Origin of the sequence: Hyphomonas neptunium ATCC 15444, from assembly GCF_000013025.1 — a bacterium.
In the GTDB taxonomy this organism is placed as follows: domain Bacteria; phylum Pseudomonadota; class Alphaproteobacteria; order Caulobacterales; family Hyphomonadaceae; genus Hyphomonas; species Hyphomonas neptunia.
On sequence record NC_008358.1, the window covers coordinates 1,800,063 to 1,857,733 of the forward strand.

Here is a 57,671-nt window from a genome sequence, read left to right on the forward strand (position 1 = left end):
TGGCCTCGTTAAAACAACAACGTTCACGAACTTTACGAAGGTAATCAGTTTCACCCTGGCAGGTGTGGCAATTTTCCTCTCCGAAGGGTTCCTGCGCCGGCATGAAATAAGCCGATATGAATACCCTCTGCTGATGGTCCTTGCTTCGCTTGGTATGGGCATCATTCTGTCGGCAAATAATTTGATGACGCTTTATATGGGCATCGAAACGCTGAGCCTGTCGTCATATGTGCTGGCAGCGTTCCACCGAGATTCTGCACGGTCGTCTGAAGCGGGCCTCAAATATTTCGTGTTGGGCGCACTTGCCTCCGGCATCCTTCTGTATGGTGCCTCACTGGTTTACGGGTTCACCGGCACAACCTCATTTGATGGCCTGACTTTGGCGGGTGAATCCGTGGGCGCCATGTTTGGCATGGTGCTGATGATCGTCGGTCTCGCGTTCAAGATTTCCGCGGCCCCGATGCACGTCTGGACACCTGACGTGTATGAAGGTGCTCCGACGCCTGTTGTCGCTTTTTTTGCTTCAGCGCCAAAGTTTGCGTCCCTTGTTGTCTTCGCCAACGTGATGTTCACGCTTTTTGGAAGCGTCATGGACCAATGGCAGCTTATCGTGGCGATCATTGCCGGACTGTCGATGATCGTTGGCTCGCTCGGTGGCCTGACGCAGAATAATATCAAGCGTCTTCTGGCGTATTCCTCGATCGCCAATGTTGGCTATGCGTTGGTTGCGGTTGCTGCGGGGCAGGTTCTCGGCGCGCCGGCACTTCTGACGTTCTCGACCATTTATGTCATCTCATCGCTTGGCCTGTTTGCCGGAGTACTTGCGATGCGCCGCCGGGGCGGCATGGTTGAAAATATTCAGGAACTGGGCGGCCTCGCGCGACGCCAGCCAGTCTTTGCAATCGCGATGACCGTTTTGGTGCTCTCGGTTGCGGGATTGCCTCCGTTCGGCGGCTTCTTCGGCAAGTATGAGGTGCTGCGCGCAGGTGTCGAAGCAGAGCTCGTGCCATTGGCTATCATTCTGGTGATCGCTTCCGTTGTGTCCTTGGGGTATTATCTCCGCTTGCTGAAAGTCATGTGGTTCGATGAACCCAAAGAGACTTTTGAGCGTGTGGATGTGACGGTTCTGGGCACCGTTGTCGCTTGCGCCGTGATCGCCGGTGTTGTGTTCATGATCTTTATCGGGGAACTCGGCACGGGTGGTTGGGCCAGCTATGCTGCTTCGGGACTTCTCCCTTGAGCGCTTCCTGGCCACTCTACCGGTTCGAAGAAATTGACAGCACCAACACAGAAGCGAAGCGCCGCGCGGCTGAGGGCAGCTTCAATAATCAATGGATTGTTGCCAGCACGCAGACGGCGGGACGTGGACGGCAGGATCGCGCCTGGTCTTCTCCTGTAGGAAACATCTTCACTACAGCACTCTTCGCGGAGCCGGGCGGCATTTCAGTGGCGCTTCGAGTGCCGTTTGCTGCTGCTTTGGCGGTGGTTGATACGGTGCTCTCTGTCGCGCCGGCCGCTCCTGTGCGTGTGAAATGGCCCAATGATGTGCGTGTCGATCACCAGAAAGTGTCCGGCATTCTGGTTGAGACTGGCGGAGCAGGAGACCGGCTGTGGATCGCGGCAGGTACAGGCATCAATGTTGCCTATGCGCCGGACAACGTTGGCCAGGGCGCGACAAGCCTCAATAGGTTGAGTGCGCAGGTTCTTGATTTAAAAGAAGTATTGGATTTCTATCACTCTGCTTTCGAAGCCCGACTGGCTCAGGCTAAGGTGACCTTTGATGGTGTGCGCAAAGACTGGCTAAAATATGCTGAGGGCCGCAACGAAAAGGTATCTGTTAGGGTCGGGGACACATACGAAGAGGGGGTATTCGAGGATCTCGAACAGGATGGTGCCCTTCGTCTTCGGTTGCCGGATGGAAGCGCGCGCATCATAAGGGCCGGCGAAGTAAACCTTATTGGACGAGCGTAACGCATGCTTCTGGTTATCGACGTTGGGAACACCAATACTGTTTTTGCGCTCCATGATGGTGAGCAGTGGGTCAATCAGTGGCGCAGCGCCACGGATTCAACAAAAACGGCGGATGACCATGCCTCGTGGCTTTGGCGGCTGGCTGATATGCAAGGCGTTGATCTGTCTCGGGTTCAAGGATGCGTTGTTTCATCCGTTGTGCCGCACGCTCAGTTCAACTTTCGCAATTTGGCGCGGCGCTATTTGAACGTCGAGCCCTTGTTCATCGGGGAGCCGGGATTGAAAACCGGCATGGCGGTCAGAGTGCGTCACCCCGAACAGGTCGGTGCCGACAGGATCGTTAGCGCCTTGGGCGCTCATGTAGCGTATCCCGGTGATCTGATCGTAATCGATAGCGGTACAGCAACGACGTTTGATATTGTTTCAGCGGATGGTGCGTTTGAAGGTGGCATCATATCCCCAGGCATCTATCTCTCTATGAGAGCCTTGCATGATGCCGCCGCGCAATTGCCGCGGATTGCGATTCAGAAGCCGCCGCAGGTCATAGGTAAAGACACTGTGTCTGCCATGCAGTCAGGTGTGTTTATAGGGTATATTGAACTGATTGATGGTCTCGTTCGGCGCATCAAAGCCGAATGGGGGCGTCCGATGACCGTGATTGCAACAGGGGGCGTGGCGTCTCTCTTCGAAGGAGCAAGCGAAACCATCGATTACTACGATCAAGACATTCTTATCCGGGGGCTATTGGAAGTCTGGAAGCGGAACCGTTGACACTGAAGGAGACCACAATCGATCAGTCCAAGGACGAGCTCGTATTTCTTCCCCTCGGCGGTTGCGGCGAGATCGGAATGAACCTCAATGCCTATGGATATGGCCCGCCAAACGCGCGGCGATGGATCATCGTTGATGTGGGTGTCACATTTGGGAACTCGGATACGCCGGGAATTGACCTGATCTGTGCGGACCCAGATTATCTGATAGGGGAGCACATCGACGCAGTCTTCCTGACGCATGCTCATGAAGACCATATTGGGGCTGTTGGGCTTTTGTATCCGATGCTCAAGACGAAGGCGCCGATTTACGCAACGCCTTTTACATGTGAACTTGTTCGGTCCAAGATGGACGAGCGCGGCGTGGACCAAAAATGGCTGAAAACGATCTCGATGGGTGGAACTGTCAAGGCGGGTCCTTTCGAGGTTACGTATGTTACCCTCACCCACTCGATACCTGAGCCCAACGCACTGGCCATCCGCACTCCAGCGGGGATAGTTCTTCATACGGGCGATTGGAAAATCGACCCGCAACCTCAAATCGGTTCGAGCACAGACATTAGTGGTCTTACAGCGCTAGGGGATGAAGGCGTGCTCGCGATGGTTTGCGACTCGACCAACGTGTTTGAAGGCGGCGAAGCCGGGTCTGAAGAAACAGTGCGACAAGGGCTCATCGAGCTTATTGCCGAACAGACGCAGGCTGTGGCTGTCACAACTTTTGCGTCCAATGTTGCGCGCGTTAAATCCATCATAGACGCTGCGAACCAGGCAGGCCGTAGCGTTTGTCTCGTGGGGCGCAGTATGCACCGCGTGACAGCTGCGGCGAAAGCCGTGGGGATACTTCCGGCGCGCCTTGATTTTGTGGACGAGAGCGAAGCGGGTTATTTGCCAGCGGAGAATATCCTTTATCTCTGTACAGGGAGCCAGGGAGAGGCCAACGCGGCGCTCTCGCGAATAGCGCGCGGAGATCATCGTCATGTGGCGCTACGCGAGGGGGATAGTGTCATTTTTTCCTCTCGTCTGATCCCCGGCAATGAAACCAGTGTCTACAGTTTGCAGAACACATTGGCGGAGAACGGAATAAAGGTAATCACTCCACGGATGGTTCCCCAGACGATCCATGTGTCTGGTCACCCCTGCCGTGATGAGCTGCGGCGAATGTATCAATGGGTCCGCCCCAGAATTTCTGTGCCGGTTCATGGTGAGCGCCGGCATATTCTTGAACATGCATCCTATGCGCGATCCCTTCAGGTTCCTGAGGCAATCGCCCCCAGAAACGGAAGCCTCATCCGCCTCGCGCCAGGTGAGGCGGAGATACTCGATGAAGTGCCGGCAGGACGACTCTTTCTGGATGGCAATCGGCTGGTTCCAGAGGGCGCGCAGGGATTGGTTGAACGCAAACGGTTGCATAATAGCGGCGTAATATTCGCCACCGTCAGTCTCGACCAGGCCGGACGGCCGGTCGACGGTCCCGTTGTTGTGGCTAAAGGACTTTCGGAAAAAGACGGAAGGGTCGCTGAGGAAAGCCTCGAAATCCTTGATGAGGCGGCGGAAGCTGCCGTTGCTGGTTTATCAAAGAAAGATCGCAATGATGATGAAGCGATCGAGCGATCAATAGGACGGGCTTTGCGTAAAGCGTGTGATGTCAATTTCGGCCTGAAGCCGGTGATTGAAGTGGTTGTGCTGAGGAGCTGAGATAGCAATGAGCGAATTCAAGATCGGACCCCTGAATCATGTGGGGGTAGCTGTTCCCAATATTGAGCAAGCCTGTGAGACGTATCGCTCGCTTTACGGTGCGACGGACATCACCACGCCATTTGACATGCCGGAGCAGGGCGTCAAAGTTTGCTTTGTGAATTTGCCCAACAGCCAGATTGAGCTGATCGAGCCTCTGAGTGAGGCTTCGCCGATTGCGAATTTCCTGAAGAAAAATCCGGCAGGCGGCCAGCATCACGTCTGTTTCGAAGTCGCGGACATTAATGAGGCCGTGACCGAGATGGAAAAGCGTGGCGCAACTGTGCTCGGTAAGCCGCGCATAGGGGCTCACGGCACGATGATCATTTTCGTTCACCCCAAGAACTCCAACGGCGTTCTGGTGGAGCTGATGGAAACGCCCAAAGGGCACCACTGATGGGCATAGCAGGCGCTACGATTGTTTTTGTTCTTGGCTGGTGGATCAGCTTCTTTGCCGTATTGCCGATAGGCGTGAAGGGGCAATGGGAGGATGATTCCACTGTCCCTGGTACGGAAGAGGGCGCTCCAAAACAGCCAATGCTTTTGAAAAAGGCCCTATGGGCAACGATCGGCGCTGTTGTGATTACGGCGGCCGCTGCTGTGGTTGTTCCTCTCCTGCTTGCGGAACAGCCCTAGCTGCGGCTAGTGAGCGTGAAAGAATTCCGTAAAAGTCTGGATGATTCATGCGCCTGTCGAAGTTTTTTCTGCCTGTTTCCAAAGAAGCGCCTGCGGATGCCGCGATCGTTTCTCACCAGCTGATGCTGCGTACCGGTATGATCCGGCAGAATGGCGCAGGCATCTACTCCTGGCTGCCTCTGGGTTATCGCGTACTCAAACGAATTGAGCAGATTGTACGCGAGGAAATGAACCGGGCGGGCGCCATCGAAATGCTGATGCCGACGCTGCAACAGGCTGATCTCTGGCGGGAGTCCGGCCGGTATGACGACTATGGCAAAGAGATGTTGCGTATCAAGGATCGCCATGAGCGGGACATGCTGTACGGCCCGACAAATGAAGAACTGATCACGGATGTCTTCCGGACCTATGTAAAAAGCTACAAGCAGCTACCTCTGAACCTGTATCACCAGCAGTGGAAGTTCCGCGACGAGGTGCGGCCCCGTTTTGGTGTCATGCGCGGTCGTGAGTTCCTCATGAAAGACGCCTATTCGTTTGATCTGACTGAGGAAGACGCCAGAGCGGCGTACCGCAAGATGTTCTGTGCCTATCTGAATGCATTTGACCGGATGGGCCTCACGGCCATCCCGATGCGTGCAGACACGGGGCCGATCGGCGGCGATCTCAGCCACGAATTCATTATTCTGGCAGATACTGGCGAGAGCGCCGTCTTCTGTGACAAGGCTCTCCTCGATCTTCCGGCCCCTGGCTTAGACCTCGATTTCGAGTCAGACCTCACGCCATTCGTGACTGAGCGCACCGGATATTATGCGGCAACCGAAGAGATGCATGATGAGGCCGCATTCAATGCGCTGCCGGAAGACCGGCGTGTTTCCGCGCGGGGAATTGAAGTAGGTCACATCTTTTTCTTTGGCACCAAATACTCAAAGCCGATGAACGCTGTGGTGCAGGGGCCTGATGGTCAGATGGTGCCAGTTCAGATGGGCAGTTATGGCATTGGTGTTTCGCGGCTACTCGGTGCGATCATCGAGGCATGTCACGACGAGAACGGCATTGTATGGCCGGAGTCGGTTGCCCCCTTCGATGTTGGCCTGATCAATATGCGTCCCGGCAATGAAGCCTGCGATGCAGCCTGTAACACGCTATACGCTGCGTTGACTGCAGCTGGCCGTGAAGTGCTCTACGACGAAACCGATGACCGCGCAGGGGCGAAGTTTGCGCGCATGGATCTCATCGGCCTGCCCTGGCAAACGACCGTCGGGCCGCGCGGCGTTACTGAAGGCAAGGTCGAGGTCAAGAATCGCAAGACGGGCGAGAAGCATGATGTCAAAATCGAAGATATGCTGGCTCAACTGAAAGGCTCCTGATGAGCGCGATGCCTTCCGCAACGCCTTTTGGCAAACTGGAGCGAACGCTTGCCTGGAGGTATCTCAGGGCGCGCCGTGAACATGGGGGCGCCAGCCTTATCGCGGTCATTTCATTCATCGGAATTTTCTTCGCGGTGGCCGCGTTGATTATCACCATGTCGATCATGAGTGGATTTCGTGCGACCCTGCTCGACGCACTCTTGGGCGGCGAACCCCATATCTCCGCCGCAGTCGATGGCATGCCGCAGGACGAGGCGGAAGCATTGGCCAAGATAATCTCTGAAACCCCGGATGTTATCAGCGCGTCTCCTTATATCGAGCAGTTCGTTTTGCTGTCTGCAAATGGTGTGAGAACGGGCGGCGTGGTTCGCGCGGTTCCGCCTGCCGATCTCAAAACCATGCCGATCCTAAAGGACGGGGGCGAGGCGGCCCTGGCCGCTGGGTTTGGACAAGGCCGAAATGGCGGCAATGTCATCATGATCGGACAATACCTCGCAGCAAATCTGGGGCTTCAGCCCGGCGATAGTGTCGAGGTCGTGACATCGCAGATGCGATCTGGTCCCCTAGGACAAACGCCGATCAGCAAGTCTTATGTTGTTGGAGACATTTTCCGGACCGGCTCCGCACAGTTGGACAACGTCTATGTATTCATGCCGATGAATCAGGCGCAGATATTGTTCCAGTCCAAAGGGCGCTATCAGTTTCTGGATATCCGGGTGAAAAATCCCGACATGACAGAGGTCGCCATGCAGCGCATCTCTGAAGCGACAGGTTACAGTCTGCTTCTACGAGATTGGAAGACCAAGAACCGGACATATCTGGGCGCGCTGAGAACTGAGCGTGTCATGGTGAGATTGCTGGTAACGATCATCATGATGATTGCCACACTGAACATCATTGTCGGGGTTGTAATGCTGGTCAAAAACAAGACGCGGGATGTGGCCATCCTGCGGACCATCGGTCTCAGCCGCGGCGGCGTTCTGCGGGTATTCCTGATGGTAGGAACCGTTCTTGGCTCACTGGGCGCTCTGCTTGGGATGGTTGTGGGTGTGCTGTTCATTCTCAACATCGGCCCGATCGAGGCTCTGATCAATCTCGCGATTGATGGGGAAGTGTTCCCGGCAGAGCAGTATGGCCTGGATCATCTGCCAGCTGTGCTTGATTGGGGCGAAGTGGCTAGCACGGGCGCCTACGCGCTGATCATGTCCATGGTCGTCTCACTGATCCCGGCAATCTGGGCGTCGTCGCAAGACCCGGTCAAAGCGCTGAGGTTTGAATGATGCAACCCGTACTCGAACTTCTGGGAATTGACCGGACGTATCATACTGCGGCCGGCGCATTGCAGGTGTTGCAGGGCACCGACCTGCGCGTTTCGCCCGGCGAGCTTGTGGGCCTGGTGGGGCCATCTGGTTCCGGAAAATCGACGCTGCTGCATACCGCGGGCCTGCTGGAGCGGCCGGAGGGCGGCTCAATCTTTCTGGATGGGATCGACTGCCTGAAGCTGAACGACAATGGCCGCACCAGCATCCGGCGCAGAAAGATCGGCTTCGTTTATCAGTTTCACCATCTGCTACCTGAGTTTAATGCCATCGATAACATTGCAATGCCTCTTATGATCGCGGGGGTGAAAAAGTCCAAGGCGCGTGAAAAGGCGTCGAGCCTTTTAGAGGTCATGGGACTAGAAGAGCGCGCCTATCACCAGCCAGGCCAGTTGTCGGGTGGGGAGCAACAGCGTGTGGCGATTGCCAGAGCGTTGGCAAATGACCCCAAGCTTGTGATCGCTGACGAGCCGACCGGAAACCTCGATCCCACCACAACGGAGCGTGTGTTCGGCACGCTCATCAAAATGGTGCGTGAAGAAGGCGCGGGAGTGCTGGTGGCCACGCACAATTTCGCCCTAACCCGGCATATGGACCGTATTCTCACCCTCAAGGATGGGAAGCTCATAGATTACGTTGAATGATCGGCTGTGGACTACTGGAGCCGCGCGCTTCCGGCCTGGCTGATTCGGTGAGAGTATCTGCGCGGAAGAGGATTGCCGCGTGACAAAGCCTGTTTTTATCCATCTTGCCATCCGGTCCAGCTTTTCGCTGCTGGAAAGCATGATTACGCCTGCTGATCTGGCAAAGTGGTGCAAGCAATACTCCATGCCCGCGATGGCGGTGACTGACAGAAACTGCCTTTTCGGGGCGTTAGAGCTTTCCATTAAGCTGTCAGATTACGGCGTTCAGCCAATCATGGCGTGCTGTTTTGATGTCACCGATGGATCGCCCAAAGCAGAACTGTTTCGGCTCACTGCATATGCTCAGGATGATGTCGGCTATAAGCGTCTGATGTTTTTGTCCTCTAGGGCGTATCTGGAAGCAGACGATGGCGTGCCGCGCTTACACAAAAAATATCTGCTGGAGAACACAGAGGGCCTCATTCTTCTGACGGGCGGCGCAGAAGGCGAAGTCGCGCGTCACATCCTCAAGGGCCGCTTGGCCGACGCCCGGACAGAACTGTCAACCTTGGCGACCGCCTATCCTGGGCGTTGTTATGTCGAAATTACCCGGCACGGAACGCAGGAGGAAATCAAATCGGAAACGGGCTTGGTTGAGTTGGCTTACGAGCTTGGGCTCCCCCTCGTTGCCACTCACGATGCCCGTTTCTTGAAGCCAGAAGATGTAACAGCGCACGATGCCATGATGTGCATCGCAAACGGGCAATATCTTGGCCAGGACGACCGCAAGCGCGTCGAGCCAGACCAATATCTGAAATCTCCTGAAGAGATGGAAGTGCTGTTTGCGGACCTTCCTGAAGCGATCGCAAATACTTCAGAGATCGCGATTCGCTGTTCGGTAAGGGCTGAGACCCGCAAACCAATTTTGCCCAATTTCAGCAAGGAGGGACGCTCGGAAGGTGAGGAGCTCGCCCTCCAAGCTCGTCAAGGTCTAGAGGAGCGTTTGGCAGAGGCAGATCGTCTGTATGCTGAGCGACAAGTATATCTCGATCGGCTTGAATATGAACTTGGTATCATCGACCGCATGGGATTCCCCGGATACTTCCTTATCGTCTCGGACTTCATCAAGTGGGCAAAGGCGAACGGTATTCCTGTGGGGCCGGGCAGGGGATCGGGCGCTGGTTCACTCGTTGCCTGGGTTCTGCTGATTACAGATCTCGATCCGTTGAGGTTTGATTTGCTGTTTGAGCGCTTCCTCAACCCCGAGCGCGTTTCTATGCCAGACTTCGACGTGGATTTCTGCCAGGAACGCCGGGGCGAAGTGATCCGTTATGTCCGCGAAAAATATGGCGCAGACAGTGTTGCTATGATCATCACCTTTGGCACGCTTCAAGCCAAGGCTGTGGTGCGCGATGTCGGCCGCGTGATGCAGATGCCCTACGGCCAGGTCGACCGCCTTGCGAAACTTATCCCGTTCAATCCGGCCAAGCCACCAACCCTGGATGAAGCGATAGCGGCTGAACCAAAGTTCGATGATGAGATCGCGGCCGATGCGCGCGTTGGCGAGCTGATCGACACAGCGCGTGCGCTGGAGGGAATGTACCGCAACGCAGGGACGCACGCTGCTGGCGTTGTGATCGCAGACCGCCCGCTTGTTGAGCTTGTGCCGCTTTATAACGATCCGAGAGCCGATCTACCCGCTACTCAGTTCAATATGAAGTATGCCGAAATGGCGGGTCTCGTGAAGTTCGACTTCTTGGGGCTGAAGACCCTAACTGTGATAGACCGTGCGCTGAACTTTATTCGCCGCGATGGCGGCGATGTGGGCCCCGCATGGCGAAGCATGGATGATCCAGCCACTTATGAGCTTATGGCAAGTGGTGAAACGCTGGGCGTATTCCAGCTTGAAGGGGCGGGCATGCGCGACACGCTTCGCCGGGTGCGGCCCAACAATATTGAAGATCTGATCGCCATCATCTCCCTCTATCGCCCCGGCCCTATGGAGAATATCCCAGTCTATGTTCAGGGCAAGGAGGATCCGGCGTCGGTCCGTTATCAGCATCCAGACCTGAAGCCTGTGCTTGAGGCAACTTATGGTGTTCCTGTCTATCAGGAGCAAGTTATGCGGATGGCGCAGGAAATTGCGGGCTATTCTCTGGGTGAGGCCGACCTCCTGCGTCGCGCGATGGGTAAGAAGAAACTTGAAGAGATGATCGCGCAGCGCCGGCGTTTCGTTGAGGGCGCCGCTGCCAACAAGGGAATGAAAGATTCGCTGGCCAACGAAATCTTCGACACCATGGAGAAGTTCGCCGGTTACGGGTTCAACAAGTCGCACGCAGCAGCTTATGCGCTCATCGGCTACCATACAGCCTTTCTGAAGTGCCATTATCCCAAAGAGTTCCTGGCGGCATCAATGAGCCTGGATATTGGAAACACTGACAAGCTCGCAGCGTTTTTTCAGGAGGCCAAGCGCTTGCGGCTTCACGTTCTCGCGCCGGACATCAATTCATCGCAGCCGGATTTCGATGTGAATGAGGACGGCATTGTCTACGCCCTCGGGGCGATCAAGGGCGTGGGCGTCGAGGCAATGAAACACGTTTCGGCCGTAAGAAGCGAGGGCGGTCCCTTTAAAGACCTCTATGACTTTGCTGAGCGGGTTGATCCCAAGCACGTGAACAAGAAGGCTTTGGAGTCCCTGGCAAAATCTGGAGCGCTTGATTGTCTGGAAGGTAACAGGGCGCGCGTATTTGCTGTTGTGCCGATGCTGGCCCAATATTGCGCGAGTCACGCTGAAGATCGAAGTGGAGGTCAGGGCGGGCTATTCGGAGAGTCCGAACCCGCGCTTCGTCCGGAATTTCCGCCCTCAAGGCCATGGACTGCGCAACAAAAGCTGGATGAAGAATTCAAATCCATAGGATTTTACTTTTCGGGTCACCCATTGGACGATGTTCTGACGTCGATAGACCGGGACCGCGTTACGTTGGCGATGGAAGTGCACGAGCGGGCGGGAGACGGGAAACCTCTCGAAATGATAGGTATCGTGCGGACGCGCAATGACAAGCCCAGCAAGAGGGGCGGCAAGTTTGCTTTCCTGACTATCTCCGACCCCACCGGTGAACTTGAAATGATGGTCTTCAATGAAGGCTTGCAGCAATATGGAGATTTGCTGCAGCCCGGAAAAGCGGTTGCCATCACCGTTACAGCCAAATTGAACGGGGAAGAACTTCGCCTCAATCTTGACCGGGCGGTCGAATTGGAAGCTGCGCGTTTGTCGAAACCGTCAGGGTCCCTGATGGTCCGTCTCGGGCCCGACGCAGATCCTGAGGATCTGGCCGGCGTTATACGTCGGTTAGAGCAAGTTTCCGATGGCGACAGAGGCGTGATTATAGTTGAACTGATCCTCCGTGACGGACGGATTGTCACTATGAGGTTGCCTCAAACCTACACGATTGGCCTTCGCGCCCAGCGGGCTCTGAAAGAGGTTCCGGGTGTCGAGAAGGTAGATCCGCGCCAGGCAGCCTGAGGCTGCGGTCTTTTGGGGCTTGTTGTTTGCGCCGGATTGGGTATATGGCGCGCATTCTAAAACCATGTCGCGGGTGCATCCGGTGCGACGGGATTTCCCGTAGTTCCCCCTGCGACGGCCAACCGGATGGAGAAAATCGATGGCCCTTCCTGACTTCTCGATGCGTCAGTTGCTCGAGGCTGGTGTTCACTTTGGTCACCAGACCCACCGCTGGAACCCCCGCATGAAGCCGTACATCTACGGCGAGCGTTCCGGCATCCACATCATGGACCTTTCGCACACTGTTCCCGCGCTGCACCAGTCGCTGGTGTTTGTGCGCGATACTGTCGCCAAGGGCGGCCGTGTTCTGTTCGTGGGTACAAAACGTCAGGCTCAGGAGCCCGTTGCTGAGGCTGCACAGCGCTGCGCACAGTATTACATGAACCATCGCTGGCTCGGCGGCACGCTGACCAACTGGTCCACAGTTTCCAACTCCATCAAGCAGCTGCGCGAACTTAACGCCATGTTTGAGAGTGGTGGCGGCTCTGGCCTGACCAAGAAAGAGCTGCTCGACCTGCAGCGCCGCCGTGACAAGCTGCAAAAGTCGCTGGGCGGTATCGCTGACATGGGCGGCCTGCCAGCTGCAATCGTCGTTATCGACACGAATAAAGAAGCGATTGCCGTTCAAGAGGCACGCAAGCTCGGTATTCCGGTCGTTGCTGTTCTGGACACCAATTGTAACCCATCTGATGCCGACTTTGGTTTCCCAGGCAATGATGACGCGGCTCGCGCGATCTCGCTTTATTGCAACCTCTTTGCGGATGCGGTTCTGGATGGACTTGCGGAATCAACAGCGGGCCTGGGCGTTGATCTTGGCGCATCCGCCGACATCGCGTCGCTTGCAGACGCTGATGTCAAACTGGCTGACGAAGAAGCTGCGGGCGAAGCTTAATCGCTTCTTCTGCCAACCCAAGATGAAGGAACAATCTCATGGCTGAGATTACTGCTGCACTTGTGAAAGAACTGCGCGAAAAAACGGGCGCAGGCATGATGGATGCGAAGAAAGCACTGGTCGAAAATAATGGCGACCAGGCAGCTGCAATTGAGTGGCTGCGCGCAAAGGGACTGTCCAAGGCCGCCAAGAAATCTGATCGCGCCGCGGCTGAGGGGCTCGTTGCGGTCAAGTTGTCTGACGACGGCAAGTCCGGCGCGATTGTCGAACTCAATGCTGAAACCGATTTCGTCGCACGCAACGAGATTTTCCAGAAGTCCCTCGACGGGATCGCTGTCGCTGCCCTGAAGGCGGATGGTACGGTTGAGGCGGTTTCTGCTGCAGCTTCGCCAGATGGTGAAGGCTCCGTGGATGATCTGATTAAGCGCATGATCGCTACAATTGGCGAAAACATGACCTTGCGCCGTGTTGCAAAGCTCTCGGCAACCGGCCGGGTAGCGGCTTATACCCACAACGCTGTTGTGCCGGGTATGGGCAAGGTTGGTGTGCTCGTTGCCCTTGACGGTTCGGGTGACCTTGAAGACGCTGGCCGGAAGGTTGCTATGCACATTGCGGCAACGTCTCCCGCAGCGGCAACCACTGAAGAGCTTGATCCGGCGCTTGTCGAATCAGAGAAGCGCGTACTGACCGAGCAAGCTCGTGAGAGCGGCAAGCCTGACGCTGTCATTGAAAAGATGATCGTTGGCCGCATGCAGAAATTCTACAAAGAGGTCGTTCTGGCCGAGCAGCCCTTCATCATGGACCCAGACAAAACGGTTGGGGAATTCCTGAAAGAGCAGGGCGCTACCTTGAAAGGGTTTGTTCATTACAAACTCGGTGAAGGGGTAGAGAAAGCTGCGGACAACTTCGCAGATGAAGTCGCTGCACTCACAAAAGGCGCCTGATCGGGCTTGCCTTTCAGCCCATGAGGGGCTTTGAACAATCCCGGCTGCCCCTAGGAGCGGCCGGGATTATTTTATCCAGCGCTCAGAATACAAGGGATTGAGGTCTAATTATGCAGTCCGGCGCGTCTGAAACCAACAAGTTGAAATATCGCCGTGTGCTTCTCAAGCTGTCTGGTGAAGCCTTGATGGGGGGAGGGCAGTTCGGAATCGATATTCCGACCTGTGAGCAATTCGCTCGGGCAATTGCAGAGGCCAGGGAAGCGGGCGCCGAAATATGCCTGGTTATCGGTGGCGGCAATATCTTCCGGGGAGTGGCGGGAGCCGCAAAAGGTATGGAGCGCGCCCAGGCTGACTCCATGGGCATGCTTGCTACAGTTATGAATGCCCTCGCCATGCAAAGCGTTCTGGAGAACCTAGGAGTTCCTACCCGAGTCCAATCAGCCCTGAATATGGATGCAATCTGCGAACCTTATATCCGGCGCCGTGCCCATCGGCACATGGAAAAGGGCCGCGTGGTAATCTTTGCGGCCGGCATCGGAAATCCATTCTTTACCACCGATACCGGCGCGGCTTTGCGGGCGATTGAAATGAACTGCGACGCGCTCCTGAAGGGCACACAGGTAGACGGTGTATACACGGCCGATCCGAAGCTGGACGCTACAGCGACGCGCTACCATCAGGTTGCTTACCAGGAAATTCTCGCCAAGGATTTGAAAGTGATGGACTCGTCAGCAGTCAGTTTGATGAGAGACAATAACATTCCAATCGTCGTATTTTCGCTCAAAGAAGAAGGCTCCCTGTTAAATGTCCTTTATGGACGAGGGACTTCGACGACGATCACCAAAGAGGGAGCAGAGAAGCCATGAGCTACAGCAAGCAGGATATTGAACGAAGAATGGAGGGCGCCCTGGCTTCATTGGCGTCGGAATTTGCTGGCCTGCGCACTGGGCGCGCTTCGGTGAACCTTCTCGATTCAATTCAGGTCCCGGCCTATGGCGGCGTAACGCCTCTGAGTCAGGTTGCGTCTGTGACCGTGTCGGATACCCGAATGCTCTCGGTCAATGTTTGGGACAAAACGGTTGTTGGCGCGGCCGACAGGGCAATCCGCGATTCCGGTCTTGGTTTGAACCCAGTGATGGATGGCCAAACGCTTCGCATTCCGATCCCTCCGCTCAATGAAGAGCGCCGGGTTGAGTTGACCAAAATTGCTGGGAAGTATGCCGAAGCTGCGCGGGTGGCTGTCCGCAATGTGCGTCGAGATGGAATGGACGATCTCAAGAAAGCAGAGAAAGACGGCGAAATCAGTGAAGATCGTCACCGTGCGCTGACTGAAGAAGTTCAGAAACTGACGGATGCGTTTGTTAAGCGTGTTGACGAAGCCCTGAAGGCCAAAGAAGCCGAGATCATGCAGGTCTGATGTCGCGGGCCTCTGCCCCCCTCAATCCTATTCCGGTGGGCCAACAACCCGTCGTCCCAAAGCATGTGGCAATTATCATGGATGGAAATGGCCGCTGGGCGACAGCCAGACATCTGCCCCGTACTGCGGGACATGAACGCGGTGTCGAGGCGCTCCGGCGTACCGTTGATGCAGCGGGTGATCTTGGTATCCGCTATTTGACGGTCTTTTCTTTTTCGACAGAAAACTGGCGTCGACCTGCGGCCGAAGTGAACACACTATTCGGTCTCCTGAAGGCTTATGTGCAGAGAGATCTAAGTCGCCTTAAAGATGAGGGAGTGCGAATCCGGATTATCGGTCAGCGCGCCGGTTTGCCAGCGGACATTGCAAGTCTCGTGTCCAAGGCTGAGGAAGAAACCAGAACGAATACTGAGTTTAATCTGACAATCGCGTTCAATTACGGATCGCGTGACGAAATTTTGCGGGCTGCTTCCGCTTTAGCGCGGGATGTTAAATCAGGACTGCGCGATCCGGATATAACAGAAAATGAGTTCGCTGGGTATTTGGATACCGGCGATCTTCCGGACCCGGACCTTCTTATACGGACGAGTGGAGAATTTCGTATCAGCAACTTTCTGCTTTGGCAGGCGGCCTATGCGGAGTTCCTGTTTTGTGACGTCCTGTGGCCCGACTTTGGACGCTCCCATCTGGAAGATGCCCTGAAATGCTATAATGAGCGGGAGCGCAGATATGGCGCTGTCTCTCCGGGAGGGGGCTGATGGGTGACTGGACACCGACCGAAAGGCGGTTTTCCGAACTTCCCGTCCGGCTGGTGTCCGCATTTATTCTGATCCCGATGGCGCTTGCGGCTGTCTGGTTGGGTGGATGGTGGTTGGCCACGGCATGTGCCGTATTCGCATTTGTAATGATGCTGGAATGGTGCGCGATGAGCGCAACATCCAATCAGTACCTGCTAGCCGGCTTGGGTGGCTTGTTTGCGATGTCGTTTCCGCTGCAGCTTACCGAGATGACCGTCGCAATCGCGGTCGCCGCCTACTGCCTGGCCAGCTTTGGTGCGCGTGCCGGTATTCGTTCCAGGGTCTCTGCGGGCTTCGGTGTAATCTACGTGTTTGCAATGGTTGGTGGGCTTTACATGCTTCGCGAGGGGGCGTGGGAAGGCCAATCAGCGGCACTTTATTTCATGTCTTTCGTCTGGGCCTCTGATGCAGCGGCATATTTCTTCGGCCGGGCATTTGGTGGCCCGAAATTGCTCCCCAAAGAAAGCCCGAATAAGACGTGGAGTGGTGCAATTGCTGCTGTTCTGGCGTGCGCCATCTGTGGTTATTTCGCGTCTATGATTGAGGGCGTCGACCATTTCGCCTGGATGGCATGTGGTATTGCAATATCGATAGTGGCTCAGGCGGGCGATTTGTTTGAAAGCGGACTCAAAAGGCGGTTCAAAGTGAAGGACTCAGGCCGGATTCTGCCTGGTCATGGCGGGCTTTTGGATCGAGTTGATGGTTTGGGCGCTGTGGCTGTTGTAGGAAGCATTGCGTTGGCAGTTCACCCCGGTTTAGCAACTGCGCTGGGGCTTTGAGGCTCCATGGTGCGCAAGGTTTCCATCTTCGGCTCAACAGGCTCAATCGGGCGGTCCGCGATCGACGTCATTTGCAATGCGAATGAAACAGGCGCCGCCGAATTTTCTGTTGAGGCACTTGCAGCGGGCCGGGACGTGGAGGGCTTGGCGAGTCAGGCGCTGAAACTGAAGCCGAAAATTGCTGTAATTGCTGATGAAAGTCGCAAGGTGGAGCTCGCAGCCTTGCTGGCGGGGTCCGGCATCGAAGTTGCTGCAGGCGAGGGGGCGTTAAATGAGGCCGCTGCGCGCCCCTGTGACCGTGTTTTGGCGGCAATTGTGGGCGCCGCCGGCCTTGGTTCGACTTTGGCGGCCATAAAGGCTGGCAACGACATCGCGATCGCAAACAAGGAGAGCATTGTATGCGGCGGTCAGCTTATGCTCGGCGAAGCCCGGCAGTCTGGAGCCCGCATTTTTCCCGTTGATTCGGAACATAGTGCCATTTTCCAATGCATCGGTGATGGGCGCAGCCTGGAAAACCTGACCATCACCGCATCTGGGGGGCCTTTCCGCAATTGGTCGCTGGAGCAGATGGCAACGGCCACACCAGCTCAAGCGGCGGCCCATCCCGTCTGGTCCATGGGTATCAAAAATTCAATCGACAGCGCATCGTTGATGAATAAGGCCTTGGAATTCATAGAAGCGGCAGTCCTTTTTGACGTCGCCGCGGACCACATCAACGTATTGGTCCACCCTCAGTCAATCATCCATGGCATGGCCCATTTCGACGATGGTTCGGTCATCGCTCAGCTTGGGTGTCCGGACATGAGGACTCCGATTTCTTATGCTCTTGGATGGCCAGATCGAATTCCCACCACTGTCGACCGACTCAATCTTGCGCAGATTTCGAATCTGGAATTTTTTGAAGTCGATGAAGAGCGATTTGCTTCAATTCGGCTGGCTCGCGAGGCAATGGGCGCCGGCCCGGCTGCCAGAGTGGTATTAAATTGCGCTAATGAAGCAGCTGTTTCAGCGTTCATAGCTGGTGAATGCGGCTTCCTTGACATCAGCAGATTGGTCGAAGCCGCATTGGAGCGCTTTTCATCAGGTAATTTTGCCTCTAGCAAATGCGAAACGCTTGAAGAAATAGCAGAAATAAGCCGGTACGGACGGTTCCTAGTGTCTCAATGGCTAAACAATGCCCCAAGCCGGGCGGGAGGATGATCGAGTGGATCAGATTCTAAGCCAGGGGCCACTCTTCCTTTTCTGCCTGATCTTCATGATGGGCATTGTCGTTGTGATCCACGAATTTGGGCACTATCTGGCTGCCCGGCTCTATGGTGTGGCCATCGAGTCTTTTTCAGTTGGATTTGGCAAGCCGCTTTTCGAGCGCCGCGACAGGCGCGGCACCAGATGGCGCGTCAACTGGATTCCGCTGGGTGGGTTTGTCAGTTTTCTTCCTGCCAGCGCCAAAGCTGATGATGAAACTGCCCAAGGCATTGCGGGCATATCATTCGACGAGCTGAAGCCGATTCCGAAAATTGTGGTCAGTTTGGCTGGGCCGTTTGCCAACTTCGTGCTTGCGACACTGATCTTCGCGTTGGCTTATGGTGTATTTGGATCACCGAAGTTTGAGGTTCAAATCACGCATATAGGTGAGGGAATGCCCGCTGAAGAAGCGGGGCTCCTGCCAGGCGACATCATCCGTGAAATCAATGGGCGGCCGATCCTGACGGGCGCGGACGCAACGATGATGGTGTTGGTCAGTCCGAATAAGGCAATGCGGTTCAATGTTGACAGAAATGGACAGGAATTGAACCTGGACGTAATTCCGCGAGAAATTGTGCGCCCGAACGAGTTCGGCCAGGTCGTTCCTCAGAGCACCGCAGGCTTCAGTTTGGTGCATTCCAAGTTCATCGAGCGCGTAACATATGGCCCTATTGGCTCGCTGGTTGAGGGCACCGCCCAGACCGGGCGAACAATAGATCAGACCGTTAAGATGTTGAGCCGGATCGCAACCGGAAACATGTCAGTTCATGCGATGTCTGGGCCCGTTGGGGTCGGCGATATATCTCGCCGCGCGGTCAATCGCGTAATGGAACAGACGCAACTGACGTCTTGGCAAAAGACTGAGCAGCTGTTCTGGATGCTCATGAGTGTTTGCGCTGCGGTTTCAGTGGGCGTGGGCTTTTTCAACCTTTTGCCACTGCCTGTTCTGGATGGCGGTCGTGTGGTCTTTCATGCATACGAAGCGTTCACGGGTTCAAAAATGCCCAGCCAAGTGGAAGCGTTCGCATTGAGAGCGAGCGTCTTTCTTCTGCTGCTTATGGTGGTGGTTATCACATGGGGAGATGTGATTGAAACGGGCGTGTTTGGACGGGGAGGCGGCTGACAATCTGTCAGCCCGGTACGGAGAGTGATATCCATAATGCTTAAGTTCCTCGCGGCCACTATTCTTGCGACGAGTGCTCTTGGTTTGGGAGTGAGCGGCTTTGGCCTCACTGCAAGTGCGCAAGAGGACGCTCTCTATGGCGGAACGATCAGAACCATCCTGGTCGAAGGTAATCAGCGCATTGAGGCACGTACCGTTCAGTCCTACCTCCTTGTGGAACCCGGAGATGCATTTGATCCCGACAGAATTGACCTTTCGCTGAAAACGCTTTTCGCGACAAATCTGTTTGCGGATGTATCGATTGATCGCCGCGGAAATGACCTGGTTATTCAAGTTGTCGAAAACCCGATCATTAACCGGGTTATCTTCGAAGGTAATCGGGCTTTGAAAGACGACAAGCTGCGTGAAGAAATTCAGGCCGCGCCGCGGGGTATCTTTACTGCCGCGCGCGTTCAGTCAGACGTGCAGCGGATCATGGAGCTCTATCGCCGGTCCGGCAGATTTGCTGCCAAGGTAGAGCCGCAATACAAGCCTTTGGAGCAAAACCGCGTTGACTTGATTTTTGAAGTTACGGAAGGGCCCGTTACCGGGGTCCGGTCGATCAACTTCATCGGCAACAAGGCATATTCCGATTCAAGGCTGCGCAGCGAGATTGTAACAAAACAATCACGCCTCTGGCGCTTTTTCAGCTCAAACGACAACTACGATTCCAATCGATTGGAATATGACCGTGAGCAGCTGCGCGAGTTCTATCAAAACAACGGCTACTACGATTTCCGCGTTACATCTGCAGTCGCGGAGCTCGCTCCAGACCAGAAAGACTTCTACATAACGTATACGGTAGACGAGGGACGCCAATACGATTTCGGGGCAATCAAAGTAGAGACCGCGCTGGAAAAACTCGACGCTGACGTTCTTCGCGCAGTTGTTCCGATCACGGAGGGGGATCTTTTTCGCGGAAATCAGATTGAGGCGACGATCGATAGCCTGACATACGCAGCGGGCGTGGCGGGCTACGCTTTCGTAGATGTCCGCCCACAAATCAGTGTCAATGAAGAAACCGGCCGCATAGATATTACGTTCGCTATCGATGAGGGCCCACGTGTTTACATCGACCGGATCAACATTGTTGGAAACACGCAGACACTGGACCGCGTGATCCGCCGGGAATTGCGGTTGTCCGAAGGTGATGCATTCAACCGAATTCTGCTCGACAGGTCTCGTAACCGCGTCCGCGCGTTGGGCTTCTTCGAGGATGTTGAAGTAGTCGAGACACCCAGCGAGCAACCCGACAGAACCATCGTGGATATCAAGGTAAAAGAGCAATCGACAGGCGAACTGTCGTTCGCGGCCGGCTTCTCTTCCGTTGATGCTTACCTGTTCGATCTCAGCGCATCTCAGCGAAACCTACGGGGGCGTGGCCAGTCTGTTGTTGCCAGAACGTCGCTCTCCAGCCGTCAACAGATTGTGGACCTTCGGTTCACTGAGCCACGCTTCCTCGATCGTAACCTTTCCGCTGGTGTGGACCTGTTCGCCACCCGGCAGGATTTTGAAGAGTACACAGGCTTTACCAGCGAAACGATTGGCGGCGGTGTGCGTATGGCATTCCCCCTGACGGACCGCATGCAAATGGGTGTCCGTTATCGTCTTCAGACAGACGATGTGAGCATTGCGGATCAGAACATCGTCATCGACTCGAATGGGATGCTCGTTCGCACACGAACGCAGATTGCCGGTCAGGATACCCCAAACGATCTTTCGGACGATATATACCGGCTACCGGAACCCGGCGATGAAGGGCCAGGTGAGGCGGTCGTTGATATCTGTAACCCTGGATACGTGCTTAGAAATACAATTTGCCGTTCTGAGCGTAGCGATATTTCCAGCATCGTTGGATACGATTTCTTCTGGGATCAAACCAATGATCCCATTTCGCCAACCCGAGGTTTTAATCTGCGCTTCAGTCAGGATCTGGCCGGCTTGGGCGGAGACGTGAAATATATCCGTACTGAGACTGGTGCGTCTTTCTACCGTGGAATTTGGCGCGATGTGGTAGCAAGCGCCAACTTCTCCGGCGGCTTGGTTGTGCCTCTTGATGAAGAGCAAGGCGTTCGAATCAACAATCGCTTCTTCCGCGGGGGCAGCACGTTCCGCGGATTTGATGTGGCGGGCCTTGGGCCACGCGAAATCCTTCGTCTCATTGATCCGGCGACAGGCGAGTTGCTGGGCACTCAGAGACTTAATTCACTCGGCGGAAATGCATATTATCAGGGTACGTTTGAGCTGACTGTCCCCAATTTCGTTCCCGAAGAATATGGCATCAAGAGCGCCTTGTTCCTCGACGTGGGATCTCTGGGTCTGCTTGAAGATGTTGATAAGGGGAGCACGGTCATCCTCGAAGATGGCGGGCCCTTCGGTTATCCGGGCGTCACCGCCATTCGAACAACAAAAGACGCGGCGGCGCTTCGCGCATCTGCCGGTATAAGCGTGTTTTGGGATTCTCCATTCGGTCCCATCCGCTTCGACTTCTCGCATATTCTCCGCAAGGAGGATTACGACAGGACGGAAACCTTCCGGTTCTCGACCTCAACGCGGTTCTAATATCGCAAGCCCCAGAGTAGGACGAACTAACTATGTCAATCTTCAGAACTTTCGTTGCCGCCGTGATGCTGGCTGCGGCTGTTTCGCTGCCGGCATTCCAGTCGGCTCACGCGCAAGGCTCGGTCGTAATGGTTATCGACGACAACAAGATCTTCCTCGACAGTAAAGCTGGCAAGGACATCCAGACCAAGCTTCAGAATATCGAAAAGCAGATCAACAACGAGATTGAGCCCACTCGTAAATCGCTCGAAACGGAAATCCAGGCGCTTCAGCCCAAGCTTGAAGGCAAGACCCGTGAAGCAATTGCTGCGGATACCGCTCTCGTAAATGAGCTTGCAGCCTTTCAGAAGAAGAATAACGAGCTCAATCAGAAGCGCGCCGTTGCCGAACGCGAGTACGCGATGACCGCAGAAAAAGCGATTATCGACTTCAACAACGCTCTCGACCCTGTTCTTACAGAAGTCATCCGTGAGAAGGGCGCTCAAGTGGTTCTCTTGAAGAGCCAAGTTGTGTTCTCCGCTGATGCTATTGATGGCACGGCTTCGGTCATTCAAAAACTCGACGCCAAGACGACAGCTATTGCGGTTACCCGTCAGAAGCTGCCAGCGGCGCCCCAAGGCGGCAACTAACGGGGCATCACAGTGACGGTCGACAGTCGATTCTACGCGCCATTGGGGGCATTGACGCTGGAAGAGATTGCTGGCCGGACTGGGAGCAACCTTGCGGGTAAGCCCAATCAGGTGATTTCTGGAATAGCGTCGGCGGCCAATGCGAAGGCCGCCGAGATCGCCTTCATCGAAGGTGATGGAAAACGCCAACCTACTATCAGTCCCAGCCTGGCGGCAGTGTTTGTCGCGGCTGAAATGAAGCATTTCATTCCCGAGGGCGTGGGCGTGCTGGAAACTGCGTTCCCAAGAAATGCCCACAGCGCAATCGCTTCATCACTTTTTAGGCCCCGGCACTTGATGGGAGCGGGACACGAGCTCGTCTCAGCGCTGGCGCAAATCCACGCCAATGCGATCGTTCAGCCGGGAGCTGTTATTGGCCCTGGGGCGGCGGTTGGCGAGGGCGCGGTCATCGGCGCAAACGCAGTGATTGGTCCAGGCGTTCAGATTGGCCGAAATACATCCATCGGCGCAAACGCCTCGATTCATTGCGCCTTGGTCGGTGATCAGGTTACAATCTTGGCGGGTGCCAGAATTGGTGAAACCGGTTTCGGTGTGCTGGTCGGGCCTCAAGGCGCTGAAGATTCTCCCCATTTTGGCCGCGTCATCATCCAGGATCATGTAACGATTGGCGCAAACAGCTGCATCGACCGGGGCGTTTTCGAAGATACGATCATCGGCGAGCGGACGAAGATCGATAATCTCTGCCAGATCGCCCACAATGTTGTCTTGGGCAGGGGCGTTATCGTTGCCGCCTTCGGCGGTATCTCTGGTTCGGTCCGGGTTGGAGATGGATCTATGCTTGGCGGCAGGGTTGGCATCGCCGATCATGTCAAGGTTGGCGACCGCGTGAGCCTTGCCGCGTCTGCCGGGCTTTTCAGGGATGTGGACAGTGGGGAAACCTGGGGCGGTACACCCGCAAAGCCGATAAGGCAGTGGATGCGGGAAGTCGCATGGTTGCAAAAACAGGCCAACCCCAAGAAAAGCAATTGACGGGCAATTACCTGTCTCGAAATGAGGAAAGGCCTCTCGATGAGCGTTGAGGTGCACTCCACGGCCGTCGTTGAAAGCGGTGCCATTCTCCATGATGGCGTGCGGATCGGCCCATTCTGCCATGTGGGAGCCATGGCCGAGTTGGGCGCTGGCACTGAGCTCATTTCGCATGCGTCCGTTGTCGGACATACGAAGGTCGGCTCCAATTGCCTGCTTTATCCCCATGCCGTCCTCGGGTGTGGTCCGCAGGTTCTGGGAATGCGGGAAACACCCGATTCCATGCTTGAGGTCGGCGCTGGCAGCGTCTTCCGTGAATACGCAACAGCCCATACGGGAATACCAAAACATGGAGGGCTGACCAAAGTCGGAACCGCCTGCTACATCATGATTGGGGCTCATATCGCTCACGACTGCATAATTGGAAACAACGTGGTGATGGCAAATAATGTGTCCTTGGCGGGCCATATCACCGTTGGCGACAATGTCTGGTTTGGAGGGTTGGCCGCCGTGCATCAATTCAGCCGCATTGGCCGGAATGCCTTCATCGGCGGCGGCGCGATTGTCGTTGAGGATGTCATTCCATTCGGGTCGGTGGTGGGCAACCACGCAAAACTTTCGGGACTCAACATCGTTGGTTTGAAGCGGCGAGGATTTAGCAAATCCGATCTCCACGAAATTCGGTCAGCTTATAAGGCCGTGTTTGAAGGAAACGGTCTGTTCAAGGATAGGCTGGCTCAGGCGGCCGCGGAATACGCGGGGAAACCCTTGGCAATGGAACTTATCAATTTCATTCTGGAGGGCAGAGATCGCCCCATTTGCAAACCGGCGGAATGACATGCGCGAGCCTTTGGGTCTCATCGCAGGATTGGGAGAATTGCCGGTCGCAATTGCTGAGAATGCTGTAGCAACGGGGCAGGGTGTTTATGTCCTGCGTCTGAAGGGTTTTGAGGAGCCTGGACTGGAAAAGTTCCAGGGCAGCATCGTCGGTCTCGGTGAAATTGGCGCTGTCGTGGACCGTCTGAAGGCTGCGGGCTGCAAGGAAGTGGTATTTGCGGGTAATGTCAGCCGGCCGGACTTCAAGAACCTGAAATTGGACCTTCGAGGTATTGCGCTGCTCCCAAGGGTCATCGCTGAGGCGAGAAAAGGCGATGATGCACTTTTGCGGGTGCTCGTGACCGAATTTGAAAAACATGGCTTCCACGTAATCGGCAGCGACGCTGCCCACGCGCAATTGATCGCGCCCGGAGGGCTTATCGCAGGGCCAGCTCCCAGTGAGTCCATGCTGCAAGACGTTGAAACAGGCGCCAAGGTGGCCGCCGCGGCAGGCGCACTTGATATCGGGCAGGGATGTGTTGTGTGCGACGGTCTTGTCCTCGCCGTTGAGGCGCAGGAGGGGACCGATGAAATGCTCCGCCGCTGCGCTGGCTTGCCTGAAGCAATTCGCGGCCAGCCGGAAGCGCGTCGGGGCGTGCTAGTTAAACGGCCCAAGCCTGTCCAGGAGCGCCGTATAGACCTTCCAACTACGGGCGTTTCAACTGTTGAGCTAGCCGCTGCTGCGGGGTTGGCCGGCATTGCGATTGAGCAGGGCGGGGCCTTGATGCTCAATCGGCCGTTGATGGAACAGCGTGCCGCCGAGCTTGGAATTTTTATTTTCGGCTTTCCGGCAGAGCTGGGTCTGCCGTGAGTGTCGCGGACATATACTTTGTTGCGGCAGAAGCATCTGGCGATCTGCTCGCACGCGAGGTCATTGAAGAAATCCGGCGCCTTCACCCCACCTTGACGCTTAGAGGCATTGGAGGCGCAGAGCTCGAGTCCATTGGCATTCATTCGCCAGTAGACATCTCTCCTCTTTCCATCCTTGGCCTCTTTGAGGGAATCAGAGCCTACGGCGATGTGGTCAGGCTAGCCGATGAAGCGGCCGACCATATAGTAAGCGCAAATCCAAAAGTTGTGGTCCTGGTGGATTCCTGGGGGTTCATGCTCCGGCTTGCCCAGCGCATAAGGGCAAAAGCTCCCCACATTCGACTGGTTAAACTGATTGGTCCGCAAGTTTGGGCGACGCGCTCCGGGCGCGCGAAGACGCTGGCAGCCACCGTAGATCATTTGCTCTGCATGCATGACATAGAGGTGCCCTACTATGAGCCCTATGGCCTGAGAACGACGGTTATCGGCAATCCCGCGCTCTTTCGTGGGGGGCAAGGAGATCGGGAAGGCTTTCGCCAACGGCATAGTCTCAAAGCGACAGACATCGCTCTGCTCATCCTTCCTGGCAGCCGGCGCAGCGAGATTTCTAAGGTAGCGCCAGCGCTGATCGAAGCCGCTGTCATCGCGAAACGCGCGGCCCCTTCTATCCGGTTATTCATTCAACCCGCTGAAAATGTAGCGGATGTCTTTCGGCAAACATTTCCCGAAGTGGCCGCTGAATTTGAATTGCTGTCTGAGGGCCGGGAGCGCTTCGACGCGATGGCCGGCGTGGACATCGTTCTAGCTTGCTCCGGCACCGTAACCAGCGAGGTCGCTATGCAGGGGACGCCTATGATCGTCGCCTACAAGACGGGTTGGATAACCTGGGCCCTTGCGCGAGGGCTGCTCTACAAAAAGACCCACATAACCCTGCTCAACATCCTGAATGATGACGCGGAAATCGTTCCAGAATTCGTCCAGACGAGGCAGCAGCCTACTCTGATAGCGGAAAAAGCCCTTCACTGGATAAGTGAACCGGACGCGCTGAAAAATCAGCGCGCAATCCAAGCCGTTGCTTTGAAACAGCTCATAAAAACAGAGGCCCCGACAGCGACGCGCGCAGCCGGGGCCATAATTGATGAACTGAAGTCCGTAAAAACTAGCGGCTAGTCATTGCCGTATAGTCGCGCATTGCGGCGCCGGTATAGATCTGGCGAGGACGGCCGATTTTCTGGCTCGGATCTTCGAGCATCTCGTTCATCTGAGCGACCCAGCCCACGGTCCGCGCCACGGCAAACAGGACGGTGAACATCTTGGTCGGGAAGCCCATCGCTTCGAGAATAATACCCGAATAGAAATCGACGTTGGGGTAAAGTTTCTTCGCAACGAAGTACTCATCCTGAAGGGCAATCCGCTCAAGTTCCATTGCAACTTTGAGCAGCGGATGGTCGCGAAGGTCGAGCGCGTCGAGCACCTCGTGAGCGGTTTTCTGCATGACTTTCGCGCGCGGGTCGTAGTTTTTGTAAACCCGGTGGCCAAAGCCCATCAAGCGGACACCGCTCGACTTGTCCTTTACCTTCTTCACGAAGTCCGGAACGTTGCTGATGTCGCCGATCTCGCGAAGCTGACGCAATGCCGCTTCGTTGGCGCCGCCATGGCTGGGGCCCCAGAGGCTTGCCACACCGGCCGCAATCGCGGCGAAGGGGTGCGCGCCCGAAGACGCGACCAGGCGAACGGTGGACGTAGACGCGTTCTGTTCATGGTCCGCATGAAGCATGAAGAAGCGGTCCATCGCACGCGCAAGAACCGGGTTCACTTCATAGTCTTCCGCGCTCACGGAGAAGCACATGTTCAGGAAGTTTTCTGAGTAGGACAGGCGGTTCTGCGGGTCCACGAACTTCTGTCCGAGATTGTACTTCATGCAGCGCGCTGCAATTGTCGGCATCTTCGCGACAAGCCGGATGGAGTCGCGGCGACGCTCCTCAGGATCTTCATTGCCCATTGCGCCGGGGTAAAAGGCCGCCATGGCGCCAACTGCGCCGGTCAGCATCGCCATCGGGTGGCTGTCGCGCCGGAACCCGTCGAAGAAGCGATCCTGCTGTGTGTGAAGAAGCGTGTGCTGACGCACGTCCTTGCCGAAGGCTTCGTACTCATCCTTGGTGGGCAGCTCGCCATTGAGTAGCAGATAGCAGAGCTCCAGATAGCTCGACTTTTCGGCGAGCTGCTCAATCGGATAGCCCCGGTGCAGCAGAATGCCTTCATCACCGTCGATGAACGTAATCTGGCTCTCGCAGCTACCTGTCGACGTGAAGCCGGGGTCGAGCGTGAAATGATCGACTTCAGCATAAAGCTTACGGATGTCGATTACGTTTGGACCGTGCGTGCCAGAATAGACCGGCAAACTGACTGTTTTACCGCCGACTTCAAGTTTGGCCGTACCAGCGTCTTTAACCTTGTTTTCCATCAGCCTCTAACCCTGTTCATGTTTGTTGGCCGGCTTTGGCTTGCGTGTCAGCCGGCGAGTTGGTCATCAATTCTTGCGAGCGTTTCTTCCCGGCCGAGCCAATCCATGACCGGAGCAAGGTCCGGTGCTGGAAGTCCGCCGGTAAGTGCGGCTCTGAGTGGCGGGCCTATCTGCCCCATCGATAGGCCTGTTGCGGCGCAATATGACTTTATCGTTTCCGAAATGCTAGCGCCTGACCACTGCGACATTCGCTGCAGATCATCATATAGTCCCTTAAGACGAAGTTTTCCTTCATCCGACAAGGCTTTAACGGCATTTTTGTTCAGTTCGAGCGGCCGCTTTGCGTAGAGGAAGGCGAACGCGTTGGCCAGTTCAATGAGCGTTGAGCCGCGATCTTTCATGTGGGGAAGAGCTGCGCGAATGCGAGCGACTTCCGCGTCACTCAACGAACAATTCTTGGACAAAACTGGACAAATCAGGTCAAACAGCCGCTCGTCTGCTGCCAGACGCATGAAATGCGCATTCACCGTTGCCAGCTTGTCCAGATCCAGGCGGGCAGGCGCTTTGTTGATGCCGCTTACGTCGAAAACCTGGACCGCCTCTTCATCCGTGAATATCTCCTGATCCCCATGGCTCCAGCCAAGGCGCAGGAGATAGGCTTTCATCGCCTCGGGCAGATAGCCCATGTCGCGATACGCCGTGGTAGAGAGCGCGCCATGGCGCTTGGACAGCTTTGCGCCGTCGTTTCCATGAATCATAGGCACATGCGAGAAGTTGGGAACGCTCCAGCCCATCGCCTCGTAGATCGGCACCTGGCGGAAGGTGTTCCGGAGGTGATCGTCGCCCCGGATGACATGAGTGATTCCCATGTCGTGATCATCAACGACGACGGCGAGCATATAGGTCGGTGTGCCATCGGCGCGGAGCATGACGAGGTCATCAATCTCGGAGGCGTCAATTGTCACGGTGCCTTGCACGCCATCTTCAACGGTGCGCGGTCCGCTTTCCGGTGCGCGGAGGCGAACAGTGAAGGGCGCATCCGGTGAAGGCGGCGAGGCGCCATCCCTGTAGGGCGACCGGAAGGGAGCGAGCAGTTGCGAGGCTTCTGCCAGGAGCGCCTCTTTCTCGGCATCGCTGATACCTTCCTGCTTTGCAGCCTGGCGCTTCTCTTCACCAAGATCCCGGCGCGCCTGGAGCTCCTCAGGCGTCACGTAGCAGCGGAATGCCGTGCCGCGCGCGACCATGTCATGGGCAACGGCGGCGTGCCGGTCCACTTGAGCAGATTGCATGACCGGTGGCTCGTCGGGTGTCAGGCCAAGCCATTCCATGGCGTCGAGAATTGCATCCGTCGCCTCCTGGGTGGAGCGCTCCCGATCCGTATCCTCAATCCTCAGAAGAAAGCGGCCACCATTCCGGCGCGCAAACAAATAGTTGAAAAGTGCGGTCCGAGCCCCTCCAATATGCAGCATTCCCGTTGGGGATGGGGCAAACCGAGTAACAACGGACATCCGTGGCACGCTCCGACTAACCGGCGCTGTGGCCGCTGATGGGGTGGTCAAACACGAGGACGGGGCGAAGTGCAAGAGGGGGACGGCTTCTTCCGGAAGCTCGCGCGAGATGCCGGCAGTATCGTGGGCGTGGATTCGCGCCCATTACTGCTTGCATTCGCCATGTGCGCCGGCGCCGCCGCCTACCTTTCCGCCCCGTTTGAACCACACAAGCTGGAAATTGCCGGCCTCTTGGCGACAGGGATCGCCGTGCTGCTTCTGGTTCGTTGGTTGCATCAGGCAGATCTGATTTATGCCGTCACCCTATCTCTCTTTGGGTTGGTGCTCGGGTTCTCCGCGGGCGCCGTGAGGTCCTGGCTGGTCGAGCGGCCGGTCATCGCTGAAGAAACCCGTCCCATTATGCTTGAAGGATGGGTCGCCAATATAGAGGCGGGGCAGAAGGGCGCACGTCTGAAGATCAAGGTTCATTCGATTGCCGGGTTTGGAGCTGAGCAGCAGCCCAAGTTGATCCGGGTTACCCATCGCGCGCGCCTGGATTGCCAATTTCGCAATCATGCCGGTCGTCACTTTCGTCACGGCGCCCGCGGCTGCGTTGACTGTAATTCTTGCGTTGTTCGGTCACGCCGAATTTGGCCTCAAGCTATTAGGGCAGTCGCTCGAACTCGTCCTGACGATGACCCATTATTTTTATAATCTCTCTCCTGGCGTGGTGCGAATGCCTGTGCCCATGCCGCCAATGGCACTGGTCTTCCTATCCCTCTCACTGGGCGCAATGATGGCTTTTGCTGGCTGGGCGCGCCTGATTGGCGGCGCCCTGTTGCTTGCACCCGCAATATGGTTGTGGGGCCACGCACCCAAAGTCGTGATGCATTGGTCAGTATCCGGAGATGTCTATATTGCGAACCCCGATGGCATGGTGGAGCGCCTGTCACTCACCGATGGCGATGGAATGGCGCCCTTGAGATTTTCTGAAGTTTCCGACGCGACCGCATGCGACGACGAAGTTTGCGTTTATCCGTCCTTCTCTGGCTTGCGAGTTCGCACAAATGGACAGCCAGACAAGTCGAAGGAAGACACAGAGCAGGCCACGAGCCAGTTGACTGTGGCCATAGAGGCATCAGCGCAGGCAGATAGCGATCTGGCCTTCAGTTGGACCGATGTGAGGGAGGCCGGAGGAATCACCGTGTATGCCAAGGACGGACACCTAAACATCGTCCGCATACAAAACTGCACCGAACGCCGTTGGCGCCGGTGCAGCAGTGATGACATTCTTGCCCCGAGAAGCGGCGCTATCGCGTATTTTGACCGCGTTATTCGTAACGGCGAATAAGCGCGACCAGCCGGCCCTGAACTTCAACCCTGTCAGGCCCGAAGATGCGCGTTTCGAATGCCGGGTTTGCTGCTTCCAGGGCAACAGATGCGCCTTTGCGGCGAAGACGCTTGAGTGTTGCCTCCTCGCCATCGATCAGCGCAACAACAATATCGCCGGTTTGAGCGGTGTTCGTGCGCTTCAGGATCACAGTGTCACCATTCAGGATGCCGGCCTGAATCATCGAATCGCCTTGAACTTCAAGCGCGAAATAATCGTCGCCTTCCGGCAATCCTCCAGGACTGGCGACCTGGCCGTTCTCCTGCTGGATCGCGGAAATTGGAGAGCCCGCCGCGATGCGCCCGACAAGCGGAATCATACCCGCAATACGCGGGGCTTCAGCGCCCTGATTTGTAACCAGAGCTGGGCGAAAGTCCCGTCTTTGACGCGCGTTCGGCGGTGGAATGGCAGAATCTGGAAGTTTCAGCACTTCCAGCGCGCGCGCCCGATTTGCGAGGCGCCGTATGAAGCCCCGCTCCTCAAGCGCCGTAATCAAACGGTGGATACCTGATTTTGACGCCAGATCGAGCGCTTCCTTCATCTCGTCAAACGAGGGGGAAACCCCGGTATCCTTGATGCGATCATTAATGAAGAGCAGCAGCTCTTTTTGCTTTGTTGTGAGCATGGAACGGTTCCCGATGCGAATCTATGTTCGCTTTTGTTCTACAAGCGTTCCCTGTTCGGGTCAATCTCAACAGGCGAGTTTCAGACGGGTAACCTGCTCGGCGCGGGAGGTGCCTTGCTTCATCAGCCACTCGCCGATCAGAAAACGCCGTGAACCGACCTTACGCAGACGGATAATGCTTTCCGGGTCGGCTATACCGCTCTCTGCAATGAGTTGACGGTCGCTCGATAGCATCGGTGCAAGACGTTCTGTCGTGCCAAGATCTGTAACCATCTTTTTCAGATCTCGGTTGTTGACCCCGATCAGGGGAGAGGGCAGGCGCAGCGCCCGTTCCATTTCCGCCTCATCGTGCGTCTCAACCAGAACATCCATGCCCAGCCGGGAGGCACAATCGTGAAGTTCCCCCGCAAGGGTATCATCGATCGCTGACATGATGATCAGAATGCAGTCAGCGCCATGCGCCCGCGCTTCAATGATCTGTATGGGGTCTATCATAAAATCCTTGCGGAGCATGGGTATGCTTACCGCAGCGCGGATGGTTTCAAAGTCGGCCAGGCTACCGCCGAAGCTGGGCATGTCGGTAAGCACGGAAAGACAGGCGGCGCCGCCGCGTTCATAATCCAGCGCTATTTCCACCGGATCGGCTCCCGGTAGGATGTCGCCCGCGGACGGGCTCTTGCGTTTGATTTCGCAGATAAGCGCATTCTGGTCTGCATCAGCGATCGCAGAGAGGGCAGAGCCAAATCCGCGAACTGGAGAAGCCGCAGCCGCCGCATTTTCCAGTTCGCCAAGGGAGCGATCCTTCTTCAGCGCGCGGACTTCATCACGCTTGTAGTCAATGATCCGGTCCAGCGCGGTTTTCATGCTCAATCGCTCTCCCGAGATGTGCGTACCAGCGTGTTGAGGGTTTCTCTTGCCGCTCCGCTGTCAATCGCTTGCGCTGCGCGCTGCACGCCCGCTGGCAAATCAGCAACCATGCCGCTCACATGCAGGCCCGCTGCCGCATTGATCAGCACGATGTCTCGGAATGGGCCCTCGCGGCCATCAAGCAGATCTCGGATGGCGGCCGTGTTTTCTTCCGGGGCGCCGCCTTCAAGCGTCGACAGAGGATGGCTCGGCAGGCCGGCATCTGAAGGTGTGATTTGAAAATGGCGAATGGAGGCGGGCGTAACTTCGCAAACGTCAGTAGGACCAGAGATAGATATTTCGTCGATGCCGGCCAGCCCATGAACCACCCATGCGCAGCGGGTGCCAAGAGCTTTCAACGCCTCAGCCATGGGTGTGACCCACTGTTTGTCATATACGCCGAGAACGGAGTATTCCGCCCCTGCTGGATTGGAAAGAGGGCCGAGTAGATTGAAAATCGTCCGAATACCCAGCTTATGGCGGATGGGGGCTACATGGCGCATTGCTGAATGATAACTGCGAGCAAACAGAAAGCCCACGCCCGCAATCTCCAGGCAGGATTTGAATGCGGTGTCACTCAGCTCCAGTTGCAGGCCCAGGGCTTCCAGCACATCGGCGGACCCCGTCTTGGGCGGCACGGAGCGATTGCCATGTTTGGCCACCCTCCCACCGGCGGCAGCAATGACGATGGCACTGGCAGTGGACGTGTTGAGGGATTTCCACGGCAACCCACCCGTCCCGCATGTGTCGAGCAGTGGTCCCTCGACAGATACGCTGCGCCCGTGACGGCGCATTATACGCGCGCCGGCGATCAGCTCATTGGCCGTTTCGCCCCGAACGGTCAGCCCCGCCAGAAATGCGCCGACTTCCTCTGGAGCAGCCTCCCCGGAAAGGAGCGTGTCAAACGCGCCTTCAAGCACGGATTCTTCCAGAGGCAGACCGCGCGCGATAGCCTGAATGGCGGTGTTAAGCGCGCTCTCGCTCACGGTTTCACCTTTTTCAGAAAGTTCTTCAGCAGCGCATGGCCATGCTCGGTCAGGATACTCTCGGGATGAAACTGAACCCCATAGACAGGACGGGTTTTGTGATGAACCGCCATAATCTCTCCGTCATCGGTATGGGCGTCTGCCAGCAGGCAATCCGGTAGATCGTCAGTGCGGATAGCCAGGGAGTGGTAACGCACAACCTGGTAGCGCTCGGGAAGGCCTTCAAAGAGACCAGACTGATTGGTTTCAATCTCGGAAATCTTCCCATGGCGGATCTCGCGGGCATGGATGACCGCACCGCCGAACGCCTGTCCGATTGCCTGATGACCGAGGCAGACGCCAAGTACCGGAAGATCGTCTGGAGCCGCCTTCAGAAGGTCCAGGCAGATGCCGGCCTCATTTGGTGTGCAGGGGCCGGGCGAAAGGAGCAACGCATCCGGCTTGAGCGCAAGGGCTTCATCTACAGTGAGCTGATCATTGCGGACAACGTGTGTTTTGGCGCCGAGTTCTTCCAGATAATGGACGAGGTTCCAGGTGAAGCTGTCATAATTGTCGATAACGAGGATCATTGGTCGTGCTCATAAGCTGCGGCCAATTCGGCAGCACGCTTCAGGGCGCCGGATTTGTGAACCGTTTCATCATATTCATACTGAGCATTGGAATCGAGCACGACACCGCCCCCTGCCTGTATGTGCACCATACCGTCTTTCAGCACGGCGGTGCGCAGCGCGATGCAGGTGTCGAGGTCGCCGTTCCAGCCGAAATAACCCACGGCGCCACCGTAGATACCCCGGCTGTGTGTTTCGACTTCATTGATGATCTGCATGGCGCGAATCTTTGGGGCGCCAGAGACTGTTCCGGCCGGAAATCCTGCGAATAATGCGTCTACAGCATCAAGGCCGGGTCTCAGATTGCCTTCGACATGGCTGACGATGTGCATCACATGGCTGTAGCGTTCGACGATGAACTGTTCTGTGACCTCCACAGAACCATAGGCCGCAACCCGGCCCACATCGTTGCGCCCCAGATCAAGTAGCATGAGGTGCTCGGCGCGTTCCTTGGGATCGTTCAGAAGGTCTTCTGCACGCAGAGCATCTTCCGCCGGATTGCCGCTGCGCGGACGGGTTCCGGCAATAGGACGGATTGCGACCCGGCCTTCGCGCAGGCGGACGAGAATTTCCGGGCTTGACCCAACAAGCCGTACATCACCCAGATTGATATGGAACATGAAAGCGGAGGGGTTCAGCCGCCGAAGGGCGCGATAGAGGCTTATCGACTTCTGCTTGAACACGGCAGAGAAACGCTGGCTAGGCACGACCTGGAATATATCGCCAGCTTTGATGTACTCACGGCAGGTCTCTACAATCTCGAAATAGCGTTCTTGGGATGTGTTCGACACCAGGTCTACTTGTTGGGCAGTGCCGTTTTTCGGAGGCAGCGAGGGCAGGCTTTCCAGCCGCGCCTCCACCTCATCGAGGAGCGCATCGATCTCTGTCTCATCGGCGCCATTCACCCGGCCAATCAGAAGCAGCTCCTGATAGATGTGATCAAAGATCACCATCACCCGCGGGACAACTAACAGCGCTTCGGGCACGTCCAGCTGATCTGGTTTCGTGATCGACACCGGCTCGACATGCTGGATCATGTCGTACCCGACATAGCCGAATGCGCCGGACGCCATGGGGGGCAGGGGATCACTGGTCTCGGCGCGTGCCGCTTCAGCAAAACTGCGCAGGGCGTCTACGGGACGCTCCGCCAGCTGATGAGCGTCCGAAAAGTCAGCGGACCGGCTCGTCTCGGCGACGCCATCCTTGATGCGGAACCAGATTTCTGGCTTGAGCCCGATAAACGAATACCGCCCAAGGCGCTCGCCACCGGCAATCGACTCAAACAGAAAACTGCCCGGCTCGTCTGCTCCGAGCTTCATCATGGCGCCAACCGGCGTTTCAATATCGCCGATGCACCGTCTTACGATCAGTCGCGCCGTCATTGGGCAGCCGTTATCGTTCGCTTGTAAGAGGCGATCGCCGAAGCATTCTCCTTGACCTTGACCGCCCGGCGAATTTCGTCATCCACAGCGGCTTCCAGATCGGCCGTGAGCGACTCTGTGACATCGGCAGAGGCGGCAGTGCCCATGCTTGCAATCATTTCCGGCGTTGGCGGGGAAACACTCAGGATCTTGAGGATGGCAAATACAGATCCATCACCTGTCGGCAGACTGATGACGCTGCCAGCCGGGTTATTGAATGTAGCCTGCATCAGCGGCCCTGGCACACCCATAGCCTGAGCGTTTGAGCGCGATACCGGTTCGGGCAAGCGATCCACCTGCGCGCCACTCTCCGCAGCTGCGGCATCGAGTGTTACTGACCCGGCGCGGACGCGCTCAGTAAGCGCCTCCACCGCAGCTTCCGCTGCATTGGCAGTGCGCTCCGAGACGATCATCGCGCTTACCCGGTCCTTGATCGCATCAAGCTCGGGCGTAGCAGCCGGAACAATCCGTCGGGGCGCGACGAGGACCACGGAACTCGCAACGTCAAAGCGGCTACCGATTTCGTTCTCGGGCAGCCGGAAAGCCTGGGGTAGCGCCTCAGGAACCTCCGAAAGGATTGTGAACTGATTGCCCTGCTCGGTGATTCCGTTCTGATCAACGGGTGCGATGCTTATGATTGGAACGCCGATGTCTTCGGCCACCTGCGAGAGATCGTTCCCCGCGGCAAGGGCTTCATCCAATGTCTCAAGGGCGGCGGAAAAAAGGAGCTGCGCACGCTCTCGCGCCAGCCCAAGACGGATCTCTTCGGCGACTTCTTCGAGAGGTTTCACTGCGCCGGGCTGGACCGAAATCAATCGGGCGACCAGCCACTGGCCGTCAACTTCCCGCGGGCCATACATCGCGCCGCTCTGTCTGCCGGGCCCAAACATGGCGTCCTGCAAAGCCTGATCCGAAATGTCTTCGGCGCGCGCCGTGCGCATCTGAACGGAATTCGCACCTGTTACGCTGTTGGGGTCGGCGCCGCCGGCAAGCAGGCCAAAGGCCGTGCGCGCAGCGTCCCGTGTCGGGAACAGGAGCTCCGCGTAAGTACGTTGATCTGGCGCCGCAAACCGTTCCGATTTGGTGGCTTCGTAAACAGTTGCCACTTCCTGGTCAGTTACTTCCACTTTGCCGGTAAAGTCATCCGTCGACATACGCAGGATGTCGAGCGCGCGGCGTTCAGGCTGTTTCAGCCGTTCCAGATGCTCGTCATAGTAAGCCTTGATCTCGGCATCGGTGGGCACCTCCGGCGCGGGTGCGTCTGATGCATCGAAGAAAAACCATGCAACCTCCCGCGTCTCGCCAAGATAATTTGCCTGGATATTTGCAATGACCTGAGGGCCATAAACCGCTGATCGACCTGCCTGGCTCAATGCCCGGATAAGAATGTCGTCCTGCAGTTGACGCTCGAATTGAGCTGGCGACATGCCCAGCTGAGAAATACGGTCCCGGAACATCGCGGGGTCCAGCTCACCGGTCAGGGGGTTCTGGAAGGCCGGGATGCTGTTCATTTCCTCGACAACAGCTTCTGGCGACGGAGAAATACCAATGCTTTCACCGTAACCGAGGCGTGTTATGCGTGCTTTTTCGACCTCAACAATCTGGTCGATCAGGCCTTGCTCCAGCGCTTCAGACTTGCTCAGCGGCCGCTCAGCGGTCGCATTGATATTGCGCAGGACGGTTTCCACCCGAAAATCCAGATCTGCCGGATCAAGCCCGCGAGAACCGGCGCTGACAACGTTCGCGCCCAGCCCGCTGCGCATCTGATTCACGATCGCATCGACGCCCCAGAACGCCATTCCGACGATGACGATCATCAAAACCAGCTTCCCCACCGGGGAACGGGTCATCTTCTTCATAAGTGCGAGCATACGGCGCTTCTCTATTTCTGGGGTTTGCCGGGTGGCTCACAGCTTGCTAGGCGACCGGTTTATGACTTGCAAGAGAGGGAAGGCCGCATGCCACGCACGCTGATCGCCGGAAACTGGAAAATGAACGGTCTGATGGCGAATCTCGCCGAGGTCGAACGGGTCGCCGCAGAGGTTCCCGCATCAAGTGAGGGGGCTGAAACGCTGTTATGCCTTCCTGCAACGTTGATTCACGCAGGTTCGGCAAAATCTGAAGGATCGGGCCTGAAAATTGGCGGAGAAACCTGCCACGCCAACGAAAAGGGCGCCCATACCGGCGATCTTGCAGCAGAAATGCTCAAAGATGCCGGCGCCAGCTATGTCATTGTGGGGCACTCAGAGCGCCGCGCGGACCATGGCGAGACAGATGCCGTAGTGGCTGCGCAGGCCTCGGCTGCATTGAGAGCAGGGATCACCCCAATCATCTGCGTTGGCGAAACCCTTGACCAACGTGATGCTGGGGAAGTGCTCACTGTCATCACGACGCAGATGGCAGAATCGATTCCCGAGGGTGCTGAGGCAGCCGCAATCGTCATTGCTTATGAGCCGGTTTGGGCCATTGGGACCGGCCGTGTCGCCACTTCCGAGCAAATTGCCGAAGTGCACACGTCGATCCGGAACCTTCTGGTGCGCCGATTTGGCGACGCAGGGCGCACGACCCGTATCCTTTATGGCGGTAGCATGAACCCCGGAAATGCTGCCGAAATCCTCGCTGTGGCCGAGGTAAATGGCGGCCTGATTGGGGGGGCAAGCTTGAAGGCGGCGGACTTCCTCGCCATTTACCGGTTGGCGGCGCAGTAGTTTGTGTGGAACCGCTGACTTGGCGAACGGCGTGATCGGGGTTATGCGGGCGCCTTAAATTCAGGAAAGCTGGTCGGGCCATGCAGAACGTCATTCTCGTTATCCATATTCTCGCCTGTCTGGCGATGATCGGCCTGGTGCTTGTCCAGAAATCTGAAGGCGGTGGCCTCGGTATCGGGGGAGGGGCGGGTAACTCGCTCATGTCCGGCCGGGGCGCTGCGGGCGCACTAGTCCGCACGACCATGATCTTCGGAGCGATTTTCTTCGCTACCAGCCTTATCCTTACGTCGATTGCAAACCGGCAATCCGACAACCGGACCGGCATTGAGCGCATTCTCGACGAGTCAAACCCACAGACGGCGCCCCAGGATGGCCCCGTGGATCTGTTTGATCCGAGCGCACCGCTGCTTGAAGAAACTTCCCCAGCATCTCCCGATGTTGGAATTGCTCCGGCGCCAGAACCAGCGGCGCCTGAATCGGTTGAGGAAACACCGCCGGCTACGGAATCCGTGCCCGAAACGGCTAATCCCCAGTAATTTTCTGCTAATCGCTGGTGGAGGTCGCGCGCAAGGCGCGAATCATTTCATGAGTATAACCCCATGATCCGCTATATTTTCATCACTGGCGGCGTGGTGTCTTCGCTCGGAAAAGGCATAGCCTCCGCCTCGCTCGGCGCGCTGCTGCAATCGCGCGGGTACCGCGTGCGCCTGCGCAAGCTCGATCCCTATCTCAACGTCGATCCGGGCACGATGAGCCCCCGCCAGCATGGTGAGGTCTATGTGACCGACGATGGCGCAGAGACCGACCTCGATCTCGGCCATTATGAACGCTTTACTGGCGTATCGGCCCGGCAGTCCGACAACATCACGACCGGCCGCATCTATCAGCGTATCATCGAGAAAGAACGTCGCGGCGATTATCTCGGCGCCACGATCCAGGTCATCCCTCACGTCACCAACGACATCAAGGAGTTCGTCCTTTCCGATCCCGGCGAGGGCGTTGATTTTGTTCTCTGCGAAATCGGGGGAACGGTCGGGGACATCGAAGGCCTGCCATTCTTCGAGGCGATCCGTCAGCTCGGCCAGGAACTGGGGCCTCAGCGGGCATGCTTTATACACCTGACACTGCTGCCCTACATCCCGGCGGCGGGCGAAATGAAAACCAAACCGACGCAGCACTCGGTCAAGGAACTGCGGTCTATTGGCATCCAGCCACAGATTCTTCTTTGCCGCTGTGACCGGCCGATCCCGGTCAATGAAAAGGGCAAGATCGCCAGCTTCTGCAATGTCCGCCTGGCAAGCGTGATCGAGGCCCGCGACGTCGGACATATCTATGACGTGCCGATGGCTTATCACGCGGAAGGACTGGACTCTGAGGTTCTGTCGCATTTCGGAATAACCGATGCCCCCCCGCCGGACCTGTCTTCCTGGCAGCGGATCGCCCAGACAATCAAAAACCCCGATGGTCAGGTGACAATTGGCCTGGTCGGAAAATACACCGACGTACCAGATGCCTACAAATCGGTATCCGAAGCGCTCGGCCATGGCGGCCTCGCCAACAAGGTGAAGGTCGACATCCGATTCGTGGATTCCGAAAAATTCGACGATCCCGACGCCGCGCTTGAAGATTTGGATGGCGTACACGGAATTCTGCTGCCCGGCGGTTTCGGCGAACGTGGCGCACACGGCAAGATGCGGGTCGCCAGATATGCGCGTGAGCGTAACATGCCGTGTTTCGGTATCTGCTACGGCATGCAGCTCTCGGTTGTTGAAGCTGCGCGTAATCTGGCCGGCATCAAGAATGCTTCGACCAGCGAATTTGGCCCAACCAAAGAGCCCGTGGTTGGTCTCATGGAAGAGTGGACCAAGGGCAACGAGAAGGTCACGCGCGACGCCAGCACCGACCTTGGCGGCACAATGCGTCTCGGCGCGTACCCTGCACGCCTCAAGGAAGGCAGCATGGTCGCACAGGTTTATGGCAGTCTCGAAATCTCCGAGCGCCACCGCCACCGCTACGAAGTCAATGCCAGTTACATCGAACGCCTCGAAAAGGCGGGTATGATCTTCTCAGGCATGTCGCCAGATGGCCGCCTCCCGGAAATCGTCGAGCTTGAAGGGCACCCCTGGTTCATCGGCGTGCAGTTCCACCCGGAACTCAAGTCCCGGCCGTTCGAACCCCACCCGCTTTTCGCGAGCTTCATTGCAGCGGCGGTCAAACAATCCCGGCTCGTCTGAACGACACGCCGGGCAGGGGCCCTCAGGCCGGCCGCGTTACCTGGAAATGGCCGACATTTATCCGGCCGTCGCTGAAGCCAGCTTCGCAATAGCTGAGATAGAAGTTCCATAGCCGCCGGAAGGGTTCGTCGAATCCAAGGGTTCGGATTTCATCCCAGTTCCCATTAAAGGCACGGCCCCATTCCCGGCATGTGCGCGCATAATCCTGTCCGAAATAGCTCACGCCATCATGGCGCAAGCCTGCTCTGGCAAACTGCTGCTTCAACACTTCCTCGCTGATCAGCATACCGCCGGGAAAGATGTGCTGCTGGATAAAGTCAACACGCTGACGATAGCGGTCGAACAGCGTGTCATCGATGGTGATGATCTGCAGCGCGGCGCGGCCTCCTGATTTCAAGGATGAGAACACCTTGGCAAAATAGCTCGGCCAGTAGGCTTCCCCGACGGCTTCGAACATTTCAATGGAAGCCAACCCATCATATGCTCCCTTGTGGTCCCGGTAATCCTCCAGGCGAATATCAACACGTTCGCTCAGTCCTTCGCGCTGCATTCTGGCAGCCGCATAATCACGTTGCGACGGCGATATGGTAAGGCAGGTAACCTTCGATCCGCGGTGCTTGGCGGCATACTCAGCAAAACCGCCCCATCCACATCCGATCTCCAGAATCTCACTGGTCGGTCCGGCATGGATGCGATCGCAAATTTCGCGATATTTGTTGAGTTGTGCCTGTTCCAGAGACTGGTTCGGGCTCTCGAACAACGCTGAAGAATACGTCATGCTGGGATCAAGCCACTGAGCGTAAAACTCATTCCCCAGATCATAATGCGCCATGATGTTCTTCTTGGCGCCTTCGCGGGAATTGCGCCGGGCAAACATATGCCGCAGCATATTCATTGATCGGACGATCCATCCTCCGCGTGCAAGTTGTCCGGCCGCTTCAAAGTTCGCTGAAAAGAAACGCAATACGGCTGTCAGATCCGGCGTCGACCAGAGCCCATCAATATAAGCATCGGCGAAACCGACATCCCCGCCCGCCATAGCTATTTTGATGAACGCATAGTCGTGAACTTCTATGACCGCTATGGGGCCCTCCTGCGCGTTTTTAAATACAAGTTCGCGTCCATCGGGAAACAGGAATGAAAGCTGTCCATACTCTGTTCGGAGCAGCAATAGCGCCGCAATCCGGAAAGAAGCAGGCACACCGCTCAGTGTTCTGATCGTGCTGGGAGACGCGATGATAGTGTTACTCATACTGGCTCTCCGCGGCGGATTGAGACTGGATCTGATATAGTGCTGGCAATGGTCAGGGCGGGGGCTGGCAGCGGAGGCTTCCGCCGATATTTCGCGCCCTTCAGCCATATCTTCAAAGCCTGCCAGTGAATGCCAACCATGACGCCTACAGACGACAGAGGATGCGCGACCGCTTGGCGGAGTAGGGAGGCGGAGGTTGCCGGTAGCTGCAGCGCGTTTATATTTGCCATATGCGTGCGCTCGCGGTTCTCCCAATTTTCTACTGTCACCATCAGCTTCTCATCCGGCGCGCGAAGCGTGAAGCGATACTGGCCAGATATATCCATGAAGGGTGACACATGAAACGACTTATCGGCTTCATGCTGTGACCGCGTAGAGTTGGCGTGCGCCACATAACAATGCTGCTCTCCAAAGGTATTGTTGACTTCGTAGATGATGCCACGCAGGTCATCATTTGGTCCGTAGCCATACCAAAGTGAAATTGGCGCAAACTTGTAGAAGAGATGTCGCGGAAACGTTACGAGGCGGATTGGGCCCCCGGATAATTCGACGCCCGCTTTCCCAAACATTTTCTCTGCCCATGGCCGCAGAGCTGCACCTTCAGTTTTCGCGCCATGATCTTCTGGCCGGAAGGAAAACAGGGCAGGGCGGTTGATGCGAAACAGGGTCGAAACCCCATCCGCGGCTGCCAGCCGGTCAATATCAAGATCGATCAGGAAAATGTTATAGGCGAACCGCCGCTCGAAAGGGGAAAAGCGGTGATGGACCGTCTTGCCAGTCCAGAGACGGAGGGCGGGCGTGATCAAGCAGATACCTCTGCTGACATAGATACCACAACAGGGTCCTTTTTTGGAGACTGCGTTTCAACTCCCTGCACGTCCCAAGAGACTTTCCCACCTAGTGACAACCCCGCGAAGAGGCCAGACTTCAGGCCATCCTCATGGAAGCCTCGGCCCATCCATGCCCCGGCAAACCAAAGATTATCCTTGCCCTGGATGCGGTTCAGGCCCCGCACAGCCGCTTCTGCGGCCGTGTCGAACTGTGGATGGTCAAGCGTGTAGTGGAGAAACGTGTATTCTTCTTTCGGCGGTGTCGCCGGATTCAGCGTGATGAAAAGCGGGCGTGAGGAATCTATCCCTTGCAACCTGTTCATCCAATAGGTGAGACAAATATCGTCGCCTTCCTGCTTCAGAACGTTCCAGCTCGCCCATGCGCTTTTTCGCTTTGGCATCAGGGCCGGGTCGCGGTGCAGCCAGATACTGTTAGGGCGATACCGGACAGAGCGCAGCAGAAATGCCTGGTCTTCGTACCGGTCCTGAACCAGCGCCAGCGCCTGGTTTGAATGCGCGGCAAGGATTACTTCGTCAAATATCTCTGTGTGCCCATTATCGAGATGGACAGAGGTCCGGCTGCCAAACGGGCTTATTCTCTCAACACGCACGCCAGATCTGAGGCGTCCATCTAGTCCGTCTGCAGCCTTTTTCACATAACTCTGGCTTCCACCGGTGACGGTACGCCATTTGGGGCGTTCCTTGTGCATGAGGCGGTGATTGTCGAAGAACTGAAAGAAGCTTTGTGCGGGATAGTTGAGCATCTCACGCTCGGGTGTCGACCAGATCGCGGCGCCCATAGGGAGGATGTAATTTTTCCGGAACGCTTCATCATAGCAGTGGCGATCCAGCCACGCGCCTAGCGATGTTTCAGTCACCAGGCCGGCCGAAAGTTCTGCGCGCGCCGTGTTGTTGAACTTGAGGATCGTCCGCCAGAAACGATGAAAGTCCGGGTTCAGAAGATTGCGTTTCTGGGCAAACAGGCCGGGCAGAGTAGAAGCCCACTCCCAACCTGAAGGGTCTGAAACGGCGAAGCTCATATCAGAAGCCTGCGTTTCAACGCCCAGCTCGTCAAAGAAGGCAATAAGATTGGGATAATTCCGCGCGTTATAGACGATGAAGCCAAGATCCACCGCAGTAGGGTGCCCGTCATAGTCGAATACGTGCGTGTTGGCGTGGCCACCCGCGCGCTTATCCTGCTCGAACAGGGTGACATCCGCTGTGTCCTTAAGTGCCCACGCGGCGCCCAATCCGGAGATGCCTGCGCCAATGATCGCAATTTTTTTCATTCGGCGGTCTGTTCCTCTTTCATGGCCTTATAGGCATCCAGTGCGCGCTGCCGGCCTACAGGGTGGTCGATTATCGGTTCGGGATAGTCCGTGCCCAGCATGACGCGTGCACGTTTCAGGGTCTGCGCATCGGCTTCGAAAGGCGCATGAAGGTACTTGTCTGGCAATCCGGCAAGTTCCGGGCACCAATGGCGCACATAGGCGCCGTCCTCATCAAATTTCTGTCCCTGTGAAATTGGATTGAACACCCGGAAGTAAGGGGCAGCATCTGCGCCGCTACCCGCCGTCCACTGCCAGCTCGCCGGATTGGCAGCCGGGTCGGCATCCACCAACGTATCCCAGAACCATTGCTCACCCTGCTGCCAAGGGAGGAGAAGGTGTTTGGTCAGAAACGATGCAACAATCATCCTGACACGGTTGTGCATCCAGCCGGTATGCCAAAGTTCGCGCATGCCAGCGTCAACAATGGGATATCCGGTCTGTCCGCGCGACCATGCTGCGAATCCGGAATCGTCCTTGCGCCAGGCCATCTGATTGAAATTGCTATTGTAGTTTTCGGTAGCCAACGCCGGATTGTAATAAAGCAGCGTGTAAGAAAATTCCCGCCACGCGATCTCTGACAGGAAGACACGGGCAGAATCTTCGTCTGCCTGTTGCGCTTCGAGGCGCGCTCGGACTGCGCGCCATATCTGTGCCGGACCTATTTCACCAAAGCGCAGATGTGGTGATAGCCTTGAGGTGCCTGTCGACACACCGGGAAGATTGCGCGTGCCCACATAATCGCTGACGGGGCCATCCAGAAACGCGTCGAGCCGTTTTTGCGCGCCCACTTCGCCGGGCTCCCAAGCTGCTGCAATGCCGCCGGACCAGTCCGGCTTCTCCGGATGAAGGCCCCAGTCCTTGAGGTTTTCAGTTTCAGCCGATGCCCCTGCAATCTTCTTGGGGGAGGGGATGAATGCGGGCGGCTTATACTGCGCCTGAAGCGCCCTCCAGAAGGGGGTGAATACCTTGTACCAACCGCCGCTACCGGTCTTCAGGTCCCACGGCTCCATGAGAAGGCGGCCGTTGAAGCTCTGGCACTCGACGCCATTGTCCTTCAGCGTTTTCTTGATGGCTGCGTCTGTTTCCCGTTCTGGCAAGCCATATCGCCGATTCCAGAAAACGGCCGCTGCGCCTGTCTCTTCAACGAGCGCGGGGATGATTTTCTCCGCAGGCCCGGTTCTGAGTGTGAGCTTGCCACCAATGGCTTCCAGCGAAGCGCCAAGCGATGCGAGGCTCTTGTTCAGCCACCAACGGCTTGCCCCGCCCATTTCCCGCGGCGCCCCGGCTCCGGTTTCCCGAAGATAGACGCATATCAGGGGCCGCCCACTATTGACCGCAGCGTTGAGCGCAGGATTGTCCGTCAGGCGCAGATCTTCTCGGAACCATAGAATTGCGGGCGAGGCAGAAGACATGAACAGACCAGCTTTGGAAAACGCTTTGTAACTTTGATCTTACGCCTTGAATCGGCAATTGGATCACCCTTCAGCGCGCATCGCTTTCACTCGCGAAGGTCAACCGTTATAGCCAGTCGGCAAGACCTTTCATTTCCCCCGGAGGCTCACATCAACATGTCATCCCGACTTTCAGGGCTTCTAGACCGTGCGGCCGGAAAGCGCGTTCTGTGCATCGGAGACGTGATGCTGGACCGCTTCATTTACGGCGTCGTGGATCGCATATCGCCCGAAGCGCCTGTTCCGGTTCTTCGCCATAGCCGGGAAGCGTCAATGCCGGGCGGCGCTGCCAACGTTGCCCGCAACCTCGCCTCGCTTGGTCTGGAACCCGTATTAATCGGTGCCTGCGGCGATGATGACGCCGGAAGGGAACTTCTGTCCATATTTGACCAGGATTTGTCTCTTTCTGTCAGGCTCGTGACGGCCAAGGGCCGCCCGACAACCCTGAAATGCCGCTTCGTGGCCGGAGGGCATCAGCTTCTGCGCGTCGATACCGAAAACGTCGCTCCTGTCAGTGAAGCGACAGAAGAGGAGCTTATCGGTATTCTGTCTCGAGAGGCCCCCGGATCGGCCGCTATCCTCATCTCCGATTATGCAAAGGGCCTTCTGACAGATCGGCTGCTGAAGGCGGTCACGAAGCTGGCCGCCGACCTGAATATCCCGCTCATTGCAGACCCCAAAGGACGCGATTTTGCCCGCTATGGCGCTGTCGACATTCTCAAACCGAATGCATTCGAACTGTCGGCGGCGGTGCATAGGAGCATCAGCACCGATGAAGAGGCCGCTCTGGCCTTGCGCGAAGCCTTGGACACCCTGCCAGCCAAAGCGATCATTGTAACACGAGCCGCACGTGGAATTTCCTATATCGGTCAAGACGGTAACGTGCATCATGAAGCGGGCAGGGCGCGGGAAGTCTTCGACGTGTCCGGAGCGGGAGACACCAGCCTCGCAGCCCTCGCTACGGCGATCGCGGGCGGTGGCACCCTGTCGGATGCTGTACATCTGGCAATTGCCGCATCCGGCATCGCAGTCGGCAAGGCAGGCACAGCAACGGTGTCGGCTGAAGAGATCAAGGCTGCGCTGTCAGTCGCAGGCCCGGTTGGCCGTGCGGGCCTGCTGCCGATGGATGCCATGATTGGTCAGGTCGAGCGCTGGCGCGCCGCCGGCCTGAAGATTGGCTTCACGAACGGGTGTTTTGACATCCTTCATCCCGGTCACATCCGGGTAATAGAGCAGGCCCGCGCGCACTGCGACAGGCTGGTAGTGGGCTTGAACTCCGACAACTCTGTCAAACGCCTCAAAGGCCCGCTGCGTCCAATCAACAACGAGCAGGCGCGGGCTGATGTTCTGTCGGCACTGAGCGCAGTCGACGGCGTGATTATCTTCGATACGGACACACCGCTGGACGCCATTGCCGCCCTCAATCCTGATGTGCTGGTGAAGGGCGGAGATTACACGCGTGAATCTATAGTGGGCGCAGACATCGTTGAAGCCAGGGGCGGCGAGATCGTGATTGTGCCGCTGGTCGCAGGCCATTCTACCACCGCAATCATCGCGCGAAGCGAAACCGGGAAATAGGCCGAAAAATAGGAAAAAAGGGACTGAACACCCGCAGGGATCAGTTGGTCGCCTCTTTCTTCAGTTCGTAAGTGCCACTGCCATTCATCGTGAACCAGTCCGATATGTCGGGATGGCTCAGGGGCACATCAGAATCGTCCGGAATGAGGTTCTGCTCTGACACATACGCAATGTAATGTGTGCGGTCGTTCTCGGCGAAGAGGTGATAAAAGGGCTGATCCTTGCGAGGGCGCACTTCTTCCGGAATGGAGTCATACCATTCATCGGTGTTAGCGAATTGCGGATCGACATCGAAAATCACGCCGCGAAAAGGGAACAGCTTGTGCCGGACAACCTGCCCAATCTGGAACCGGGCTTCATGCCGCGAAATCGCATTATAAAAGTACCGCGTATCAACTGCATCTGTCAGCAAAAGAGGATCTGCTTCCGCCGGGCGCACCCGCTTACGGAATATATCTTTCAACCATGCGGTGCGGCCGCGTCTACTGGTCATTTTCAGCTCCTGTGATAGACATTGCCCCAAGTTTTCCTTTCGGGCCACACCATGGCTGACAAAAAAGACCGGGGAGAGCCGCCCAAACGTGTGCAGGCTCGCCCCAAAACCAGTCGCCCGCTGTATGCAGCGGTCGATCTGGGCACCAATAATTGCCGCCTGCTTGTGGCGGAGCCGCGAGGGCAAACCTTCCGCGTCGTGGACTCGCACTCCCAGATCGCCAGACTGGGGGAGGGGCTCCACGATACTGGGCGTTTGTCAGAAGCGGCCATCGAGCGCGCGCTGGATGCCCTCCACACGATTCGGCGAAAACTGCGCCATCATGGGGTGGGTCGGGTCCGTTGCATTGCGACTGAGGCTTGCCGGAAAGCCGAGAATGGCCCGGAGTTCATTCAGAGGGTTCATTCCGAAACCGGCCTGACCTTCAAGGTCATCGGCGCTAAGGAGGAGGCCCGGCTGGCGACAATCGGATGCCATGATCTGCTCGTTGCGCCTGCCAAGTCCGTCCTGGTGGTGGATATTGGGGGCGGCTCGACGGAGTTGTCGCTTCTCGATGCCGAAGCCACGCGCGGGCAGGGGCTCAAGGGCATGCTTAACCGCGCGCAGATCATCGACTGGACAAGCCTCAAGACAGGCGTTGTCACCATGAGCGATGCTTTCCAGGGATATGACGAAGTCGCTGCCTGGCCGCTGATGCTGAACCGCGCCCGCGAGATTGTCGCTGCCTGGCCCGGCCTTGCCAATGTGCAGCAGCGCCTTGCTGATGACGAAGGCTATCTGATCGGAACATCGGGAACGGTCACTTGCCTGGCCGGGGTCCATCTCAAGCTTGACCGCTACCGCCGTGATAAGGTGGATGGTGCCTGGATGAGCCGCGACGAGGGCGCCGCGACCATTGATCTGCTCCGGGAGCTGGGCGTCTCCGGCCGCGCGAAACTTCCGACCATCGGTGAGGAGCGCGCGCCCTTGATGCTTGCAGGCTGTTCGATCATGCAAGCCGTATGGGAAGCTTTCGAGGGCAAGCGGCTGCGCGTGGCGGATCGCGGACTTCGTGAAGGCCTTCTATTGTCCATGATGTATGGTCAGCCCAAGAACCGGAGCCGGCGGCGCAAAGGGCGCGGCGGTCGCCCCAGCCCTCAGGAGGCTCCAAATGAGTGACGACGACAGAAGGCGGTGGAAAGGACCGGGGCCGGAACGCCAGGATTCCGGACGGCGGTCGACCGAACGCAAGGTCATTGCCCGCAACGCCCGGACTGAGAGCTCGAAACGCTGGATTGAGCGCCAGCTTCAGGACCCCTACGTCCGTAAAGCCAAGGATGAAGGCTATCGCTCGAGAGCTGCCTACAAACTGCTCGAGATCGACGCCGCTGCGAAAATCCTGCGTAAGGGCATGCGCGTGGTCGATCTTGGTTGCGCGCCGGGCGGATGGATACAGGTCTCGCTCCAGCAGGGCGCTGCAGAAGTGGTCGGCATTGACCTTCTGCCGCTGGACCCGATCGAAGGCGCCACGATCATCGAAGGCGACGTCAACAACCCAGACGATGTGGCAAGAATGATGGCTGGGCTCTCGGGCACACCCGACCTCATCCTGTCTGACATGGCCGCCAACACGACCGGCCACAAACAGACCGACCACCTCCGCACTGTTGCCCTGGTCGAGATGGCTGTCGCCTTCGCAATCGAACACCTCGATGATGGCGGCGCTTTCTGCGCCAAGGTCTTCCAGGGCGGCGCCACCAAAGATGTTCTCAATCTGCTGAAACAGCATTTCAGGACGGTAAAACACATCAAACCCGCCGCTAGCCGCGCGGGAAGCCCGGAAATCTATGTGGTCGCCAAGGGTTTCCGGCGTTAGTCTGACCGGAAACGGGAGGACAAAATGGCACTTACGGGCGGCTGTTACTGCGGAAACATCAGGTATGAAGCGGGCGGTGATCCCGTAATGCGGGCGCGTTGTCATTGCCGCGAGTGCCAATATTTTACGGGCGGCGAGGGAAACGACTTCATTGCGATGCCGGAGGCCGCCTTCAAATTCACGCAAGGCACACCCAAAGGTTTCACGCGGCAGGATCTGCCCAATGCCGCCACACGGGAGTTTTGCCCCGATTGCGGAACGCCGATCCTGACGCGCTCGTCCGGCTTGCCGGGGGCCATCATCCTGAAAGTTGGCAGCCTTGACGATCCGGCTGCATTTCAGGGCCCACAGATCATTCTTCAGACGGCCGACGCGCAACCTTTCCATCTGGTCCCCGAGGGCGTGCCTGCATTCGAGAGATTTCCCGGCAGGTAAGCATGAGGGGACTTCACAAGCCTTCACGACTCCCTTAGTAGGCCAAAAAGGGAGCTCCCCACATGAAAATCCGACAAGCGATCACCTTCGACGACGTGCTTCTGCAGCCCGGCGCGAGCGAGGTATTGCCCGCAGACGTCAACGTCTCAACCTTCCTGACAAAAGCTATACCGCTGAACATTCCGCTGCTTTCAGCGGCCATGGATACGGTCACAGAAGCCCGCCTCGCCATTGCGATGGCCCAGGCCGGTGGCATCGGGGTTATTCACCGTAACCTGACCATCGAACAACAGGCCGGCGAAGTGGCGATGGTCAAGAAGTATGAGAGCGGGGTGGTAATGAACCCCATCACGATCAGCCCGGACGCTACGCTTGGCGAGCTTCGCGAAGTCAAGAAACGCACGGGCTTCTCCGGCATCCCGGTCGTCGAGAAAAGCGGCAAGGTGCTTGGCATTGTGACGAACCGCGATACGCGCTTCGCCGATGACCTCAACGAGAAGGTCGCCACCCTGATGACCCGCAATGTGGTCACGGCGCAAATGGACATGGACCCCGCCGAAGCGCGCCGCTTGCTCCACAAACACCGGATCGAGCGCCTCGTGATTGTCGATCATGACGGCCGCTGCCTCGGATTGCTGACCGTCAAGGACATGGACAAGGCCGCCGTGCACCCGCACGCCGCCAAGGACGCCGCCGGGCGGCTGCGCGTTGCGGCAGCGTCCACTGTGGGCGATGCAGGCTTTGAGCGAACGATGGCGCTCATCGAGGCCGGGGCGGACGCGATCATCATCGACACCGCCCATGGCCACTCCATATCCGTCGCCGAAGCCGTCACCCGCGCCAAGAAGATATCCAACTCGGTCCAGATCATCGCGGGCAACGTAGCCACCGGTGAAGCCACCAAAGCTCTGATCGACGCAGGAGCCGACGCAGTCAAAGTCGGCATCGGCCCTGGCTCCATCTGCACAACGCGCATCGTTGCCGGCGTTGGCGTTCCTCAACTCACCGCCATTGAACAATGCGCGACCGCCGCTCTGGCCTCCGGTGTCCCGATCATTGCAGACGGCGGCATCAAGTTCTCCGGCGACTTCGCCAAGGCGCTCGCCGCCGGCGCGTCGACCGCCATGATGGGCTCCATGTTCGCCGGTACTGAAGAGGCGCCCGGCGAGGTGTTCCTCTACCAGGGGCGCAGCTATAAAGCCTATCGCGGTATGGGCAGCCTCGGCGCCATGGCGCGCGGCTCGGCAGACCGCTACTTCCAGAAAGACGCCGCCGCAGAAAAGCTCGTGCCCGAAGGCATCGAAGGGCAGGTGCCCTTCAAAGGCCCCGTCGGCGCGATCATTCACCAGATGGTCGGCGGCCTGCGCGCCGCGATGGGCTATGTCGGCGCCAAGGATATTGCCGAGCTTCACCAGAAGGCCGAGTTTGTGCAGATCACCGGCGCCGGACTCAACGAAAGCCATGTCCACGACGTGATGATGACACGCGAAGCGCCGAACTACTCCCTGTCGAGGGGGTAGCCTAAACGTAAAGTCCCTTGGGTTCCCGCCACATTGCCTCAAGTGGCGGGGCACCTGGGCCAGGCTCGAACAGCTTCATCCGTTCAAACCCATGGCTCATATAGAAACCAGAGTTCGCCGGGTTTGAGTTCTCCAGGTAGCAGGGCAGGCGGGCCTTGTCGGCGGCCATCAACATCGGCGTGATAAGCTGTTTCCCGAGCCCTTTTCCGCGCGCCGCTTTGCGGGTGCCAATCGTGAAGAGGTAGAGGTGAGGATCGCGCGGATGTTCCCGCGCCATCGTTTCGCCGGCCATCATCCCGCGTTTCGCAGCGCCTTTTGATCCCTGTCGCATCAGGGTCCACACAAGGGCGAGGGTCGGAACTGGGCCGAGTTCCTTGCGTCGGTCGGACAGGCACCACATCGTGGCCCCCGCATCACCGGCCATATGGCAGATCCCATTCGTCAGGTAGAGGTGCCGCGCCAGAAGCGAAAAGACGGGCTTCAACGGTTCAGGCTGCCCAAAAATCCACAGATTGACCGGATCTTCCACAAAAGCTTCACCGGTAATGTCGCCCAGATCTCTCCAGTCACGAGGTAAGGCGTCCCGCATTCCTTCAGGCAGGTGAATATCCAGCATCTTCAGACCTTTGTTGTTCCCTCTGGCCGTATAGGAGGCTAACACCCTCGCTTTCGCAACCGGAGAGCCGAAACATGCGCAATGGCGGACGCATCAGCGCAGCAATTTCAGTCCTTACAGACGTGCTGGAGCGTCATCAGCCGGTGAAAATTGCTGTGCGTGATTGGGGAAAGAGCGCGCGGTATGCCGGCTCCAAGGATCGCGCCTGGGTGTCGGGTCTCGTTCTGGATACCCTGCGGCGCCGCAATTCCACAGCTCAGCGTATGGGCTTCACCGATCCGCGCGCGCTTGTCCTGGGCACGCTCCGGTTTGTCTGGGACTGGCCCGCCGCTGACATCGAACAGGCATGTTACGACGAACACGGTCCCACACCTTTGACCAATGCGGAGCGCGATGCCCTCCTGAATGCGTCTGACTTTGCCGCCCCCATCCACGTTCAGGGAGATTTCCCAGAATGGATGACGCCGCATATGGAGCGTGCGTTCGGCGAAGATACTGTGGCTGAAGCGCAGGCCATGGCGGTTCGCGCAGATGTGGATCTGCGCGTCAACGCCCTGAAGACGGACACTGAGAAGGCGGCATTGCCGCTCAACACCGTGCGCGCCGAACCCTCCAAACTGCTCACCAATGCGTTTCACATTCCCGCCCGTGACCCTACCCAGCGGGAAGATTCGCTGGAAAACATTCCCGCCTTTTCCAAAGGCTGGGTCGAGGTCCAGGACGCCGGCAGTCAGATCGCGGCAGCGGCCGCTAATGCAAAACCGGGCGAACAGGTGCTGGATTTTTGCGCCGGCGGGGGCGGCAAGACCCTCGCGCTTGCCGCTCCGATGGGCGGCAAGGGACAGATCTTCGCCTATGACATCGACAGCAAACGCCTCTCTGCGCTGGTCCCGCGCCTGAAACGTTCGGGCACCCACAATGTTCAACTCGTTCATCCGAGCGAAGGCACGAGTCTTGATCCGCTTGTCGAGCAGATGGACCTCGTCTTTGTCGATGCGCCGTGCACGGGTACGGGGACCTGGCGCCGCCGCCCGGACTCAAAGTGGCGCGTCAGACCCAATCAGCTCGGAAAACGTATCGAAGACCAGCGCGGCATTCTCATTGATGCAGCGCGATTTGTGAAACCCGGCGGCCGCCTTCTGTACGCGACATGCTCATTCCTGATCGAAGAAGATGAGGACCGCGTCGCAGAGTTTCTGTCTGGAGATACACGCTTTACGGAAGAAGACGCCGCTGAGGCCGCCATCGCATCCGGCCTTTTGACGGATCACGGCGCCGAGATCGTGCGGAAGTATCGTGGCCCGACAGGCAGCGTCCGGCTGACACCTCTCAGGGCCAGCACGGACGGCTTTTTCTTCGCTGTCCTGCGGCGAAGCGCCTAGCGATCAGTCCGCACGCGCTATTGCATCTCCTGAGTAGTCAGAAATGGCGGCGGTAAGCGCAGCAATCTGCTCGCGCTCCTTCAACGTGATTTCCGGTTTCCAGAAGTCGAACAGCAGCACCACGCGTGTCTCGTCAGCTTCATTCTTCGCCTCGTGCTCTATGGAATCGTCGAAGATCACCAGCTGGCCCTCCTGCCAGTGATGCACCTGATTTCCAACCCGTAGCCAGGCCGGACCGGGTACAAGCAGGGGCAGGTGCCCGATGAGCCGTGTGTTCACCAGCCCGTGGTGAGGCGGAATATGAGCACCCGGCTTCAATCTCGAAAACAGAACCGATGGCGCCTGACCGGTCAGGAAATCCAGCGGCACGTTCTCAAAGGCCGCTGCGGTCACCGGGCATCGGCGCGCATTGTCTTCGACACGCGCTCCATCCTTCCAGATGTAATAGGCAGCCCAATCCAGGCTGCCCTGCAACGTGTGCGACCGGACATGCGGACGGGCGGTGTCTTCCTCCGACAGATAAGGCGAAAACGTCCCCGTTTCCGTCATCACAGAGATCAGCTCCTCCCGGATCTGATCTGCCTTGGCCTCAAGCTCAGACGCCCAGTCAAACAAGGCTGTATCGTAGAACTGTATCTGGGGCAGGCCGGGAAAATAGAACTTCGTCGGTTGCTGAACATATATCTGCCGGCGCCCGAGAAGAATTTCGAGCGCCTGATCGAAGCGTGTCTCCTTCTCACTGCCGGGCAGGCGGGCGCGTAGAAAGCTCTCATACGCGGCTGAATACTCAGCGCGCCGGGCTTCGGCCCGCTGCAATGCCTGACGAATGCCATCCGGGATCGAGACGGGATTGATCTGTGCGGCAAGCTTCAGACCTATCCCGTAAGCATGCCCTGCGTCGCTTTTTTGGCCGGCGGCATGGTGCGCATCACCCAGATAAAGGATCAGGCCAATATCTCTCGGCGCCTGCTTCAGCGCCTCATTGATGGCGTCCACAGCCATCTGAGGGTTGCCACCGGCCTGAAGGGCCTGGCGGGCACGAGCGATAAGTTGCGGAACAGTTTCAAGGGGTGCGGTCATGCCGCTTAGCTAAAGCCTTCCTGCCCAAATAGGCAAATGCCGCGTTTGACGGCCTTTCGCGACAGGAAAACCCCCGCTAATAGAGGCCATGACACAGCAAGCCGATTCCGTCCTTAAAGCTCATGAGCGCGTCCTGATTGTCGACTTTGGCAGTCAGGTGACCCAGTTGATCGCCCGGCGCCTGCGCGAAAGCGGCGTTTATTGCGAGATACACCCTTTCAACAAGGTCGACGGCGCGTTCTTGGCTGCCTTCGGGCCGCAGGCCCTCATCCTGTCGGGAGGCCCCGCCAGCGTCACCTGGAAAGACGCGCCCCTCGCGGATCAGGCAATTTTCGACAGCGGCCTGCCGATTCTCGGCATCTGCTATGGCCAACAGGTCATGATGCACCAGCTCGGTGGCAAGGTAGAAAGCGGAACCAGCCGGGAGTTTGGCCGCGCCTTCATCGAGCAGGTGGAGGCCGACCCAATTCTGGAAGGTCTGTTCGAGGGCGATAATTCAGAGCAGGTCTGGATGAGCCATGGCGATCACGTCGCCGAAATGGCGCCCGGCTTTGGCGTAATCGCCAGATCCCCCGGCGCGCCCTATGCGGTCATTGCTGATCCCGAACGGAAATTCTACGGCACGCAGTTTCATCCCGAGGTCGTCCACACAACCCACGGCGCGCGCCTGCTCAGAAACTTCACGCACGGCGTGGCAGGCCTCAAGGGCGACTGGACGATGGCAGCTTACCGCGCCGAGGCGATCCAGAAAATCCGTAATCAGGTGGGCAAGGGCAGGGTGATCTGCGGTCTCTCCGGCGGCGTGGATTCGTCCGTAGCCGCCGTACTCATCCATGAAGCGATCGGGGATCAGCTGACCTGCGTTTATGTTGACCACGGACTGATGCGTGCTGGCGAAAGCGAGCAGGTCGTCAGCCTCTTCCGTGAGCACTATAACATTCCATTGGTGCACGTTGACGCTTCCGAATTGTTCTTGGGTCAGCTCGACGGCGTCACGGACCCTGAAAAAAAGCGCAAGATCATCGGCGGCCTCTTTATCGATGTGTTCGATGCCGAAGCCAACAAGATCGGCGGCGCGGATTTCCTTGCGCAAGGCACTCTGTATCCGGACGTCATCGAAAGCGTATCTGCCATCGGCGGCCCGTCCGTGACGATCAAAAGCCACCACAATGTCGGCGGCCTTCCGGCGCGAATGAAAATGAAACTGGTCGAACCGCTGCGCGAGTTGTTCAAGGATGAGGTGCGCGCGCTCGGCCGCGAACTTGGCCTGCCGGAGGCCTTCGTTGGGCGCCATCCATTCCCCGGCCCAGGGCTTGCCATCCGCATTCCCGGTGCCATCACTCGGGAAAAAGCAGACACGCTCCGAAAGGCAGATGCCATCTATATCGACGAGATCCGCAAGGCTGGTCTTTACGATGAAATCTGGCAGGCATTCAGCGTTCTGCTTCCGGTAAACACCGTGGGTGTCATGGGGGACGAACGCACCTACGAAGCCGTACTCGCCCTTCGCGCCGTTACATCGACTGATGGTATGACTGCTGACTATTACCCCTTCGAGCACGCCTTCCTCGGGCGCGTGGCCACTCGGATAATAAACGAAGTCAAGGGCGTCAACCGCGTCGTCTACGACGTAACGTCAAAACCGCCTGGCACGATCGAGTGGGAATAGGGCCGCCGACGGCCTGATGGCATAAAACTTGCGCTGGCTGGTGCCGGACACCCCAAGGCGGCTTACCCCTCCATGGGCTGGCCAGCGAGCGCCGCCGCTGTATATGTCTCATATGGCCGGAGCAAATGAGGCATTTGGATTCAAGGGTTTGGCGATTTGACCAGGATGGCACAGTTCAGAGGAGTGGGTGGTCTCGCTCTGCAGGGCCAGTTCGCCGGTAATCCGGATGACCCCGCCGTGGTGCTTCTGGAGCATTCCGGGCAGGGGTCGGGATTCTGGGACGATCTGGCGACCGTGCTGATAAAAGCAGGCAGGCAGGTCATTCGACTCGCGCCGTTTGATGTGTCCGCCTCGATCATCGCCCGAGATGCAAATACATATACACGGGAAAGCCTTCGCGCCGTCTTGAGCCAGCTTCCCATGCGACCGGTCATCCTGGCGGCAGCCGACGACGCACCTGCGGCGGCCGGCGCCATAGGTCACGACGCGACACTCCTGGCGACAGGCCTCGTTCTGATCGATCCATCCATTCCTGACACTGAAACCCTGGACCATATTCCAGACAGCCTGCCGGCATTGATAATCGGCGGCGTGCTTGGCGAAAGTTCCAGACGGATCGAGCGCATTGCCCAAAGCATCCCTGGCGCCGAGGCTGTGGAAATCGGCGGAAACGATAGCCTTTCAGAGGTTGAGTGCTTCGACGCCTTCAGCGCGGTCCTTATCGACTTTCTGGAACGGCGCCTTCCGCGCGCAACGCCGGAATATCGCCTTGGGTCAGACGCCCGCACCTTGCGTGACGCCCTTGGCTGCTTCGCCACCGGCGTTACGATCATGACGGCAAGCGATGCCTCCGGCCAGCCCGTGGGGCTCACGGCGAACTCGTTCACGTCTGTCTCCCTTGATCCGCCATTGCTGCTCGCCTGCATCGCCAAAACGGCAGCAAGCTCGGAAGTGTTTCGCGAAGCCGAGACGTTCGCAGTAAACGTGCTCCATATTGGACAGCAGCCTACCTCAATCCGTTTTTCGCGCCGCGATGAAGATCGCTTTGGAGCCACGCCGTGGGAACCGGGCCTCAACGGCACGCCAGTGCTGACAGGATCCCTCGCGACGTTCGAGTGCGCACGCCATGCGGTTCATGACGGCGGGGATCACATCATTCTCATAGGCCAGGTCGAACGCGCACGCTTCGAGCCACGCCGTGATCCGTTGTTGTATTTCCGCGGCAAGTACCGCCGCCTTCATTTCTCCTGAGCCTGCGCCAAATCCTTAACAGGATCTGACCGGACGCCTCATCGCGCACCATGCCCGGAAGGGGAAGGGGGTATGCAGGCAGTTCGCGAGCCAAGGTCGCGCCCGCCGATTACATTTCACCGTCAGCTATCCAGTCAGCCACTAAGCCCAGTGATCCCAAGCCCGCTTATAGTCCAAGTCGCATAATCTATATTATGGGCAATTTGGTTATAGCGGCCACTGCCTTTATAGCGCCTTGTAATCAGATGCGATTCTGGAGCTCTTGCAATGGCGGCGGAAGCCCGGCTCCATCCGCCCTGGTGCCCATCAGCTTTCAATGCTGATCGTCATGCCATCAAACCCAGGCTCGACATTCGCCGGCAGCGTCCGGCGCAGCGTCTGGTAATCCATGTCGACATGCAGGTTCGTCAGAACTGCTCTTTTGGGCCGGAGTTCCTTGATCCATTCAAGCGCCAGCTCAAGGTGCGCGTGGGACGGATGCGGCGTGTGACGCAACGCGTCAATAATCAGCACATCCAACCCACCAAGTTGCCGGAGCGCGGTAGCCGGCAACTCATTAACGTCATTGCAATAGGCGACATTTCCAATCCGGTAACCTGTGCATGGAATGGGGCCGTGGATCATCGAGACAGGAAGGAATTCCACAGTGCCGCCTGCTCCGGTGACGCTGAATGCCTGCCCTTCATTGACGGTTGTGTGCGGCGACAAAATTGCCGGATAGCCCTTCCCCCCAATGAAACAATACTCAAACCGCGTCATCAGACTGTTGCGGGCATACGGATCAAAATACACAGGGATCGCGCGCCTCTGCCGAATGGCAAGCGCGCGAACGTCATCAATACCGTGCGACTGGTCTGCATGATCATGCGTGTAAATCACGGCGTCCAGATGCATCACCTCCGCTTCGAGAAGCTGTTCCCTCAGGTCCGGTGACGTATCAATCAGGATGTTGGTAAGCGCGTCGCCCGCGCCGAACCT

52 protein-coding genes (2 of these 52 cut by a window edge) are annotated in these 57,671 nt (G+C 57.4%); 36 read left to right on the forward strand and 16 right to left on the reverse strand.

Annotation, left to right across the window (positions count from 1 at the left end; all coding sequences use genetic code 11):
- The 24 genes from nuoN to HNE_RS08795 all read left to right on the forward strand — a co-directional run.
- Window positions 1-1,240: the 3' portion of an NADH-quinone oxidoreductase subunit NuoN gene (nuoN, locus tag HNE_RS08680; RefSeq protein WP_233352031.1), read on the forward strand. The gene continues 245 nt to the left of window position 1, outside the view; 1,240 of the gene's 1,485 nt are visible here — the last part of the coding sequence; its start codon lies beyond the left edge, outside the window; its stop codon occupies window positions 1,238-1,240.
- Window positions 1,237-1,971 (forward strand): biotin--[acetyl-CoA-carboxylase] ligase, encoded by a 735-nt coding sequence (locus HNE_RS08685; RefSeq protein WP_035591196.1) that lies wholly within the window; start codon window positions 1,237-1,239, stop codon window positions 1,969-1,971. Before nuoN ends, HNE_RS08685 begins: the two co-directional genes overlap by 4 nt.
- 3 nt (window positions 1,972-1,974) lie before the next feature.
- A complete protein-coding gene (locus HNE_RS08690; RefSeq protein ID WP_011646764.1) occupies window positions 1,975-2,742 on the forward strand; it encodes a type III pantothenate kinase in 768 nt (255 codons plus the stop codon).
- On the forward strand, window positions 2,739-4,436 hold the full coding sequence (locus tag HNE_RS08695; protein ID WP_011646765.1) for a ribonuclease J: 1,698 nt from the start codon (window positions 2,739-2,741) through the stop codon (window positions 4,434-4,436). The genes HNE_RS08690 and HNE_RS08695 overlap by 4 nt, the downstream gene beginning before the upstream one ends.
- Before the next feature lie 7 nt (window positions 4,437-4,443).
- On the forward strand, window positions 4,444-4,872 hold the full coding sequence (gene mce, locus HNE_RS08700; RefSeq protein WP_011646766.1) for a methylmalonyl-CoA epimerase: 429 nt from the start codon (window positions 4,444-4,446) through the stop codon (window positions 4,870-4,872).
- Entirely contained in the window at window positions 4,872-5,111 is a 240-nt protein-coding gene (locus HNE_RS08705; protein ID WP_011646767.1) for a DUF1467 family protein, read from the forward strand. Before mce ends, HNE_RS08705 begins: the two co-directional genes overlap by 1 nt.
- Window positions 5,112-5,158: 47 nt before the next feature.
- On the forward strand, window positions 5,159-6,478 hold the full coding sequence (proS, locus tag HNE_RS08710) for a proline--tRNA ligase (RefSeq protein WP_011646768.1): 1,320 nt from the start codon (window positions 5,159-5,161) through the stop codon (window positions 6,476-6,478).
- Entirely contained in the window at window positions 6,478-7,758 is a 1,281-nt protein-coding gene (locus tag HNE_RS08715; protein ID WP_035591193.1) for an ABC transporter permease, read from the forward strand. Before proS ends, HNE_RS08715 begins: the two co-directional genes overlap by 1 nt.
- Window positions 7,755-8,441: an ABC transporter ATP-binding protein gene (locus tag HNE_RS08720; protein ID WP_011646770.1), complete on the forward strand. Its 687-nt coding sequence runs from the start codon at window positions 7,755-7,757 to the stop codon at window positions 8,439-8,441. Before HNE_RS08715 ends, HNE_RS08720 begins: the two co-directional genes overlap by 4 nt.
- A gap of 79 nt (window positions 8,442-8,520) precedes the next feature.
- Window positions 8,521-11,943: a DNA polymerase III subunit alpha gene (dnaE, locus tag HNE_RS08725; RefSeq protein WP_011646771.1), complete on the forward strand. Its 3,423-nt coding sequence runs from the start codon at window positions 8,521-8,523 to the stop codon at window positions 11,941-11,943.
- 139 nt (window positions 11,944-12,082) lie between these two features.
- Window positions 12,083-12,874: a 30S ribosomal protein S2 gene (gene rpsB / locus HNE_RS08730; RefSeq protein WP_011646772.1), complete on the forward strand. Its 792-nt coding sequence runs from the start codon at window positions 12,083-12,085 to the stop codon at window positions 12,872-12,874.
- A gap of 38 nt (window positions 12,875-12,912) precedes the next feature.
- Entirely contained in the window at window positions 12,913-13,818 is a 906-nt protein-coding gene (gene tsf / locus HNE_RS08735; protein WP_011646773.1) for a translation elongation factor Ts, read from the forward strand.
- Between the two features lie 110 nt (window positions 13,819-13,928).
- Window positions 13,929-14,684 (forward strand): UMP kinase, encoded by a 756-nt coding sequence (gene pyrH, locus HNE_RS08740; protein WP_011646774.1) that lies wholly within the window; start codon window positions 13,929-13,931, stop codon window positions 14,682-14,684.
- A complete protein-coding gene (frr, locus tag HNE_RS08745; protein WP_011646775.1) occupies window positions 14,681-15,235 on the forward strand; it encodes a ribosome recycling factor in 555 nt (184 codons plus the stop codon). The genes pyrH and frr overlap by 4 nt, the downstream gene beginning before the upstream one ends.
- Window positions 15,235-15,993, forward strand: coding sequence for an isoprenyl transferase (locus HNE_RS08750; protein ID WP_011646776.1), 759 nt, complete (start codon window positions 15,235-15,237; stop codon window positions 15,991-15,993). Before frr ends, HNE_RS08750 begins: the two co-directional genes overlap by 1 nt.
- Window positions 15,993-16,811, forward strand: coding sequence for a phosphatidate cytidylyltransferase (locus HNE_RS08755; RefSeq protein ID WP_011646777.1), 819 nt, complete (start codon window positions 15,993-15,995; stop codon window positions 16,809-16,811). Before HNE_RS08750 ends, HNE_RS08755 begins: the two co-directional genes overlap by 1 nt.
- A gap of 6 nt (window positions 16,812-16,817) precedes the next feature.
- Window positions 16,818-18,011 (forward strand): 1-deoxy-D-xylulose-5-phosphate reductoisomerase, encoded by a 1,194-nt coding sequence (gene dxr, locus HNE_RS08760; protein ID WP_011646778.1) that lies wholly within the window; start codon window positions 16,818-16,820, stop codon window positions 18,009-18,011.
- A 4-nt stretch (window positions 18,012-18,015) separates the two neighbouring features.
- Entirely contained in the window at window positions 18,016-19,179 is a 1,164-nt protein-coding gene (locus tag HNE_RS08765; RefSeq protein WP_011646779.1) for a M50 family metallopeptidase, read from the forward strand.
- A gap of 36 nt (window positions 19,180-19,215) precedes the next feature.
- Window positions 19,216-21,780, forward strand: coding sequence for an outer membrane protein assembly factor BamA (bamA, locus tag HNE_RS08770; RefSeq protein ID WP_011646780.1), 2,565 nt, complete (start codon window positions 19,216-19,218; stop codon window positions 21,778-21,780).
- A 32-nt stretch (window positions 21,781-21,812) separates the two neighbouring features.
- Window positions 21,813-22,409 (forward strand): OmpH family outer membrane protein, encoded by a 597-nt coding sequence (locus tag HNE_RS08775; protein WP_011646781.1) that lies wholly within the window; start codon window positions 21,813-21,815, stop codon window positions 22,407-22,409.
- Window positions 22,410-22,421: 12 nt separating this feature from the next.
- Complete coding sequence (gene lpxD / locus HNE_RS08780) at window positions 22,422-23,438, forward strand: UDP-3-O-(3-hydroxymyristoyl)glucosamine N-acyltransferase (protein WP_011646782.1); 1,017 nt, start codon at window positions 22,422-22,424, stop codon at window positions 23,436-23,438.
- Between the two features lie 39 nt (window positions 23,439-23,477).
- The gene (lpxA, locus tag HNE_RS08785; protein WP_011646783.1) at window positions 23,478-24,272 is read left to right on the forward strand and encodes an acyl-ACP--UDP-N-acetylglucosamine O-acyltransferase; all 795 of its coding nucleotides are present in this window, start codon (window positions 23,478-23,480) and stop codon (window positions 24,270-24,272) included.
- A gap of 1 nt (window position 24,273) precedes the next feature.
- Window positions 24,274-25,122, forward strand: a complete 849-nt coding sequence (locus HNE_RS08790) for an LpxI family protein (protein ID WP_011646784.1) — start codon at window positions 24,274-24,276, stop codon at window positions 25,120-25,122.
- Window positions 25,119-26,291, forward strand: coding sequence for a lipid-A-disaccharide synthase (locus tag HNE_RS08795; RefSeq protein WP_011646785.1), 1,173 nt, complete (start codon window positions 25,119-25,121; stop codon window positions 26,289-26,291). Before HNE_RS08790 ends, HNE_RS08795 begins: the two co-directional genes overlap by 4 nt.
- Here HNE_RS08795 and HNE_RS08800 read toward each other — a convergent pair.
- Both HNE_RS08800 and gltX read right to left on the reverse strand, forming a co-directional pair.
- On the reverse strand, window positions 26,281-27,585 hold the full coding sequence (locus tag HNE_RS08800; protein WP_011646786.1) for a citrate synthase: 1,305 nt from the start codon (window positions 27,583-27,585) through the stop codon (window positions 26,281-26,283). The genes HNE_RS08795 and HNE_RS08800 overlap by 11 nt on opposite strands.
- 47 nt (window positions 27,586-27,632) lie before the next feature.
- Entirely contained in the window at window positions 27,633-29,093 is a 1,461-nt protein-coding gene (gene gltX / locus HNE_RS08805) for a glutamate--tRNA ligase (RefSeq protein WP_011646787.1), read from the reverse strand.
- A gap of 553 nt (window positions 29,094-29,646) precedes the next feature.
- Here gltX and HNE_RS08815 point away from each other — a divergent pair.
- Complete coding sequence (locus HNE_RS08815) at window positions 29,647-30,423, forward strand: hypothetical protein (RefSeq protein ID WP_011646789.1); 777 nt, start codon at window positions 29,647-29,649, stop codon at window positions 30,421-30,423.
- Here the strand turns inward: HNE_RS08815 and lexA are convergent.
- The 6 genes from lexA to HNE_RS08845 all read right to left on the reverse strand — a co-directional run bounded on the left by lexA (window position 30,404) and on the right by HNE_RS08845 (window position 36,879).
- A complete protein-coding gene (lexA, locus tag HNE_RS08820; RefSeq protein ID WP_011646790.1) occupies window positions 30,404-31,087 on the reverse strand; it encodes a transcriptional repressor LexA in 684 nt (227 codons plus the stop codon). The two genes, HNE_RS08815 and lexA, sit on opposite strands and share 20 nt — an antisense overlap.
- A gap of 66 nt (window positions 31,088-31,153) precedes the next feature.
- Entirely contained in the window at window positions 31,154-31,951 is a 798-nt protein-coding gene (gene trpC, locus HNE_RS08825) for an indole-3-glycerol phosphate synthase TrpC (protein ID WP_011646791.1), read from the reverse strand.
- A 2-nt stretch (window positions 31,952-31,953) separates the two neighbouring features.
- Window positions 31,954-32,979, reverse strand: a complete 1,026-nt coding sequence (gene trpD / locus HNE_RS08830) for an anthranilate phosphoribosyltransferase (RefSeq protein ID WP_011646792.1) — start codon at window positions 32,977-32,979, stop codon at window positions 31,954-31,956.
- The gene (locus HNE_RS08835) at window positions 32,976-33,548 is read right to left on the reverse strand and encodes an anthranilate synthase component II (protein ID WP_011646793.1); all 573 of its coding nucleotides are present in this window, start codon (window positions 33,546-33,548) and stop codon (window positions 32,976-32,978) included. Before HNE_RS08835 ends, trpD begins: the two co-directional genes overlap by 4 nt.
- Window positions 33,545-34,969: an anthranilate synthase component I gene (trpE, locus tag HNE_RS08840; protein ID WP_011646794.1), complete on the reverse strand. Its 1,425-nt coding sequence runs from the start codon at window positions 34,967-34,969 to the stop codon at window positions 33,545-33,547. Before trpE ends, HNE_RS08835 begins: the two co-directional genes overlap by 4 nt.
- On the reverse strand, window positions 34,966-36,879 hold the full coding sequence (locus HNE_RS08845; RefSeq protein WP_011646795.1) for a peptidylprolyl isomerase: 1,914 nt from the start codon (window positions 36,877-36,879) through the stop codon (window positions 34,966-34,968). The genes trpE and HNE_RS08845 overlap by 4 nt, the downstream gene beginning before the upstream one ends.
- 87 nt (window positions 36,880-36,966) lie before the next feature.
- Here HNE_RS08845 and tpiA point away from each other — a divergent pair, with 87 nt between their 5' ends.
- From tpiA to HNE_RS08860, 3 genes are all read left to right on the forward strand, one after another.
- Window positions 36,967-37,716 (forward strand): triose-phosphate isomerase, encoded by a 750-nt coding sequence (tpiA, locus tag HNE_RS08850; protein ID WP_011646796.1) that lies wholly within the window; start codon window positions 36,967-36,969, stop codon window positions 37,714-37,716.
- Window positions 37,717-37,796: 80 nt separating this feature from the next.
- Window positions 37,797-38,252: a preprotein translocase subunit SecG gene (gene secG / locus HNE_RS08855; protein WP_011646797.1), complete on the forward strand. Its 456-nt coding sequence runs from the start codon at window positions 37,797-37,799 to the stop codon at window positions 38,250-38,252.
- 63 nt (window positions 38,253-38,315) lie between these two features.
- Window positions 38,316-39,950: a CTP synthase gene (locus HNE_RS08860; protein WP_011646798.1), complete on the forward strand. Its 1,635-nt coding sequence runs from the start codon at window positions 38,316-38,318 to the stop codon at window positions 39,948-39,950.
- 22 nt (window positions 39,951-39,972) lie between these two features.
- On the opposite strand, the gene HNE_RS08865 is transcribed toward HNE_RS08860, so the two are convergent.
- Genes HNE_RS08865 through HNE_RS08880 form a run of 4 tightly spaced genes read right to left on the reverse strand, consistent with a single transcriptional unit; the run spans window position 39,973 to window position 44,775 of the window.
- Window positions 39,973-41,202 carry an SAM-dependent methyltransferase gene (locus HNE_RS08865; RefSeq protein ID WP_011646799.1) on the reverse strand — a complete coding sequence of 410 codons (1,230 nt, stop codon included), beginning with the start codon at window positions 41,200-41,202 and terminating at the stop codon, window positions 39,973-39,975.
- A complete protein-coding gene (locus HNE_RS08870; protein ID WP_011646800.1) occupies window positions 41,199-42,008 on the reverse strand; it encodes a DUF1365 domain-containing protein in 810 nt (269 codons plus the stop codon). Before HNE_RS08870 ends, HNE_RS08865 begins: the two co-directional genes overlap by 4 nt.
- Window positions 42,005-43,321, reverse strand: a complete 1,317-nt coding sequence (locus HNE_RS08875) for an NAD(P)/FAD-dependent oxidoreductase (protein WP_011646801.1) — start codon at window positions 43,319-43,321, stop codon at window positions 42,005-42,007. The genes HNE_RS08870 and HNE_RS08875 overlap by 4 nt, the downstream gene beginning before the upstream one ends.
- Window positions 43,318-44,775: a cryptochrome/photolyase family protein gene (locus tag HNE_RS08880; protein WP_011646802.1), complete on the reverse strand. Its 1,458-nt coding sequence runs from the start codon at window positions 44,773-44,775 to the stop codon at window positions 43,318-43,320. The genes HNE_RS08875 and HNE_RS08880 overlap by 4 nt, the downstream gene beginning before the upstream one ends.
- A gap of 156 nt (window positions 44,776-44,931) precedes the next feature.
- Between HNE_RS08880 and rfaE2 the strand changes: the two genes are divergently transcribed.
- Window positions 44,932-46,392, forward strand: coding sequence for a D-glycero-beta-D-manno-heptose 1-phosphate adenylyltransferase (rfaE2, locus tag HNE_RS08885; protein WP_011646803.1), 1,461 nt, complete (start codon window positions 44,932-44,934; stop codon window positions 46,390-46,392).
- 40 nt (window positions 46,393-46,432) lie between these two features.
- Here the strand turns inward: rfaE2 and hspQ are convergent, their stop codons facing one another.
- Entirely contained in the window at window positions 46,433-46,762 is a 330-nt protein-coding gene (gene hspQ / locus HNE_RS08890; RefSeq protein ID WP_035591258.1) for a heat shock protein HspQ, read from the reverse strand.
- Between the two features lie 174 nt (window positions 46,763-46,936).
- On the opposite strand from hspQ, the gene HNE_RS08895 reads away from it, so the two are divergent.
- The 4 genes from HNE_RS08895 (at window position 46,937) to guaB (ending at window position 50,695) form a co-directional block, all read left to right on the forward strand.
- Entirely contained in the window at window positions 46,937-48,043 is a 1,107-nt protein-coding gene (locus tag HNE_RS08895; protein ID WP_035591187.1) for a Ppx/GppA phosphatase family protein, read from the forward strand.
- Complete coding sequence (locus HNE_RS08900; RefSeq protein WP_011646806.1) at window positions 48,036-48,740, forward strand: RlmE family RNA methyltransferase; 705 nt, start codon at window positions 48,036-48,038, stop codon at window positions 48,738-48,740. Before HNE_RS08895 ends, HNE_RS08900 begins: the two co-directional genes overlap by 8 nt.
- Before the next feature lie 24 nt (window positions 48,741-48,764).
- Window positions 48,765-49,175, forward strand: a complete 411-nt coding sequence (locus tag HNE_RS08905; RefSeq protein WP_011646807.1) for a GFA family protein — start codon at window positions 48,765-48,767, stop codon at window positions 49,173-49,175.
- Window positions 49,176-49,237: 62 nt separating this feature from the next.
- Window positions 49,238-50,695, forward strand: coding sequence for an IMP dehydrogenase (guaB, locus tag HNE_RS08910; protein ID WP_011646808.1), 1,458 nt, complete (start codon window positions 49,238-49,240; stop codon window positions 50,693-50,695).
- Between the two features lies 1 nt (window position 50,696).
- On the opposite strand, the gene HNE_RS17965 is transcribed toward guaB, so the two are convergent.
- Window positions 50,697-51,311, reverse strand: coding sequence for a GNAT family N-acetyltransferase (locus HNE_RS17965; RefSeq protein ID WP_049755094.1), 615 nt, complete (start codon window positions 51,309-51,311; stop codon window positions 50,697-50,699).
- 74 nt (window positions 51,312-51,385) lie between these two features.
- Between HNE_RS17965 and HNE_RS08920 the strand changes: the two genes are divergently transcribed.
- Window positions 51,386-52,693, forward strand: a complete 1,308-nt coding sequence (locus tag HNE_RS08920) for an RsmB/NOP family class I SAM-dependent RNA methyltransferase (RefSeq protein ID WP_011646810.1) — start codon at window positions 51,386-51,388, stop codon at window positions 52,691-52,693.
- Between the two features lie 3 nt (window positions 52,694-52,696).
- Here HNE_RS08920 and HNE_RS08925 read toward each other — a convergent pair whose 3' ends face one another.
- On the reverse strand, window positions 52,697-53,773 hold the full coding sequence (locus HNE_RS08925; protein ID WP_011646811.1) for an aspartyl/asparaginyl beta-hydroxylase domain-containing protein: 1,077 nt from the start codon (window positions 53,771-53,773) through the stop codon (window positions 52,697-52,699).
- Between the two features lie 88 nt (window positions 53,774-53,861).
- Here HNE_RS08925 and guaA point away from each other — a divergent pair, with 88 nt between their 5' ends.
- Window positions 53,862-55,442 (forward strand): glutamine-hydrolyzing GMP synthase, encoded by a 1,581-nt coding sequence (gene guaA, locus HNE_RS08930; protein ID WP_011646812.1) that lies wholly within the window; start codon window positions 53,862-53,864, stop codon window positions 55,440-55,442.
- Window positions 55,443-55,679: 237 nt separating this feature from the next.
- Complete coding sequence (locus HNE_RS18375) at window positions 55,680-56,693, forward strand: flavin reductase family protein (RefSeq protein WP_233351885.1); 1,014 nt, start codon at window positions 55,680-55,682, stop codon at window positions 56,691-56,693.
- Between the two features lie 306 nt (window positions 56,694-56,999).
- On the opposite strand, the gene HNE_RS08940 is transcribed toward HNE_RS18375, so the two are convergent.
- Window positions 57,000-57,671, reverse strand: partial view of an MBL fold metallo-hydrolase gene (locus tag HNE_RS08940; RefSeq protein WP_011646814.1) — the 3' portion only. 132 nt of this gene lie beyond the right edge of the window; 672 of the gene's 804 nt are visible here — the last part of the coding sequence; the start codon falls outside the window, past its right edge; the stop codon is at window positions 57,000-57,002.

Excerpts from the sequence above, each read along its gene's own strand:
- guaB (WP_011646808.1), top strand. The coding sequence starts at position 49,238 with ATGAAAATCCGACAAGCGATCACCTTCGACGACGTGCTTCTGCAGCCC.
- HNE_RS08800 (WP_011646786.1), bottom strand. The coding sequence starts at position 27,585 with ATGGAAAACAAGGTTAAAGACGCTGGTACGGCCAAACTTGAAGTCGGC.
- rfaE2 (WP_011646803.1), top strand. The coding sequence starts at position 44,932 with ATGTCATCCCGACTTTCAGGGCTTCTAGACCGTGCGGCCGGAAAGCGC.
- rpsB (WP_011646772.1), top strand. The coding sequence starts at position 12,083 with ATGGCCCTTCCTGACTTCTCGATGCGTCAGTTGCTCGAGGCTGGTGTT.
- HNE_RS08895 (WP_035591187.1), top strand. The coding sequence starts at position 46,937 with ATGGCTGACAAAAAAGACCGGGGAGAGCCGCCCAAACGTGTGCAGGCT.
- lpxA (WP_011646783.1), top strand. The coding sequence starts at position 23,478 with ATGAGCGTTGAGGTGCACTCCACGGCCGTCGTTGAAAGCGGTGCCATT.
- HNE_RS08775 (WP_011646781.1), top strand. The coding sequence starts at position 21,813 with ATGTCAATCTTCAGAACTTTCGTTGCCGCCGTGATGCTGGCTGCGGCT.
- HNE_RS17965 (WP_049755094.1), bottom strand. The coding sequence starts at position 51,311 with ATGCTGGATATTCACCTGCCTGAAGGAATGCGGGACGCCTTACCTCGT.
- proS (WP_011646768.1), top strand. The coding sequence starts at position 5,159 with ATGCGCCTGTCGAAGTTTTTTCTGCCTGTTTCCAAAGAAGCGCCTGCG.
- guaA (WP_011646812.1), top strand. The coding sequence starts at position 53,862 with ATGACACAGCAAGCCGATTCCGTCCTTAAAGCTCATGAGCGCGTCCTG.
- frr (WP_011646775.1), top strand. The coding sequence starts at position 14,681 with ATGAGCTACAGCAAGCAGGATATTGAACGAAGAATGGAGGGCGCCCTG.
- HNE_RS08900 (WP_011646806.1), top strand. The coding sequence starts at position 48,036 with ATGAGTGACGACGACAGAAGGCGGTGGAAAGGACCGGGGCCGGAACGC.
- secG (WP_011646797.1), top strand. The coding sequence starts at position 37,797 with ATGCAGAACGTCATTCTCGTTATCCATATTCTCGCCTGTCTGGCGATG.
- HNE_RS08860 (WP_011646798.1), top strand. The coding sequence starts at position 38,316 with ATGATCCGCTATATTTTCATCACTGGCGGCGTGGTGTCTTCGCTCGGA.
- HNE_RS08790 (WP_011646784.1), top strand. The coding sequence starts at position 24,274 with ATGCGCGAGCCTTTGGGTCTCATCGCAGGATTGGGAGAATTGCCGGTC.
- HNE_RS08845 (WP_011646795.1), bottom strand. The coding sequence starts at position 36,879 with ATGCTCGCACTTATGAAGAAGATGACCCGTTCCCCGGTGGGGAAGCTG.
- tsf (WP_011646773.1), top strand. The coding sequence starts at position 12,913 with ATGGCTGAGATTACTGCTGCACTTGTGAAAGAACTGCGCGAAAAAACG.
- HNE_RS08925 (WP_011646811.1), bottom strand. The coding sequence starts at position 53,773 with ATGACCGCACCCCTTGAAACTGTTCCGCAACTTATCGCTCGTGCCCGC.
- trpE (WP_011646794.1), bottom strand. The coding sequence starts at position 34,969 with ATGACGGCGCGACTGATCGTAAGACGGTGCATCGGCGATATTGAAACG.
- HNE_RS08905 (WP_011646807.1), top strand. The coding sequence starts at position 48,765 with ATGGCACTTACGGGCGGCTGTTACTGCGGAAACATCAGGTATGAAGCG.
- HNE_RS08920 (WP_011646810.1), top strand. The coding sequence starts at position 51,386 with ATGCGCAATGGCGGACGCATCAGCGCAGCAATTTCAGTCCTTACAGAC.
- gltX (WP_011646787.1), bottom strand. The coding sequence starts at position 29,093 with ATGTCCGTTGTTACTCGGTTTGCCCCATCCCCAACGGGAATGCTGCAT.
- HNE_RS08815 (WP_011646789.1), top strand. The coding sequence starts at position 29,647 with ATGCCGGTCGTCACTTTCGTCACGGCGCCCGCGGCTGCGTTGACTGTA.
- dxr (WP_011646778.1), top strand. The coding sequence starts at position 16,818 with ATGGTGCGCAAGGTTTCCATCTTCGGCTCAACAGGCTCAATCGGGCGG.
- HNE_RS08880 (WP_011646802.1), bottom strand. The coding sequence starts at position 44,775 with ATGTCTTCTGCCTCGCCCGCAATTCTATGGTTCCGAGAAGATCTGCGC.
- HNE_RS08835 (WP_011646793.1), bottom strand. The coding sequence starts at position 33,548 with ATGATCCTCGTTATCGACAATTATGACAGCTTCACCTGGAACCTCGTC.
- lexA (WP_011646790.1), bottom strand. The coding sequence starts at position 31,087 with ATGCTCACAACAAAGCAAAAAGAGCTGCTGCTCTTCATTAATGATCGC.
- HNE_RS08720 (WP_011646770.1), top strand. The coding sequence starts at position 7,755 with ATGATGCAACCCGTACTCGAACTTCTGGGAATTGACCGGACGTATCAT.
- HNE_RS08865 (WP_011646799.1), bottom strand. The coding sequence starts at position 41,202 with ATGAGTAACACTATCATCGCGTCTCCCAGCACGATCAGAACACTGAGC.
- pyrH (WP_011646774.1), top strand. The coding sequence starts at position 13,929 with ATGCAGTCCGGCGCGTCTGAAACCAACAAGTTGAAATATCGCCGTGTG.
- HNE_RS08705 (WP_011646767.1), top strand. The coding sequence starts at position 4,872 with ATGGGCATAGCAGGCGCTACGATTGTTTTTGTTCTTGGCTGGTGGATC.
- HNE_RS08750 (WP_011646776.1), top strand. The coding sequence starts at position 15,235 with ATGTCGCGGGCCTCTGCCCCCCTCAATCCTATTCCGGTGGGCCAACAA.
- trpC (WP_011646791.1), bottom strand. The coding sequence starts at position 31,951 with ATGAAAACCGCGCTGGACCGGATCATTGACTACAAGCGTGATGAAGTC.
- bamA (WP_011646780.1), top strand. The coding sequence starts at position 19,216 with ATGCTTAAGTTCCTCGCGGCCACTATTCTTGCGACGAGTGCTCTTGGT.
- tpiA (WP_011646796.1), top strand. The coding sequence starts at position 36,967 with ATGCCACGCACGCTGATCGCCGGAAACTGGAAAATGAACGGTCTGATG.
- HNE_RS08755 (WP_011646777.1), top strand. The coding sequence starts at position 15,993 with ATGGGTGACTGGACACCGACCGAAAGGCGGTTTTCCGAACTTCCCGTC.
- mce (WP_011646766.1), top strand. The coding sequence starts at position 4,444 with ATGAGCGAATTCAAGATCGGACCCCTGAATCATGTGGGGGTAGCTGTT.
- HNE_RS08875 (WP_011646801.1), bottom strand. The coding sequence starts at position 43,321 with ATGAAAAAAATTGCGATCATTGGCGCAGGCATCTCCGGATTGGGCGCC.
- HNE_RS08715 (WP_035591193.1), top strand. The coding sequence starts at position 6,478 with ATGAGCGCGATGCCTTCCGCAACGCCTTTTGGCAAACTGGAGCGAACG.
- HNE_RS08690 (WP_011646764.1), top strand. The coding sequence starts at position 1,975 with ATGCTTCTGGTTATCGACGTTGGGAACACCAATACTGTTTTTGCGCTC.